37 protein-coding genes (2 of these 37 cut by a window edge) are annotated in these 57,671 nt (G+C 72.3%); 19 read left to right on the top strand and 18 right to left on the bottom strand.

The genetic code is table 11. The annotated features are described in order from the left end of the window. The 3 genes in view from ACTWP8_RS29515 to ACTWP8_RS29505 are tightly spaced (at most 4 nt apart) and all read right to left on the bottom strand, a layout consistent with a single transcriptional unit that may run on beyond the window. A protein-coding gene (locus ACTWP8_RS29515; protein ID WP_443325139.1) for a DUF4350 domain-containing protein crosses the window boundary here: on the bottom strand, positions 1 to 878 show its 5' portion. The gene continues 394 nt to the left of window position 1, outside the view; the window shows 878 of its 1,272 coding nt (coding positions 1-878); its start codon is at positions 876 to 878; its stop codon lies beyond the left edge, outside the window. Next, positions 875 to 1,567: a DUF4129 domain-containing protein gene (locus ACTWP8_RS29510; RefSeq protein ID WP_443325138.1), complete on the bottom strand. Its 693-nt coding sequence runs from the start codon at positions 1,565 to 1,567 to the stop codon at positions 875 to 877. Before ACTWP8_RS29510 ends, ACTWP8_RS29515 begins: the two co-directional genes overlap by 4 nt. A gap of 4 nt (positions 1,568 to 1,571) precedes the next feature. Continuing rightward, positions 1,572 to 2,783 (bottom strand): DUF7544 domain-containing protein, encoded by a 1,212-nt coding sequence (locus tag ACTWP8_RS29505; protein ID WP_443325137.1) that lies wholly within the window; start codon positions 2,781 to 2,783, stop codon positions 1,572 to 1,574. Between the two features lie 185 nt (positions 2,784 to 2,968). Here ACTWP8_RS29505 and mtnA point away from each other — a divergent pair, with 185 nt between their 5' ends. The 7 genes from mtnA to ACTWP8_RS29470 all read left to right on the top strand — a co-directional run bounded on the left by mtnA (position 2,969) and on the right by ACTWP8_RS29470 (position 11,494). Continuing rightward, positions 2,969 to 4,117, top strand: a complete 1,149-nt coding sequence (gene mtnA / locus ACTWP8_RS29500) for an S-methyl-5-thioribose-1-phosphate isomerase (protein WP_443325136.1) — start codon at positions 2,969 to 2,971, stop codon at positions 4,115 to 4,117. A 4-nt stretch (positions 4,118 to 4,121) separates the two neighbouring features. Next, positions 4,122 to 4,811: a two-component system response regulator MtrA gene (gene mtrA / locus ACTWP8_RS29495; RefSeq protein WP_393658426.1), complete on the top strand. Its 690-nt coding sequence runs from the start codon at positions 4,122 to 4,124 to the stop codon at positions 4,809 to 4,811. Position 4,812: 1 nt separating this feature from the next. Beyond that, a complete protein-coding gene (mtrB, locus tag ACTWP8_RS29490; RefSeq protein ID WP_443325135.1) occupies positions 4,813 to 6,783 on the top strand; it encodes an MtrAB system histidine kinase MtrB in 1,971 nt (656 codons plus the stop codon). Positions 6,784 to 6,859: 76 nt separating this feature from the next. After that, positions 6,860 to 8,620, top strand: a complete 1,761-nt coding sequence (locus ACTWP8_RS29485; protein ID WP_443325134.1) for an LpqB family beta-propeller domain-containing protein — start codon at positions 6,860 to 6,862, stop codon at positions 8,618 to 8,620. A 151-nt stretch (positions 8,621 to 8,771) separates the two neighbouring features. Further along, positions 8,772 to 9,467 (top strand): ComF family protein, encoded by a 696-nt coding sequence (locus tag ACTWP8_RS29480; protein ID WP_443325133.1) that lies wholly within the window; start codon positions 8,772 to 8,774, stop codon positions 9,465 to 9,467. A 331-nt stretch (positions 9,468 to 9,798) separates the two neighbouring features. After that, positions 9,799 to 10,482 (top strand): ribosome hibernation-promoting factor, HPF/YfiA family, encoded by a 684-nt coding sequence (hpf, locus tag ACTWP8_RS29475; RefSeq protein ID WP_443319796.1) that lies wholly within the window; start codon positions 9,799 to 9,801, stop codon positions 10,480 to 10,482. Between the two features lie 268 nt (positions 10,483 to 10,750). After that, positions 10,751 to 11,494 (top strand): response regulator, encoded by a 744-nt coding sequence (locus tag ACTWP8_RS29470; RefSeq protein ID WP_443325132.1) that lies wholly within the window; start codon positions 10,751 to 10,753, stop codon positions 11,492 to 11,494. 106 nt (positions 11,495 to 11,600) lie between these two features. On the opposite strand, the gene ACTWP8_RS29465 is transcribed toward ACTWP8_RS29470, so the two are convergent. Next, positions 11,601 to 12,767, bottom strand: a complete 1,167-nt coding sequence (locus tag ACTWP8_RS29465) for a winged helix-turn-helix domain-containing protein (RefSeq protein WP_443325131.1) — start codon at positions 12,765 to 12,767, stop codon at positions 11,601 to 11,603. A 273-nt stretch (positions 12,768 to 13,040) separates the two neighbouring features. Here ACTWP8_RS29465 and secA point away from each other — a divergent pair, with 273 nt between their 5' ends. Further along, positions 13,041 to 15,869, top strand: coding sequence for a preprotein translocase subunit SecA (secA, locus tag ACTWP8_RS29460; protein WP_443325130.1), 2,829 nt, complete (start codon positions 13,041 to 13,043; stop codon positions 15,867 to 15,869). Positions 15,870 to 15,994: 125 nt separating this feature from the next. Here the strand turns inward: secA and ACTWP8_RS29455 are convergent, their stop codons facing one another. Further along, positions 15,995 to 16,636, bottom strand: a complete 642-nt coding sequence (locus ACTWP8_RS29455) for an Rv3235 family protein (protein ID WP_443325129.1) — start codon at positions 16,634 to 16,636, stop codon at positions 15,995 to 15,997. A gap of 288 nt (positions 16,637 to 16,924) precedes the next feature. Here ACTWP8_RS29455 and ACTWP8_RS29450 point away from each other — a divergent pair, with 288 nt between their 5' ends. Both ACTWP8_RS29450 and ACTWP8_RS29445 read left to right on the top strand, forming a co-directional pair. After that, the gene (locus ACTWP8_RS29450; protein WP_443325128.1) at positions 16,925 to 17,458 is read left to right on the top strand and encodes a DUF6912 family protein; all 534 of its coding nucleotides are present in this window, start codon (positions 16,925 to 16,927) and stop codon (positions 17,456 to 17,458) included. 78 nt (positions 17,459 to 17,536) lie between these two features. Next, complete coding sequence (locus ACTWP8_RS29445; protein WP_443325127.1) at positions 17,537 to 18,211, top strand: HAD family hydrolase; 675 nt, start codon at positions 17,537 to 17,539, stop codon at positions 18,209 to 18,211. A gap of 120 nt (positions 18,212 to 18,331) precedes the next feature. Here ACTWP8_RS29445 and ACTWP8_RS29440 read toward each other — a convergent pair whose 3' ends face one another. Then, positions 18,332 to 18,898: a DJ-1/PfpI family protein gene (locus tag ACTWP8_RS29440; protein ID WP_443319789.1), complete on the bottom strand. Its 567-nt coding sequence runs from the start codon at positions 18,896 to 18,898 to the stop codon at positions 18,332 to 18,334. Positions 18,899 to 19,352: 454 nt separating this feature from the next. Between ACTWP8_RS29440 and ACTWP8_RS29435 the strand changes: the two genes are divergently transcribed. Next, on the top strand, positions 19,353 to 24,299 hold the full coding sequence (locus ACTWP8_RS29435) for an NAD-glutamate dehydrogenase (RefSeq protein WP_443325126.1): 4,947 nt from the start codon (positions 19,353 to 19,355) through the stop codon (positions 24,297 to 24,299). Positions 24,300 to 24,380: 81 nt separating this feature from the next. Here the strand turns inward: ACTWP8_RS29435 and ACTWP8_RS29430 are convergent, their stop codons facing one another. Next, the gene (locus ACTWP8_RS29430; RefSeq protein ID WP_443325125.1) at positions 24,381 to 27,377 is read right to left on the bottom strand and encodes a stealth conserved region 3 domain-containing protein; all 2,997 of its coding nucleotides are present in this window, start codon (positions 27,375 to 27,377) and stop codon (positions 24,381 to 24,383) included. Continuing rightward, positions 27,374 to 28,429 carry a hypothetical protein gene (locus ACTWP8_RS29425; protein ID WP_443325124.1) on the bottom strand — a complete coding sequence of 352 codons (1,056 nt, stop codon included), beginning with the start codon at positions 28,427 to 28,429 and terminating at the stop codon, positions 27,374 to 27,376. The genes ACTWP8_RS29430 and ACTWP8_RS29425 overlap by 4 nt, the downstream gene beginning before the upstream one ends. 224 nt (positions 28,430 to 28,653) lie before the next feature. Between ACTWP8_RS29425 and ACTWP8_RS29420 the strand changes: the two genes are divergently transcribed. Then, the gene (locus ACTWP8_RS29420; protein WP_443325123.1) at positions 28,654 to 30,582 is read left to right on the top strand and encodes a stealth family protein; all 1,929 of its coding nucleotides are present in this window, start codon (positions 28,654 to 28,656) and stop codon (positions 30,580 to 30,582) included. Between the two features lie 41 nt (positions 30,583 to 30,623). Here ACTWP8_RS29420 and ACTWP8_RS29415 read toward each other — a convergent pair whose 3' ends face one another. The 3 genes from ACTWP8_RS29415 to ACTWP8_RS29405 are packed head-to-tail and all read right to left on the bottom strand — an operon-like array spanning position 30,624 to position 34,608. Then, positions 30,624 to 33,257: a YfhO family protein gene (locus tag ACTWP8_RS29415; RefSeq protein ID WP_443325122.1), complete on the bottom strand. Its 2,634-nt coding sequence runs from the start codon at positions 33,255 to 33,257 to the stop codon at positions 30,624 to 30,626. Beyond that, entirely contained in the window at positions 33,254 to 33,604 is a 351-nt protein-coding gene (locus ACTWP8_RS29410) for a GtrA family protein (protein WP_443319806.1), read from the bottom strand. Before ACTWP8_RS29410 ends, ACTWP8_RS29415 begins: the two co-directional genes overlap by 4 nt. Positions 33,605 to 33,612: 8 nt before the next feature. Next, the gene (locus ACTWP8_RS29405) at positions 33,613 to 34,608 is read right to left on the bottom strand and encodes a glycosyltransferase family 2 protein (RefSeq protein ID WP_443325121.1); all 996 of its coding nucleotides are present in this window, start codon (positions 34,606 to 34,608) and stop codon (positions 33,613 to 33,615) included. A gap of 68 nt (positions 34,609 to 34,676) precedes the next feature. Here ACTWP8_RS29405 and ACTWP8_RS29400 point away from each other — a divergent pair, with 68 nt between their 5' ends. Both ACTWP8_RS29400 and ACTWP8_RS29395 read left to right on the top strand, forming a co-directional pair. Beyond that, complete coding sequence (locus ACTWP8_RS29400) at positions 34,677 to 37,580, top strand: bifunctional glycosyltransferase/CDP-glycerol:glycerophosphate glycerophosphotransferase (RefSeq protein ID WP_443325120.1); 2,904 nt, start codon at positions 34,677 to 34,679, stop codon at positions 37,578 to 37,580. Further along, positions 37,577 to 38,719, top strand: coding sequence for a glycosyltransferase (locus ACTWP8_RS29395; protein WP_443325119.1), 1,143 nt, complete (start codon positions 37,577 to 37,579; stop codon positions 38,717 to 38,719). Before ACTWP8_RS29400 ends, ACTWP8_RS29395 begins: the two co-directional genes overlap by 4 nt. 18 nt (positions 38,720 to 38,737) lie before the next feature. Here ACTWP8_RS29395 and galE read toward each other — a convergent pair whose 3' ends face one another. Further along, positions 38,738 to 39,721, bottom strand: a complete 984-nt coding sequence (gene galE / locus ACTWP8_RS29390) for a UDP-glucose 4-epimerase GalE (protein WP_443325118.1) — start codon at positions 39,719 to 39,721, stop codon at positions 38,738 to 38,740. 43 nt (positions 39,722 to 39,764) lie between these two features. Further along, positions 39,765 to 41,471: a glycosyltransferase family 2 protein gene (locus ACTWP8_RS29385; protein WP_443325117.1), complete on the bottom strand. Its 1,707-nt coding sequence runs from the start codon at positions 41,469 to 41,471 to the stop codon at positions 39,765 to 39,767. A 149-nt stretch (positions 41,472 to 41,620) separates the two neighbouring features. On the opposite strand from ACTWP8_RS29385, the gene ACTWP8_RS29380 reads away from it, so the two are divergent. Continuing rightward, complete coding sequence (locus ACTWP8_RS29380; protein WP_443325116.1) at positions 41,621 to 43,186, top strand: glycosyltransferase family 39 protein; 1,566 nt, start codon at positions 41,621 to 41,623, stop codon at positions 43,184 to 43,186. Positions 43,187 to 43,262: 76 nt separating this feature from the next. Here ACTWP8_RS29380 and ACTWP8_RS29375 read toward each other — a convergent pair whose 3' ends face one another. The 4 genes from ACTWP8_RS29375 to ACTWP8_RS29360 all read right to left on the bottom strand — a co-directional run bounded on the left by ACTWP8_RS29375 (position 43,263) and on the right by ACTWP8_RS29360 (position 51,584). Next, the gene (locus tag ACTWP8_RS29375; protein ID WP_443325115.1) at positions 43,263 to 44,180 is read right to left on the bottom strand and encodes a carbohydrate ABC transporter permease; all 918 of its coding nucleotides are present in this window, start codon (positions 44,178 to 44,180) and stop codon (positions 43,263 to 43,265) included. After that, positions 44,177 to 45,538, bottom strand: coding sequence for an ABC transporter permease subunit (locus tag ACTWP8_RS29370; RefSeq protein WP_443325114.1), 1,362 nt, complete (start codon positions 45,536 to 45,538; stop codon positions 44,177 to 44,179). The genes ACTWP8_RS29375 and ACTWP8_RS29370 overlap by 4 nt, the downstream gene beginning before the upstream one ends. 15 nt (positions 45,539 to 45,553) lie before the next feature. After that, entirely contained in the window at positions 45,554 to 46,978 is a 1,425-nt protein-coding gene (locus tag ACTWP8_RS29365) for an ABC transporter substrate-binding protein (RefSeq protein WP_443325113.1), read from the bottom strand. A 271-nt stretch (positions 46,979 to 47,249) separates the two neighbouring features. After that, on the bottom strand, positions 47,250 to 51,584 hold the full coding sequence (locus ACTWP8_RS29360) for an FtsK/SpoIIIE domain-containing protein (protein ID WP_443325142.1): 4,335 nt from the start codon (positions 51,582 to 51,584) through the stop codon (positions 47,250 to 47,252). 541 nt (positions 51,585 to 52,125) lie between these two features. Here ACTWP8_RS29360 and ACTWP8_RS29355 point away from each other — a divergent pair. Continuing rightward, entirely contained in the window at positions 52,126 to 53,790 is a 1,665-nt protein-coding gene (locus ACTWP8_RS29355; protein ID WP_443325112.1) for a serine/threonine-protein kinase, read from the top strand. Positions 53,791 to 54,067: 277 nt separating this feature from the next. Continuing rightward, entirely contained in the window at positions 54,068 to 55,360 is a 1,293-nt protein-coding gene (locus ACTWP8_RS29350; RefSeq protein WP_443325111.1) for a serine/threonine-protein kinase, read from the top strand. 134 nt (positions 55,361 to 55,494) lie between these two features. Here the strand turns inward: ACTWP8_RS29350 and ACTWP8_RS29345 are convergent, their stop codons facing one another. Next, the gene (locus ACTWP8_RS29345; protein WP_443325110.1) at positions 55,495 to 55,692 is read right to left on the bottom strand and encodes a hypothetical protein; all 198 of its coding nucleotides are present in this window, start codon (positions 55,690 to 55,692) and stop codon (positions 55,495 to 55,497) included. A 115-nt stretch (positions 55,693 to 55,807) separates the two neighbouring features. Here ACTWP8_RS29345 and prfB point away from each other — a divergent pair, with 115 nt between their 5' ends. Together prfB and ACTWP8_RS29335 are read left to right on the top strand one after the other, a co-directional pair. After that, positions 55,808 to 56,914 (top strand): peptide chain release factor 2, encoded by a 1,107-nt coding sequence (gene prfB / locus ACTWP8_RS29340; protein WP_443315435.1) that lies wholly within the window; start codon positions 55,808 to 55,810, stop codon positions 56,912 to 56,914. Positions 56,915 to 57,239: 325 nt separating this feature from the next. Further along, positions 57,240 to 57,671: the 5' portion of a PT domain-containing protein gene (locus ACTWP8_RS29335; RefSeq protein WP_443325109.1), read on the top strand. 213 nt of this gene lie beyond the right edge of the window; the window shows 432 of its 645 coding nt (coding positions 1-432); its start codon is at positions 57,240 to 57,242; its stop codon lies off the right edge, out of view.

The following is a 57,671-nucleotide window of genomic DNA, read 5'->3' as shown; positions in this document are numbered from 1 at the left end:
ACGAGCGGGCCGAGCCTGCGGGCGCGCCAGAGGGCTGCGAGTGCTGCGGCGAGGGCGAGTTGGAGCAGGGCCCAGCCCCAGCCCGCAGGGATGAGGTCGAAGAAACTGCGGTCGGTGCCGTCGGTGGCGGCCGCGTCGGAGAGGGAGGGGAGGTACCAGACGAGATGCGGGTGGGAGCCGAGGAGTTGGAGGGCGAGGGAGGCATTGCCCTGCTCGGCCAGGCGGTCGTTGAAGAGGATGTCGGGGGAGCCGAGCAGCACCGCGTCTCCGCCGTTCGCGCCGGGCTGGCGGAGCAGCGTCGGAAGTCCGCCACTGAGGTAGCAGGCGTGGGCGCCCCGGTCGGAGGACTCGTAACGGATACCGCCGAGTTCGGCGTCGTCGGCGCGCTCGGCAGCGGGCAGGGAGCAGCCCGGCGGGCGGGTGCTCACCTTGGTGGCCGCGGCGATCCCGACACCGGGCGCGAGGGTGTCGATCGAGGGTTCGCCGGCGGCGACGAGTACCGTGCGACCGCCGGACTTCTCGAGTGCGCCATGCAGCCTGCGCTGCTGGCCGGGGTTGAGGCGGTCGGGATCAGAGACGAGCACCGTCGTGCGCGGTCCCGCTGCGGCCACGGCAGCGTCGGTCGTGGTCACGACTTCGGTGGTGACGCCGCGGTCGGCGAGGAGTTCGGCGACGGCACGGCTGCCGAGGCGGTCCGCGGAGCGGGGGTCGAGACGGCCGCGCTGCTCGCCGGAGCGCAGGGCGGCGAGGACGACGCCCGCGATGACAAGGACGACGAGCGCCAGCAGCAGTCCGCGGGAGCGGGGCCACAGCTGACGGGCCGTGGGGGAGGTCGACGTGGCGGAGGTCGACGTGGGGGCGGTAACGGCCGCGGTCATCCGGCGCCTCCGGCGGAAGCCGTGTCGAACCGCGGTTTGCTGCGCTGCAGATCGGCGTCGAGGTCGCGCAGTTGGGCGTACGCATCGGGCGTGGCATGGCGCCCGCCGTACGTGACGTCGTCGAAGGCGCGGGCCGCGGCCTGCAGGGGGTCGGCGTGGTCGGGCAGGGAGCGGCCGGCCTCGGTGGCTGCTTCGTCGGCGGTGCGGCCGGGGCGCGGTTCGAGCAAGGCGCGCTCCTCTAGGGAGCGGACGACGGCGCGCATGCGCTCCTGGACGGCCTGGTCCCAGCGTTGGTCGGCGGCGTGGCGTTCGGCTGCGGCGCGGTGTTCGGCGGCGCTGCGCGGGCCGTCGTCGAAGAGACCGCCGCCCGTCGCGGGCGTGCGGCGCAGGGCACCGAGCCTGAGGCGCAGGGCGACCACGAGCAGCACGACCGCGATGACGATGACGACGAGGCCGAGCGTGCCGCCGGGAGTGACCCCTGATGCGGCGCCGAGGAGGTCGTCGATCCGCTCCCAGAACCAGTCGAGTGCGCGCTGGAAGAGCCCCGGTTCGTGCTCCCGGTACATCGGTTTGGAGAGTTCACGCTCCGCTGCGTCGCGGGCGGGGACGCGTGGGATCGTCACCGGTACCTCGTCGTCGGCACGCGCCAGGAACTGGACCACCGCGGCCGTGCCCCCCGTGGCGATCACCGCATCAGCTCCCCGGTGCCGCGTCGTGAGGCTGCTCGCTGCCCGGCTGCTGGGAACCGTATCCGGCAACTCCCGCGGCGCGGGCGAGCTCCAGGTCCAGGGCCTCGCGGCGGATGCGCTGGTCCATGTACAGCAGTGCGGTGACACCGGCGCTGATCGGGAGGGTGATCGTCGAGCTGATCACCGCGCCGATGCCGGCGACGACCAGGAAGGACCAGGTCGTGGTGACTGCCTCCCCCGACAGCCAGTCCAGTGCGCCTTCGCCGCCGACGACCATGGCGATGATGCTGGTGGGGATTTCGATGACGGCCGAGACCACGAAGATCAGGACCACCGTGAGGAGCTGGACGCCGAACACCCGCCACCAGGCGCCCCGTACGAGTTTCGCGGAGCGGCGCAAGGAGGCGATCACCCCTTGCTTCTCGAGCATCAGGGCGGGTGCTGCGAGGCTGTAGCGGATCCACAGCCAGATGGCGACGGTCAGCCCGGCGAGGCCGCCGAGGAGCGCGAGCGCGGTTCCCCCGTCGGGGCTGCCGGTGCTGGAAAGGATGATGCCCGGAGCCATTCCGACGGCGGTCGCGCCCAGTATGAGCACGGGGATCAGGAACAGGAGGCCGAAGAGCCGCGGCAGTTGAGGACGGGAGCCGCTCCAGGCCTCGGCGGTGGACACGGAGCGCCCGAGCACGGCACGGCTGACCACGATCGTCAGCATGGCGGTGGCGATGATCGTGCCGAGCATGCTGATGAGCCAGGTCACGCCGACGTTGGCCATGGTGCCGCCGAAGGCGTCCAGGGTCTCGTCGACCGTCGGGTCCGGGTTGTTCTCGAGGCCGTCGAGGCTGGTCGAGTCGCGGAACCAGAGCCCTGTCGCGAGAGTCGCGGCGGTCTGGGTGAGGACGGCGACGGCGAGGGTGATGCCGAGGACGGTGCGCCAGTGGGCGCGCATGGCGGACACCGCGCCGTCCAGGATCTCCCCCACGCCGAGCGGGCGCAGCGGAATGATGCCGGGCTTGGCCGCAGCCGGAGGCTGGGCCCAGCCGGAACCCCAGCCGCCCTGCCCGCCCCAGCCGCCCTGCCCGCCCCAGCCGCCTTGGCCGCCCCAGGCGGGACCTCCGCCCGGACCCTGGCCCGGGGGCGGGGTAGGGCCGGGGCTGTTCCGGCCCGGCTCGTCGGAGGGGGAGGATCCGGGCGAAGCCCAGCCCGGAGAGTCGTTCATCATCGCTCCTTCACGGTGCCCGTCGGCGGTGTCGACTGGGCTCCGGTGGCAGGGGAACAGCCCCTGGGAAAGCACAGCAACGGCCGGTTGGCTGCCATCGTGCCACGGCCCGTCGGCGTTCGTACCTGGCCCTCCACCCTCGCCACACCTTCAAATACCCGTGCCGGACCGTGCAGACTGGGCGAATGGCTGATCAGGACGCGGTACCTCCGGTGGCCGGAGGGCCACCCGCTGTTCCCTCGCTGCGCTGGGACGAACCGCCGGAGGGGCCCGTGCTGGTGCTCCTCGACCAGACCCGGCTCCCGGCAGAGGAGGTGGAGCTGGTCTGCACCGACGTACCGGCACTGGTGCAGGCCATCCGGACCCTCGCCGTCCGGGGGGCTCCGCTGCTGGGGATTGCCGGGGCGTACGGGGTCGCGCTCGCCGCCGCGCGGGGTTACGACGTGGACGAGTCCGCTGAGCTGCTGGCGCACGCGCGGCCCACCGCCGTCAATCTCGGCTACGGGGTGCGCAGGGCGGCGGGTGCGTACAGCGATGCGGTCAAGGAGGGTGCGGACCAGAAGCAGGCGGCCGCGGCTGCGCTCGCCGAGGCACGGGCGCTTCACCAGGAGGAGTCTGAGGCGAGCGCCCGGATGGCGGAGCACGGTTTCGCGCTCCTCGGCGAGCTGCTGCCGGGCGGCGGTCACCGGATTCTCACTCATTGCAACACCGGCACCCTGGTCTCGGGCGGCGACGGCACGGCCCTCGCTGTGGCGCGGGCGGCGCACCGGGCCGGTGAGCTCCGGCGGCTGTGGGTCGGCGAGACGCGGCCATTGCTGCAGGGCGCCCGGCTTACCGCGTACGAGGCAGCGCGCAGCGGCATGGCGTATACGCTGCTCACCGACAATGCGGCGGGCTCGGTCTTCGCTGCGGGTGAGGTGGACGCCGTGCTGATCGGTGCGGACCGGATCGCCGCGGACGGATCGGTGGCGAACAAGGTGGGCAGCTATCCGCTCGCGGTGCTCGCGCGCTATCACCATGTGCCGTTCATCGTCGTCGCCCCGACCACGACCGTGGACCTGGAGACTCCGGACGGGGCGTCCATAGAGGTGGAGCAGCGGCCGGGGCATGAGGTGACCGAGTTCGTGGCTCCGTCCGTCCCGGTGGCGGGGGCCGAGCCGGGCGCCGGGATGCCTGTGGCGCCCTTGGGGACGCAGGCGTACAACCCCGCATTCGACGTCACGCCGCCGGACCTGGTGACGGCGCTCGTCACCGAGTCGGGGGTGCTTTCGCCGGTCACGGGCGCAGGGCTCGCCGAGCTGTGTGCCAGGTCACGCCAGGTAACGATTAGCTAATGGGATGATGTCGATTATGAAGGGACGCGTCCTAGTCGTCGACGACGACACCGCACTGGCGGAGATGCTCGGCATCGTGCTGCGCGGGGAAGGTTTTGAACCGTCGTTCGTGTCGGACGGCGACAAGGCTCTTGCCGCCTTCCGCGAGGTCAAGCCGGATCTGGTGCTACTCGATCTGATGCTGCCCGGCCGGGACGGCATCGAGGTTTGCCGGCTCATCCGGGCTGAGTCCGGGGTGCCCATCGTCATGCTGACCGCGAAGAGCGACACGGTCGATGTGGTGGTAGGGCTCGAGTCCGGTGCGGACGATTACATCGTCAAGCCGTTCAAGCCGAAGGAGCTGGTCGCCCGGATCCGTGCGCGGCTGCGGCGGTCCGAGGAGCCCGCGCCGGAACAGCTCGCGATCGGCGATCTGGTGATCGACGTGGCGGGCCATTCGGTGAAGCGGGACGGTCAGTCGATCGCGCTGACCCCGCTGGAGTTCGACCTGCTGGTCGCGCTCGCCCGCAAGCCGTGGCAGGTCTTCACACGTGAGGTGCTCCTGGAACAGGTGTGGGGCTACCGGCACGCGGCCGACACGCGGCTGGTGAATGTGCACGTGCAGCGGCTGCGCTCGAAGGTCGAGAAGGATCCGGAGCGGCCGGAGATCGTCGTGACCGTGCGTGGCGTGGGCTACAAGGCCGGGCCGAGCTGACATGTCCGGGAACGGTGCTTCTCCGGAGGCCGAAGCTCTGGGGGCCGGGCCCCCGGGGGGCGTGCGTTCGGGGCGGCCCGTCGACCCGGTGGGCAAGATCTCGTTGTACGAACGCTTCTGGCAGGGCGGGAATCTCCTGCAGGACGGGGCCCCGGGCGGCCCCGTCCACCCCGTGCTGCGGCTTCTGATGCGCTGGGTCCGCAGGCCGCTGCTGCCCGGCGTGCGGCTGTGGCGGCGCAACATCCAGCTGCGGGTGGTCGCCACGACGCTGCTGATGTCGCTGGGCGTCGTGCTGCTGCTCGGCGTGGTCGTCATCGGCCAGGTGCGCAACGGCCTGCAGGACGCCAAGCAGAGCGCGGCCCAGAGCCAGGCCGTGGGCGGCTTCACCGTGGCCAGTGAGAAGGCCGACTCCGATGCCCGCGGCCAGGACGTGCAGGTCGGTGCGCGCGGTCCGCAGAACTCCAGCGAGTGGCTGACCGAGCTGGTGGAGCAGCTGGCCAGTGGCGGGCAGGGCGTCTATTCCGTGGTGGCGCTCAGCTCCGACACCGAGCAGCCGCTGGTGAACGACAGCCGGGGCACGCGCGCGCCGAGGGCCTCCGGCTTCGTGGACCCCGAGCGGAGCGTCCCGAGTGAGCTGCGGCAGGCCCTCGACGACGAGCGGGGGACGCATGAGCAGCACACGAGGATCTTCCGCGGGTCAGGCGACTCCGGGGAGCCCGGGCTGGCCATCGGCAAGCAGCTCAACGACGTCAACGGTCACGCGTACCAGCTCTACTACCTCTTCCCGTTCACCCAGGAGGAGAAGTCGCTGAGCCTGGTCAAGGGCACGCTCGCGACGGCCGGGGTCTTCGTGGTGGTGCTGCTGGGCGCCATCGCCTGGCTCGTGGTGCGGCAGGTCGTCACGCCTGTACGGATGGCGGCCGGGATCTCCGAGCGGCTGGCGGCGGGCCGGCTGCAGGAACGGATGAAGGTCACCGGCGAGGACGACATCGCGCGGCTCGGTGAGGCCTTCAACAAGATGGCGCAGAACCTCCAGGTCAAGATCCAGCAGCTGGAGGAGCTGTCGCGGATGCAGCGGCGCTTCGTCTCCGACGTTTCACACGAGCTGCGCACCCCGCTGACGACCGTACGGATGGCGGCCGATGTCATCCATGAGGCACGGCAGGACTTCGATCCGGCGACGGCACGGTCGGCGGAGCTGCTGCGCGGCCAGCTCGACCGGTTCGAGTCGCTGCTGTCGGACCTGCTGGAGATCAGCAGGTTCGACGCGGGAGCGGCGGCCCTGGAGGCGGCCCCGGTGGATCTCCGGGACATCGTCCACCGGGTGATCGAGGGTGCGGAGCCGCTCGCCGAGCGCAAGGGCACCCGCGTTCTGGTGCGCGGGGACGAGCAGCCGGTGATCGTCGAGGCGGATGCCCGGCGGGTCGAGCGGGTGCTGCGCAATCTGGTGGTCAACGCCGTGGAGCACGGCGAGGGCCGGGATCTGGTGGTGCGGCTCGCGGCGGCGGGCGGCGCCGTTGCGGTCGCGGTGCGGGACTACGGCGTGGGGCTGAAGCCGGGCGAGGCGACCCGGGTGTTCAACCGCTTCTGGCGGGCGGACCCGGCACGCGCGCGTACCACGGGCGGCACGGGACTCGGCCTGTCGATCGCGGTCGAGGACGCGCGTCTGCACGGCGGCTGGCTGCAGGCGTGGGGCGAGCCGGGCGGCGGCTCGCAATTCCGCCTGACGCTGCCGCGCACGGCGGGGGAGACCCTGCGCGGCTCGCCGATTCCGCTCGAGCCCGAGGACTCGCGACGGAACCGGGGGCTGAACGACGCGGGTCTGCCGCACGGCCGTCCGGGCCTCGGCGCCATACCGCCGCAGCCGCGCACCGCGCCGCGGGCGGAGCCGACGGCCCCACCGACGGCGCCGCCGACGGCACCAGTGGACGAACGGGAACCGGAGCGGGAGGGCGGGCCGCGTGGGCTCTGAGCGGCACAACGGGCGTCGATGGAGCCGACGGAGCCCACTGCGGGGCTGCGCGCTGCTCGGCTCAGGAGCGCTGCTGGTGACGGGCTGCGCCTCGATGCCGGACAGCGGTGAGGTGCACCGGGTGGACGCCTCGCAGCGCACCGACGCCGACGCGCAGGTGCGGGTGTTCGGGGTGCCGCCGCGGGCCGGCGAGGGGCCGAACGACATCGTGCGCGGCTTCCTCGAGGCGGTCACCAGCGACGAGGCGGACTACAAGACCGCGCGCCTCTATCTCACCCGGGCGGCGTCGAAGAACTGGCAGCCGTTCTCGCAGACCACGGTGCTCGAGGACGGGCCGAATCCCAGCATGGACAGCCCGATCCGGGACCCGGAGGAGAAGACCGCCGTCGCCGAGCTCAGCGGCAAGCAGATCGCGACGGTCGACCGGAAGCAGGCGTACAAGCCGGCCGAGGGCACGTACCGCACGACGATCCACCTGACGAGGGTGGGCGGTGAGTGGCGCATCGACGCGCCCCCGACGGGCCTGGTGCTCGGCAAGTCCGACTTCGATCGCATCTACCGCTCGGTCAACAAGTACTACTTCGCGGCGACCGACCGGGACGACAGGGCCTCCGGCTCCCAGAAGGACGTCCTGGTCGCGGATCCTGTCTATCTGCGCCGCCGGATAGATCCGCTCACCTCGACCGTGAAGGCGCTGCTCGAGGGGCCCACCAGCTGGCTGGAGAACGTGGTCGACACGAAGTTCCCGAGCAGCACGAGACTGGTGGACTCCTCCCTCTCCCTCGACGACTCTAACGCGTTGCGGGTACGGCTGAGCTCCAGGGCGTTGCACGTCGGGCAGTCGCAGTGCACCCGGATGGCAGCCCAGCTGCTGTACACGGTGCAGGACCAGGCTTCGGCCAAGATCAGCAGGGTGGAGCTGGCGGGAAAGGACGGCTCCGAGCTGTGTGTGCTGAACCCTGGAGAGGCGGCGGCCTACGCGCCGGCCGGCCTGAGGAAGCACGCCGAGCGCCAGTACTTCGTCGACGGGGAGCACCGGCTGGCCAGCCTGTCCGACGCCAGCGACGAGCCGAGCCGGGTGGAGGGACCGTTCGGGGACGGCACGGTGCAGCTGGGGTCGGTCGGCGTCGACCGAAGCGAGCGTCTGGCGGCCGGGGTCTCGCTGGACGGCCGGTCGTTGTACGTGGCGCCGATGAGCTCCGGCGCGGAGCGGGGTGGCGTGAAGCTGCGCTCGCGTGCGAAGAGCGAGAAGGACGCGCTCTCCGCCCCAAGCTGGGACGGGAACGGCAACCTGTGGATCGCCGACAGGGACCCCGAGCGGCCACGGCTGCTGCGGCTGGCCGCGGGCACGGACGAGGCGCAGGAGGTCGAGGTGCCGTCGCTCGGCGGCGGGCGGATCGAGGGCCTGCGCGTCTCCTCCGACGGCGTGCGGATCGCGCTGCTGATCACGCGGGACGGCCGCACGTCGCTCGAGCTGGGGCGCGTGGAGCGTACGGACGCGGGGGCGGGGGAGCCGCCGCTCTCGGTGAGCGATCTGCTCTCGGTGGCGCCGCAGCTCGAGCACGTGGAGTCGGCGTCCTGGGCGGGCACCAGCCGACTGGTGGTCGTGGGCCGGGAGCCCGGCGGGGTGCAGCAGCTGCAGTACGTGGAGACGGACGGCTCGTCGTCGAACACGCCGACGCTTCCGGGCATCAGCGGGGTGGAGGCGGTGGCGGCCTCGGAGGACGAGAGTAAACCGCTGATCGCCCACTCCGACGACGGGATCGTGCGGCTTCCGGTCGACGCGAACTGGAAGCTGGTGACGGAGAAGGGCAAGGCGCCCGTCTACCCGGGCTGACGACCGCCGGTCCGCTGCCCGGCCGCCGTCTACCCGGGCTGACGACGCCGGTCCGCTGCCCGGCCCCCCACCACGGCGACCACGGTCACCACGGCCGGGCAGTTATCCACAGGCCTGGCGAGGTGCACCGCCGCACGGCACAGTGGCCGTCATGCGGGGGATGCAGAGGATGCAGAAGTCGTGGCAGGAGATCGCGGGATTGGTGCTGCCGGTCGGCTGCGCGGGTTGCGGGCATCCGCACACCGTGCTGTGCGACCGGTGCCGTGCGGCGCTGGCGGGGAAGGCGGCGCGCCGGGTCCGGCCGAGCCCGGCGCCGTCCGGACTCCCGCCGGTGCACGCGGCCGCGCCGTACGGGGACGAGGTGCGGGCCGTGCTGCTCGCCCACAAGGAGCGGGGCGCCCTGGGGCTGGCCCGCCCGCTTGGCGAGGCCCTGGCCGGGGCGATACGGGCGGCTTGCGGCGGGCGGGGCGGGCCGCTGCTGCTGGTCCCGGTTCCGTCGTCCCGGCGGGCCGTGGCGGCGCGGGGGCACGATCCAACGCGGCGGATCGCCTGCGCGGCCGCTGCCGGGCTGCGGCATGAGGGCCGGCCGGTGCGGGTCCTTGCGGTGCTGCGGCAGCGGCGGGCGGTGGCCGACCAGTCGGGGCTGACCGCCCGGCAGCGGCTCGGGAACCTCAGGGGCGCCCTGGCGGTCCCGAGGGGTGGCGCCGGGCTGCTGCGGACCGCTCCTGTCGTGCTGGTGGACGATCTCATGACGACCGGGGCCTCCCTGGTGGAAGGGGCCAGGGCAGTGGGTGCGGCGGGCGGCCGGGTTGCCGCTGCGGCGGTGGTCGCCGCGACGGCCTTCTGATCCGAGGTACGTGCCGGTAGGGGGTGCCGACACCTGTCCGGTCGAGCTATGTTCGGTTGTGAGGAAGTGGCGAACTCTATGCCATGAATGTCGGAGAAGCGCGCTTCGGGACTTTTGGTGTCTCTGAAGTCGATGGGGTGGCGATCTTGTCGACTGGGGAGGAGGAGGTGAAAGCCGCAGCGCCGCGGCTCCGGTACGACTCCCGGGTGCGCGTGGCGGTGCAGCAGACGCAGTGTCGGCGGGCCCTCACCCGTAGCGGAGGCGACCCGTCGGCCCAGGCAAGTGGGATGCGCTCCGCGCCGCAGCGGAGCGATCCGGAACGGAGTTCTGCGTGGACATCGTCGTCAAGGGCCGCAAGACCGAGGTGCCCGAGCGCTTTCGCAAGCACGTGGCCGAGAAGCTGAAGCTGGAGAAGATCCAGAAGCTCGACGCGAAGGTGATCCGCCTCGACGTCGAGGTGTCCAAGGAACACAATCCCCGTCAGGCCGACCGCTGCGACCGAGTGGAGATCACGCTCCGCTCTCGCGGACCTGTGATCAGGGCGGAAGCCGCGGCCGCAGACCCATACGCCGCACTCGACGCGGCCACAGCAAGGCTCGAAGCACAGTTGCGCAAGCAGGCCGACAAGCGCCGGGTGCACCGGGGCGGTAGCCGGACGCCGACAAGCGTCGCAGCTGCCACCGCTCCGCTCGCCGCACGCCTCAACGGCGAATCCGTCGCCGAGCGTGCCGAGGAGGGCGTGCCCACCAAGAGGATGGGCTCGCTCGAGGTCCAGGGCGAAGGCCCGCTGGTGGTTCGGGAGAAGACCCACGCCGCCGCCCCGATGACCCTCGACCAGGCTCTCTACGAGATGGAGCTGGTCGGACACGACTTTTACCTGTTCATCGACTCCGAGACCAAGCATCCGAGCGTTGTCTACCGCCGTCACGCCTACGACTACGGCGTGATCCACCTGGAATCCGACCCGATGGTGGAGGAGGCGCCGCACGGCGCGGGCGGGGCCCTCGGCGGCTGACGGAACGCCCGCGAGGCCAACGAGGCCCACGAGGCTCACCGAACGTTGGCCGGGAGTCGGCGGAAAGTCGACGGAAAATCGCTGAACAGCGGCCGAATTCAACGCCCCCGGGAGCGCGTTCGCGCTCCCGGGGGCACCATTGTGCGAGCACGAGCGCAACGCGCCGCCGCCCGGGCATGAAATCATGGCGGGCAGCCAACCCGCGCTCTGTGGAGACCGGTTGGCCCGGCACGAAAACCTTGGGCCATGGCCTTCAGGGGGAGGAACGATGGCGGACAGCTTCGGGCCCGGAGCCGACGGGGACGACGAGGGCGTTGACGCGCCCGGTACGGACACGGCCCAGCCACGGAAGGAGCCGATCCGGGTCCTCGTGGTGGACGACCATGCGCTCTTTCGCCGCGGGCTCGAGATAGTCCTCGCTCAGGAGGAGGACATCCAGGTCATCGGCGAGGCCGGGGACGGCGCGGAGGCGGTGGACAAGGCCGCCGACCTGCTGCCCGACATCGTGCTGATGGATGTCCGGATGCCCAAGCGCGGCGGGATCGAGGCCTGCACCTCCATCAAGGAGGTGGCCCCGAGCGCGAAGATCATCATGCTGACGATCAGTGATGAGGAGGCCGACCTCTACGACGCGATCAAGGCCGGGGCCACCGGCTACCTCCTCAAGGAGATCTCCACCGACGAGGTGGCCACCGCCATCCGCGCGGTTGCCGACGGGCAGTCCCAGATCAGCCCCTCGATGGCGTCCAAGCTCCTCACCGAGTTCAAGTCGATGATCCAGCGCACCGACGAACGGCGCCTGGTGCCCGCGCCCCGGCTCACCGACCGCGAGCTCGAGGTCCTCAAACTCGTCGCCACGGGCATGAACAACCGGGACATCGCCAAGGAGTTGTTCATCAGCGAGAACACGGTCAAGAACCACGTCCGCAACATCCTGGAGAAGCTGCAGCTGCACTCCCGGATGGAGGCCGTGGTCTACGCGATGCGCGAGAAGATCCTCGAGATCAGGTAGCCGGACCAGGGGCCCGGGGCGCCCGGCTCCAGCCGACCAGGCACCAGTGGGCCCGGGTTCCCATCGGCCAGAGCTTCAGCCGGTCACCGCTCCAGTCGGCCCGGCTTCAGTCGGACAGCGCCGCCACCAGCTGCGCCGTGAGCTCCGGCTGCATGACCCGCTCCACGCGCACCGCATCGCAGCCCACCCACCCGGCCGCCTCGAGCAGTGCCTGCGCCATGGGCCGCACCGCCTTGCGCCCCTCCAGCGACACCTGCCGCGCCACCAGCGTCTTCCCCTCCCTCCCCGGGTCGACCCGGCCCATCAACCTGCCGCCCGCCAGCAGCGGCATCGCGAAGTAGCCGTGTATCCGCTTCGGCTTCGGCACGTACGCCTCGAGCCGGTGCGTGAAGCCGAAGATCCGCTCCGTACGCGGCCGGTCCCAGATCAGTGAGTCGAACGGGGACAGCAGCGTCGTACGGTGCCGCCCGCGCGGCTCCGAGGCCAGCGCCTCCGGGTCGGCCCAGGCGGGCTTCCCCCAGCCCGCGACCTCGACCGGCACCAGACCCGAGTCCGCGATCACCGCGTCGACCTGCTCGCCCTTGAGCCGGTGGTAGTCCGCTATGTCCGCCCGCGTGCCGACCCCCAGCGACTGCCCGGCCAGGCGCACGAGCCGCCGGACGCACTCGGTGTCGTCCAGATCGTCGTGCAGCAGCGCATCGGGCACGGCGCGCTCGGCGAGGTCGTACACCCGCTTCCAGCCGCGCCGCTCGGTGCACACCACTTCCCCGTACATCAGGGCCCGCTCGACCGCGACCTTCGCCTCCGACCAGTCCCACCACGGGCCGCCGTTCTTGGCGCCGCCCAGCTCCGTGGCGGTCAGCGGGCCCTCGTCCCGCAGCTGCTTGAGCACCGTGCGGTACGCGCCGTCCGGCAGGTCGTGGTTCCAGTGCGGGCGGGCCCGGTAGGCCCTGCGGCGGAAGGCGAAATGCGGCCATTCCTCGATCGGCAGGATGCATGCCGCGTGTGACCAGTACTCGAAAGCGTGCGTCCCGGTCCAGTACGCCGACTCGACTGCCGGGCGGCCCACCGCGCCGAGCCGCGCGTACGGCACCAGCTCGTGTGACCGCGCCAGCACCGAGATCGTGTCCAGCTGCACCGCGCCCAGGTGCCGCAGCACGCCCCGCGCCCCCGCGCGCCGGTCCGGTGTGCCCAGCAGCCCCTGGGCACGGAGGGCTGTCCGCCGGGCCTCGTCCGCGGACAGTTCCGTCACTGAGAGTGGCATCGTGGTCATGAGCCGCACCCTAGACCCGGGCACTGACAACCCGGCCCGGGCGCCGGCGGCCTCCCGGCGAAGCCCCTGCCCAGAACGCGCCCGGTCAGCGTCCGCCGGGCACGATCCGTGCGGCTCGTCCGTTGTTCCGGAGGGTGACACGGCCCTACGTACTGACGGACCTCCCGGTGCGCCCGGGTCCTGACTTACGATGGCCGTTGCGGCGGGGGCTGGTCCCGCCGTGCCCGCGCACTCTGACCGTGCCAGGCCCGACCGGCAAGGAGACCAACCTACGTGTCCGTCTTCAACAAGCTCATGCGTGCAGGCGAAGGCAAGATCCTGCGCAAGCTGCACCGCATCGCGGGCCAGGTCAACTCCATCGAAGAGGACTTCGTCAACCTCTCCGACGCCGAGCTGCGGGCGCTCACCGACGAGTACAAGGAGCGGTACGCCGACGGTGAGAGCCTGGACGACCTGCTCCCCGAGGCCTTCGCCACCGTCCGAGAGGCCGCCAAGCGCGTGCTCGGCCAGCGCCACTACGACGTCCAGCTGATGGGCGGCGCGGCGCTCCACCTCGGATACGTCGCCGAGATGCGCACTGGTGAGGGCAAGACCCTCGTCGGCACGCTGCCCGCCTACCTCAATGCGCTGTCCGGCAAGGGCGTCCACCTGATCACGGTGAACGACTACCTCGCCGAGCGCGACTCCGAGTGGATGGGCCGGGTGCACAAGTTCCTCGGCCTCTCGGTCGGCTGCATCCTCGCCAACATGACCCCGGCCCAGCGCCGCGAGCAGTACGCCTGCGACATCACGTACGGCACGAACAACGAGTTCGGCTTCGACTACCTCCGCGACAACATGGCGTGGTCGAAGGACGAGCTGGTGCAGCGCGGTCACAACTTCGCGATCGTCGACGAGGTCGACTCGATCCTCATCGACGAGGCCCGTACGCCGCTGATCATCTCCGGCCCTGCCGACCAGGCCACGAAGTGGTACGGCGACTTCGCCAAGCTGGTCACCCGCCTGACCAAGGGCGAGCCGGCCAACCCGCAGAAGGGCCAGGACGAGACCGGCGACTACGAGGTCGACGAGAAGAAGCGGACCGTAGCGATCCATGAGTCCGGCGTCACCAAGGTCGAGGACTGGCTGGGCATCGACAACCTCTACGAGTCGGTGAACACCCCGCTCGTCGGCTACCTCAACAACGCCATCAAGGCCAAGGAGCTCTTCAAGCGCGACAAGGACTACGTCGTCATGGACGGCGAAGTCATGATCGTCGACGAGCACACCGGCCGTATCCTCGCCGGCCGCCGCTACAACGAGGGCATGCACCAGGCCATCGAGGCGAAGGAGGGCGTGGAGATCAAGGACGAGAACCAGACGCTCGCCACGATCACCCTGCAGAACTTCTTCCGCCTCTACGACAAGCTCTGCGGCATGACCGGTACGGCCATGACCGAGGCCGCCGAGTTCCACCAGATCTACAAGCTGGGCGTCGTCCCGATCCCGACCCACCGCCCGGTGGCCCGCCTCGACCAGTCCGACCTGATCTACCGCACCGAACCGGCGAAGTTCGACGCGGTCGTCGAGGACATCGCCGAGAAGAACAGGAAGGGCCAGCCGGTTCTCGTCGGCACCACCTCCGTCGAGAAGTCCGAATACCTCTCGCAGCAGCTCACCAAGCGCGGCATCAGGCACGAGGTCCTCAACGCCAAGCAGCACGACCGTGAGGCGCAGATCGTCGCCCAGGCGGGCCGTAAGGGCTCCGTCACGGTCGCAACGAACATGGCCGGCCGCGGTACGGACATCAAGCTCGGCGGCAACCCCGACGACCTGGCCGAGGCCGAGCTGCGGCGGCGCGGCCTCGATCCGGTGGAGCACGCCGAGGAGTGGGCCGCGTCGCTGCCTGGAGCCCTCGAGAAGGCAGAGCTCGCGGTCAAGGCCGAGTTCGAGGAGGTCAAGGAGCTCGGCGGGCTGTACGTGCTGGGCACCGAGCGGCACGAGTCGCGCCGGATCGACAACCAGCTGCGCGGCCGTGGCGGCCGCCAGGGCGACCCCGGCGAGTCCCGCTTCTACCTCTCGCTCGGCGACGACCTGATGCGCCTGTTCAAGGCCCAGATGGTCGAGCGCGTGATGGCGATGGCCAACGTTCCGGACGATGTGCCGATCGAGAACAAGATGGTCACCCGCGCCATCGCCTCCGCCCAGTCCCAGGTCGAGCAGCAGAACTTCGAGACCCGCAAGAACGTCCTGAAGTACGACGAGGTCCTCAACCGGCAGCGCGAGGTCATCTACGGCGAGCGCCGCCGCGTCCTCGAGGGCGAGGACCTGCACGAGCAGGTCCGCCACTTCATGGACGACACCATCGATGCGTACATCCAGGCCGAGACCGTCGAGGGCTTCGCCGAGGAGTGGGACCTCGACCGGCTGTGGAGTGCCTTCAAGCAGCTCTACCCGTGCAAGGTCACCATCGAGGAGCTGGAGGAGGCGGCCGGCGACCGGGCCGGGATCACCGCCGAGTTCATCGCCGAGTCGATCAAGGACGACATCCACGAGCAGTACGACGAGCGCGAGAAGCAGCTCGGCTCGGAGATCATGCGCGAGCTGGAGCGGCGCGTGGTGCTGTCGGTCCTGGACCGCAAGTGGCGCGAGCACCTCTACGAGATGGACTACCTCCAGGAGGGCATCGGCCTGCGCGCGATGGCCCAGAAGGACCCGCTGGTCGAGTACCAGCGCGAGGGCTTCGACATGTTCACGGCCATGATGGAGGGCATCAAGGAGGAGTCCGTCGGCTACCTGTTCAACCTGGAGGTCCAGGTGGAGCAGCAGGTCGAGGAGGTTCCGGTCACCGAGCCCGCCGAGAAGGCCACCCTGGAGAAGGCCCCGCAGGAGGCCGTCCCGGCCGCCGCCGTGGGCCGTACGGAGATCCGGGCCAAGGGCCTGGAAGCCCCGCAGCGCCCCGACCGGCTGCACTTCTCCGCGCCCAAGGTGGACGGCGAGGGCGGCATCGTGGAGGGCGACTTCTCCACGGACGGCGGGCCCGCGCGCTCCGAGGCGGACGGGATGACGCGCGCCGAGCGCCGTAAGGCTCAGAAGGCCGGCGGCCGCCGCCGCAAGAAGTAACGCAGAAGGTCTTTACTGGAGGCCTTTTCGGGAGGCCTTCACGGAAGGTCCTTACGGGCCGGGTCCCCGCCGGGGGCCCGGCCCGTGCTGTTCCTCGAGGGCTCGAGCCGGTGCCCGGGTCGCTGCTAGGTGACGCCGGTCAGCCGCTGGGTGAGGCCGCCCAGCTCGACCGCTGAGCAGCGCCAGCGGTCGTCGCGGCAGCGCTCCAGCCGGAAGGCCAGGGCGGTCAGGCGGTCGCCGGACAGGATCCGGGCGAAGGCCTCGATGACGCCCGGCGCGGGCCGGTACTCGCCGCAGCGGGCCACGACCGGGGCCGTACGGCCGCCGCCCGCCGTGGCCCCGGGACGCAGCGGGGCGAGCGGGGCGAGTTGGACCAGCTGGTCGTACGCGGCGCCGAGGGTGTGCCCGAGCATCCAGTGGACGGGCTTCTGGCCGCTGAGGATCAGCAGGAGCCGGTTGGCGAACCAGTAGCGGGGATGGCGCTCCAGCTCGCGTCGGCGCAGGGCTGCCGCGGCGGCGGCTCCTACGGGTCCCGCGGCTGCCGCGGCTCCTGCGCCGCTGGGGCGCGGGCCGCCGGGCCTGCGCGCATCGCGCCGCCGCGGAGGTGCGGCACCCGCCGTGGCGGCCGGGCCGCGGCCCGGCCCGTGGCGGCCGACCGCGCGCTCGTCGGTGGCCCGCCGGTCGGCGGCGCGCCGGTCGCCTGCTCGCCGGTCGCTTGCTCGCCGGTCGGTCGTGCGGCCGGAGGGCCGGCTCCTGCTGTGGTCCATGGTCTGTCCCCGTGATCTCGGTTGTCGGCCGGTCTCTGGTACCAGGCGGTAACTTCGCTGCGGAGACTTCTACGGGGCAGGGTCGCCGCGCCGCAACGACGTCGTACCAGGCTGTGGAGTGCCGCCGGAGATCACCTATCCGGGTGATCACGTCGCCGGAGCGCAGGTCAGGGCCCCGCGTGCGGCCGGACGTGGCCGACGACCGGGATCACGGCCCAGCACCCGCGGGGGCAGTTGAGCAAGGGCGCCCGCACCCCGAAGGGGGACCCGCGCCCGTATGCTGCAGCCATGCGCGTCTACGTCCCCACGACCCTCCCCGGTCTCGCAGCGGCGTACAAGGCAGGCGAATTGGGGCCCGGTACGGGGTCCGGGTCCGGCCCGCTGGACGCCTTCGCCGTCACCCCCGCACTGCGCGAGTGGTACGTCTCCGACGACATCGAGGAGCTGGAGTACGCGGCGCTCAGCCGCGCCGCACAGGGCTCGCTGCGGCTGCTCGCCGCCGACCCGCAGGCAGCCCGCCGCAGGGTCGTCATCGCCGTGGACGTCCCCGAGGGCGCCGCGGCCGCCGACCCGGACCGCGGCCTCGACACCTCGTCGCTGGGCGCGGTGCGGATCGCCCGGCCCGTGCCCTTCGCCAAGGTCGCCGCCGTGCACGTCGACGCCGATGACGCCGAGGCGGATGTGGCGGCGGCCGCGGCCGCGCTCGGCGCCGCGGACCTCGGCGACGACGACGCCCAGTTCACGGTGGATGGTGCGGAGGACCACGAGCTGCTGTGGTACGCCACGCAGGAGGTTCCGAACATCGTGGGTGGGAACGGCTGACCAGGCCCGACAACGGCTGAGCAGGCCCGACAGCGGCTGACGAGCCGGTCTGTCAGATCTCTCGGTTACCGTCTTCTCATGGGGATGAACGGGTCACGCGGGACGCACATCGTCTGGGACTGGAACGGGACGCTGTTCCATGACATCGATGCGGTGATCGAGGCGACGAACGCCTCGTTCCGCGAGATAGGCCTGCCGCCGATCACCCTCGCCCGCTACCGGGACCTGTACTGCGTACCCGTGCCCCGCTTCTACGAGCGACTGCTGGGGCGGCTGCCCACCGATGAGGAGTGGGAGGTCATGGACGCGACCTTCCACCGCCACTACTGGTCCCGGGCGGAGACCGCGGCTCTCACCGATGGCGCCAGGCAGCTGCTCTCCGACCGGCAGGCCGCCGGGCTGACGCAGTCGCTGTGCTCGCTGGCCCCGCACGATCAGCTGATGCCGATCGTGCGCACCCACGGCATCGAGCAGCACTTCGTCCGCGTGGACGGCCGGATCGGGCGCTCGGACACGGGGAAGGCCGAGCACATGGCGCGCCATCTCACCGCGCTCGACGGGAGCGTCGTGCGGGACCGTGTCGTCGTCATCGGCGATGCGGTGGACGACGCGCTTGCGGCAGCGCACGTGGGGGCTCGCGCCGTGCTCTACACGGGCGGCTCGCACAGCCGCGCCAGCCTCGAGACGGCCGGGGTCCCGGTCGTCGACAGCCTCGCCGAGGCGGTGGAGGCGGCCGAGGACCTGTACGGCTAGCCGAGGACCTGTACGGCTGGACGAACCGGGCTCCTGGATGAAACGGGGGGTTCCGCCCAAGGCTCCGAGAGGTCATGGGGCGGTCCGGCCGTGGGCAGCGCGGCCGGCCATCCCCGCGGCTCACGCCACCGGCGCCTTGTCCCGCAGGACCGTGAGGAACTCCCGCATCCACGCCGGGTGGTCGGGCCAGGCCCGGGACGAGACCAGCGTGCCGTCGACCACCGCCTCCGCGTCCCGGAAGGAGGCGCCCGCCGCCTGCATGTCCAGCTCCAGCGCCGGGTACGCGGTCACGCGCCGCCCGCTCAGCCCGTCGATCGCCGCCGTCAGCAGCGGCCCGTGGCAGATCTGCGCGACCGGCTTGTCCGAGTCGAAGAAGGCCTTGAGGACCTTCCGCAGCTCCGGGTCGTTGCGCAGGTACTCCGGCGCCCGCCCGCCGGGGATCACCAGCGCCACGTACTGCCCAGGGTCGACGTCGGCGAAGGCCAGGTCGGCGGGCCAGGTGTAGCCGGGCTTCTCGGTGTACGTGTCGAAGCCGTCCTCGAAGTCGTGCACCACGAACTGGAGCTTCTTCCTGCTCGGAGCCGCGATGTGCACCTCGTAGCCCTCCTCGCGCAGCCGCTGGTACGGGTAGAGCACCTCCAGCGACTCCGCGGCGTCCCCGGTCACCATCAAGATCTTCGGCGCCATCGCTCCCACCTCGCAGTGTCCGATCAGGATCCGATTCGTACCCCTCACGCCCAACAAACACCGCGTGTCGCTTTTTGCCAAGAGCCGTTCGCGCCGCTGTCCAGAACGTCAAACTTCCGCCCCTGGTTTTGTACACAAACGGCTCATGACGTCTCCCCCCGCCGGGGCGATAGCCTTAACCCGTGATCAGCGCGATATTCCCGTCTCCCCTGGTACGGGGGAGGAGGGGCCCATGCGGCGGGGGCAGCGTAGCCCCGGCCCAGCGCCCGGTGAGCCACTGTGCCCCGGCCGCCGCTGATCTCCTGCCCGGGGAGCTGACGGCGAACATGGCCGATTCAGCCCCGGCCATCTCTCATCGAGGCATACCGTCGACTACGACCGGAGATCCCGTGTCGCGGCGTGATGCCGACATCACCGACGTCACGCAACGGCGCGCGACAGGAGCCAGAGGACCATGCAGACCAAGCTGGACGAAGCCAAGGCCGATTTGCTCGTACGGGCGGCCCGGGTAGCTGAGAACAGCCCTGCCGGGGGCCAACACCCGGTGCAGGGCCTTGCTCCGGAGGCCCTCTCCGCGTTCCTCCAGCGCTACTACCTGCACACCGCTCCCGAGGACCTCGCCGACCGCGACCCGGTCGACATCCTGGGGGCCGTACTCTCCCACTTCCGCCTCGCCGAATCCCGCCCGCAGGGCACCGCGAACGTGCGCGTCCACACCCCGACCGTCGAGGAGAACGGCTGGACCTGCAGCCACTCGGTCGTCGAGGTGGTCACGGACGACATGCCGTTCCTGGTGGACTCGGTCACCAACGAGCTGACCCGCCAGGGCCGCGGCATCCACGTCGTGATCCACCCGCAGATCGTCGTCCGCCGCGATCTCACCGGCAAGCTGATCGAGATCCTGCCCGACGCCTCGCCCCGCGACGGCGAGCTGCCGCACGACGCGGTCACCGAGTCCTGGATCCACGTCGAGATCGACCGCGAGACCGACCGCTCCGACCTCAAGCAGATCACCGCCGACCTGCTCCGTGTCCTGTCCGACGCCCGGGAGGCCGTCGAGGACTGGGAGAAGATGCGCGACGCCGCGATGCGGCTGGCCGACGGGCTGCAGTCCGAGCCGGTCCCGGACGACCTGCCGCGGGAGGAGATCGAGGAGGCCCGCGAGCTGCTGCGCTGGCTGGCGAACGACCACTTCACCTTCCTCGGCTACCGCGAGTACCGGCTGACCACCGAGCCCGCCAACGGCGAGGAGGACGTGCTCTCCGCCGTCCCCGGCACCGGCCTCGGCATACTGCGCTCCGACCCCTCGCACAAGGAGGCCGACGGCCACCCCGTCTCGCCGTCCTTCAACCGGCTCCCCGCCGACGCCCGCGCCAAGGCGCGTGAGCACAAGCTGCTGGTGCTGACCAAGGCCAACAGCCGCGCCACCGTGCACCGCCCCTCCTATCTCGACTACATCGGTGTCAAGAAGTTCGACGAGCAGGGCAACGTGGTCGGCGAGCGCCGCTTCCTCGGCCTGTTCTCCTCGGCCGCGTACACCGAGTCCGTACGCCGCGTCCCGGTCATCCGCCGCAAGGTCGAGCAGGTGCTGGTCACCGCCGGCTTCACGCCGGACAGCCACGACGGCCGCGACCTGCTGCAGATCCTCGAGACCTACCCGCGCGACGAGCTGTTCCAGACCCCGGTCGACAAGCTGCGCGAGATCGTCACCAGCGTCCTCTACCTGCAGGAGCGCCGCAGGCTGCGGCTGTACCTGCGCCAGGAGGAGTACGGCCGCTACTACTCGGCGCTCGTCTACCTGCCGCGCGACCGCTTCAACACCACCGTCCGGCAGCGCCTCACCAACATCCTCAAGGAGGAGCTGGGCGGCACCAGCGTCGACTTCACGCTCATGAGCACCGAGTCGGTGCTCACCCGGCTGCACTTCGTCGTCCGTGTCGAGCCCGGCACCGAGCTGCCCGACCTGACCGAGGCCGACGCCGAGCGCATCGAGAACCGGCTCGCCGAGGCAGCCCGCTCCTGGGAGGACGGCTTCTCCGAGGCGCTGAACGCCGAGGTCGGCGAGGAGCGCGCCGCCGAGCTCATGCGGCGCTACGCCAACGCCTTCGAGGAGGGCTACAAGGCGGACTACTCGCCGCGCGCCGCGGTCTCCGACCTCCAGCACCTGGAGCGGCTCACGCCCGAGGGCGGTGAGCGGGACTTCGAGCTCAGCCTGTACGAGCCCGTGGGCGCGGCCCCCGGCGAGCGCCGCTTCAAGATCTACAAGTCCGGCGCCCAGGTGTCCCTCTCCGCCGTCCTGCCGGTCCTCAACCGGCTCGGCGTCGAGGTCATCGACGAGCGGCCGTACGAGCTGCGCTGCGCCGACCGCTCCAGCGCCTGGATCTACGACTTCGGGCTGCGGATGCCCGCCCCGACGCAGAACGGCGGCGACTACCTCGCCGACGACGCCCGCGAGCGCTTCCAGGACGCCTTCGCCGCGGTCTGGACGGGCCAGGCCGAGAGCGACAACTTCAACATGCTCGTGCTGCGCGCCGGGCTGACCTGGGGACAGGCGTCGGTGCTGCGCGCCTACGCGAAGTACCTGCGCCAGGCGGGCTCCACCTTCAGCCAGGACTACATGGAGGACACCCTCCGCGACAACGTCCACACCACCCGGCTGCTGGTGAACCTCTTCGAGGCCCGGATGTCCCCGGCGCGCCAGGGAGCCGGCGTCGAGCTGACCGACGCCCTGCTGGAGGAGCTGGACGCGGCCCTGGACCAGGTGGCCAGCCTGGACGAGGACCGCATCCTGCGCTCCTTCCTGACCGTCATCAAGGCCACCCTGCGGACCAACTACTTCCAGCACTCCCAGGACGGCGCGCCGCACGGCTACCTTTCGCTCAAGCTGGACCCGCAGGCCATCCCCGACCTGCCCGCGCCCCGCCCGGCGTACGAGATCTGGGTCTACTCGCCACGCGTCGAGGGCGTCCACCTGCGCTTCGGCAAGGTCGCGCGCGGCGGCCTGCGCTGGTCCGACCGCCGCGAGGACTTCCGTACGGAGATCCTCGGCCTGGTCAAGGCGCAGATGGTGAAGAACACCGTGATCGTGCCGGTCGGCGCGAAGGGCGGCTTCGTCGGCAAGCGGCTGCCGGACCCGTCCGTGGACCGCGACGCGTGGCTGGCCGAGGGCATCGCCTGCTACAAGACCTTCATCTCCGGTCTGCTCGACATCACCGACAACCTGGTCGGCGGCGCGGTCGTGCCCCCCAAGGACGTCGTCCGCCACGACGGGGAGGACACCTACCTCGTCGTCGCCGCGGACAAGGGCACCGCGACCTTCTCCGACATCGCCAACGAGGTCGCCACGGCGTACGGCTTCTGGCTCGGCGACGCCTTCGCCTCCGGTGGCTCGGCCGGCTACGACCACAAGGGCATGGGCATCACGGCCCGCGGCGCCTGGGAGTCGGTCAAGCGGCACTTCCGCGAGCTCGGCCACGACACCCAGACCCAGGACTTCACCGCCGTCGGCGTCGGCGACATGTCCGGTGACGTGTTCGGCAACGGCATGCTGCTCTCCGAGCACATCCGCCTGATCGCGGCCTTCGACCACCGGCACATCTTCATCGACCCGAACCCGGACGCCGCCGTCTCGTACGCCGAGCGGCGCCGCGTGTTCGAGCTGCCCCGCAGCTCCTGGGCCGACTACGACACCTCGCTCCTCTCCCAGGGCGGCGGCGTCTTCCCGCGCTCGGCCAAGGCCATCCCGGTCAACGCCCATATGCGCGCCGCCCTCGGGCTCGAGTCGCGCGTCACCAAGGTGACCCCGGCCGACCTGATGAAGGCCATCCTCAAGGCCCCGGTCGACCTGCTGTGGAACGGCGGCATCGGTACGTACGTGAAGGCGTCCACAGAGACGCACGCGGACGTCGGCGACAAGGCCAACGACGCGATCCGGGTGGACGGCCAGGACCTGCGGGTCAAGGTCGTCGGCGAGGGCGGCAACCTGGGCCTGACCCAGCTCGGCCGGATCGAGTTCGCCGCTCACGGCGGCAAGATCAACACCGATGCGATCGACAACAGCGCCGGTGTGGACACCTCCGACCACGAGGTGAACATCAAGATCCTGCTCAACAAGGTCGTCGAGGACGGCGACATGACCGTGAAGCAGCGGAACAAGCTGCTCGCGGAGATGACCGGCGAGGTCGGCGCGCTGGTGCTGCGCAACAACTACGCGCAGAACGTGGCCCTCGCCAACGCCGCCGCCCAGGCCCCCAGCCTCCTCCACGCCCACCAGCGCTTCATCCGCCGGCTGGAGCGCGACGGCCGCCTCGACCGCGCGCTGGAGTTCCTGCCGACCGACCGGCAGATCCGGGAGCGGCTGGGGGCGGGCCGCGGCCTGACCCAGCCGGAGCTGGCCGTCCTCCTCGCCTACCTGAAGATCACAGTCGCCGAGGAGCTGATCGCCACAGAGCTGCCGGACGACCCGTACCTCCAGTGGCTGCTGCACGCGTACTTCCCGAAGGCGCTGGGCGAGCGGTTCCGGGAGCACATCGACAACCACGCGCTGCGCCGGGAGATCGTGACGACGGTGCTCGTCAACGACACGGTCAACAGCGCCGGTACGACCTTCCTGCACCGGATGCGCGAGGAGACCGGGGCGTCCACGGAAGAGGTCGTGCGCGCCCAGACCGCGGCCCGCGCGATCTTCAAGCTGGGCTACGTCTGGGACGAGGTCGAGGCGCTGGACAACAAGGTTCCGGCGGCGGTGCAGACCCGGATCCGGCTGCACTCGCGTCGGCTGGTCGAGCGGGCTACGCGATGGCTGCTCGGCAACCGGCCGCAGCCGCTGCGGCTCGCCGAGAACGTGGAGTTCTTCGGCGACCGGGTCACGGAGGTCTGGGCCCAGCTGCCCAAGCTGCTCAAGGGCTCCGACCTGGACTGGTACCAGAACATCTACGACGAGCTGACCGAGGCCGGGGTGCCGACCGAGCTGGGGGAGCGCGTCGCGGGCTTCTCCTCCGCCTTCCCGACGCTCGACATCGTCGCGATTGCTGACCGCACGGGCAGGACGCCGCTGGAGGTCGCCGAGGTCTACTACGACCTGGCCGACCGGCTGCGGATCAGCCAGCTGATGGACCGGATCATCGAGCTGCCGCGGGCCGACCGGTGGCAGTCGATGGCGCGCGCCGCGATCCGCGAGGACCTGTTCGCGGCGCATGCGGCGCTCACCTCCGACATCCTGGCGTCGGCGAACGGCGGTGCGTCGCCGGAGGAGCGCTTCAAGGCCTGGGAGCAGAAGAACGCGGCGATCCTGGGCAGGGCCCGCACGACTCTGGAGGACATCCAGAGTTCGGAGTCCTTCGACCTGGCGAATCTGTCGGTCGCGATGCGTACGATGCGGCAGCTGCTGCGCACGCACTAGTAGCGGCCCGTTTGTGGGCATTCGTTCCGCGGGGCTGGGAGGTGCCCCCAGCCCCAGCGGAACGAATGCCCACACCCTCGCTTATCGCTCGTAGGGCGACTTCACCGGGAAGTACGCGGAGAGGAACGCGCGGAGTACGCGGTCCTGTTCGGGGGCGGGGACTTCCGCGTCTGCTGAGTCGCCGATGCAGAAGACGCCGTGGCTGCGGGCGGCCAGCAGCCTGGTCAGGACTGTGTGGTGGTCGTAGCGGCCCGCGTTCACAAAGGCGCAGGAGATCGACGACGGCACCGAACGCCCCGTCAGGTAGCCGTAGTGGTGGTGGAGCGAAGACGTGACCGACAGGTCCGTGTGCGCGCGGAAGCGGCTCCCCGCGGTCGCCGCGACCTCGTCGGGGAAGCGCTCGGCGATCTCCTCCAGGACGCTGCGCCGCAGCGGGTGCGGCGCGTGCAGGAAGCCGTGCGTCGCGATCCGCCCGAAGGCCCGCTTCAGCAGCTCGCGGTTGTTCTTGCCCGCGGCGATGTAGCCCTCGTCGTCCGGAGTGACGCCGGTGGGCGGGACCGCGGTCGGGGAGCGGAAGAAGCGCGCCATGCCGTTGCTCTGGAAGAACGCGTCGGGCCGCAGCGGCTGCCCCAGGAACACGTCGTCGTTGAGGTACAGGAAGTGCTCGGACAGTCCGTCGATCCGGTGCAGTTGGCTCTCGATGGCGTGCGAGTTGAAGGTCGGCAGGTGGGAGGGGTCGGCGAAGATCTCCCGGTGGTCGACGACCTGGATGCCGGGCACGGAGGTGTCCAGCCAGTCCGGCACCTGGTCGTCCGTGACGACGTAGATGTTCCGCACCCAGGGTGCGTACATCGCCAGTGACCTCAGCGAGTAGCGCAGCTCGTCGCGGTTGCGGAAGCGGACGTCGCCGCTGTCGGCCTCCTGGCCACCGCCCTCCCGTGCCTCCCGTGCCTCCCGCGCCGCCGTCCAGCGGGCCTGCTTCTCCCGCCAGCGCGGATCGCTGTCGTCCACCCAGGTGTAGACGGCGTCCACCGGGAAGTCGACGTCCCACATGAGGAGTTCGGTGAAGGCCGAGGCGGTGGGGTAGTCGCGGTCGCCGACGCGACGGGTGGCGTCGGGGACCAGGGAGGGCAGCCGCGGCCCGCGCAGGGTCGTGCCGCGCGGCGCGCCGCGCCACCGCGGTGACGCAGCGGCGCGCGCGCCTGCGGCGCCACCCGCCGCGCTGCCCGCGGCCTCCTCAGGGCGCGCCGAATCCGCGGCCCCCGAGCCTCCCGTCGTGCTCACCGCTCCTGCGGTTTCCGGCAAGGTCGCCGCGCCCGCCGTATCCGCCGCGTCCTCGCCGTCCTCCTCCGCCCAGAACTCGACCGTGCAGCCGTACGCGGGCCCGTACCGCAGGGTCCTGCTCTCCGACGTCACCGGCTTGAAGACCCGCAGGCCCGCCACATCTCCCGCCTCGCGCAGCCGTTCCGCCAGCATGGCGCCGGGGGCGGCGCCGCGCGGGCCGATCAGCTCCGCGTACACCGGAGCGCCCTGGAACGCCGCGGCCAGCGCCTCGCACGCCCGTGACCGGCTCTCCACGGGCACGGCGACCCGGTGTCCCGTCCGGGTGTCGCGCAGCAGCAGGTACGGCACCCCGCCGTCCTCCAGCGCCCGCGCGGCGAGCTCGAGATTCAGGTCGGCCATGCGCTGCGCGGTGATGTCGTCGCGCAGCTCGGCGAGGCGCCCGGCCGAGCGGATCAGGCGGCCGGTGCGGTCCTGCGCCTGGAGCAGCACCTCGCGCGCCTTCTGCTCGTCCGCGGAGGCGGCCAGCGGCGAGACGGGCGCTGCGGCGCTGAAGCTGCGGGTGCCGCCCGCGGCGATGCGCAGCGCGGTCCGGTCGGCGCGGGCCGCCAGGCGCTCCACGGAACCACGACCGCGGCGGGCGACGAGCCGTTCGAAGAGCTCCTCCCACCGGGCGGTGATCCGCTCGCCGGAGAAGCGCTCGTGAACGCCCTGCCGGGCCGCCCTGCCGTACGCGTACCGGGTTTCGTCGTCGCCCATCAGCTTGTCCATGGCCACGGCCAGGGAGTCGATGTCGCCGGGCGGTACGAGGAGGCCGTCGACCCCGTGCCTGACGATCTCGGCGGGCCCGGTGACGATGTCGTACGCCACCACGGGCACGCCCGCCGCGAAGACCTCGAGCAGCACCAGCGGGAAGGCCTCGTTGCGCGAGGGCAGCACGCACAGGCTCGCCTTGGCCCACTCCTCCTCCATCTGCCGTGAGCGGCCGAGCAGTTCGACCCGGTCGTGCAGGCCGAGTCCCTCGACGAGCCGGCGCAGCTTCACCTCCTGCGGCCCGTCGCCGAAGATCCGCATAGTCCAGCCCGGGTGCTCGGCCGCGATCCGCCCGAACGCGCTGATGGCGTGGTCGAGTCGCTTCTCCGGGGTCATCCGGGCGGCGAGGACGACGGTCCTGCCGTCGAGGTCGGAGCGGGGCCGGAAGCCGCCGGGTACGGCGTTGGGTATCGCGACCAGCTCGGGGGCCGCGGCGCCGAGCGAGTCGGCGAACCAGTCGTTCGTACGCTCCGTCAGCGACACCAGCGCGTCGATCCGCGGCGCGTAGACCAGCAGCGGCTCGCCGCTCACGCCGCGCAGCTGGGAGGCCCGGTGCTCCTGGTGGACCGTGGCAGTGCGGGCGGGGGCCAGCTCGGCCGCCGCCGCCATCAGCGCGGGGGTGGTGGTGACGAGGACGTCGGAGTCCAGCGAGCCGAGCGCGGCGGTGAGTTCGATGTCCGAGAGCCGGTCGAAGGTGGACTCCCAGGACGGTTTGATCAGCTCGCTGGGGAGCGAGGCGAGGGTGCGGCAGGCGTCCTCGCCGAGGGCACTGGCGCGCTCCGGCCGCTCGTAGAGCCCGGTCCTGTCGATCAGGTAGCGGCGCTTCACCTGCCGTGCGGAGGCGAAGAAGGGCTCGGGTCCGGTCCTGAAGACGCTCAGCACCTCGACGTCGTGGCGCTGCGCGAGGTGGGCGGCCTGGGTGTAGGCGGCCATCTCGGTGCCGCCCATCTCGTCGCCCCAGGTGAGCAGGTACGTGATCTTCATGCGTCCTCGTAGATCGGCGTTGCGGTGATGGCGGCGCAGGTCACCGCGAGGGCGCCGGCCGCGGTGACGTGGGCGTGCACGCGCAGCAGCGCGCCGCCCTCGAGGGCGATGACGCGGTACGGAGTGCGGAAGACCTTCTTGGGGTGGCGTATGCCGGTCAGGCGCCTGGCCACCCTGAGCCGGGTGCGCCCCGACCGCAGCTGGACGTCCCAGGTGCGCTGGGTGCGTTCGCCCGCGGCCATGGCGGCGAGCGGCAGGTCGAAGGTGAAGGTGTCGCCCTCCCAGAGGAGGGGGGCCGGGACTGCCTTGCCCTGGGCGCTCGCGCCGTGCCGTACGGCCTCCGCCGCGTACGAAGCGTGCGGGACGCGGTTGCCGATCAGCCGCCCGCGGACGGTCACCCGGTCCCAGCGCAGGTCGAGCGCGGTCAGCTCGGCCTGCCGGCGCGGCGCCGTCACCTTGAGCATCGCGTGCCCGTCGACCGACCGTACGGGACGGAACAGCGCGCCGGAGGCCGGGCTCGGGGGGTGGGGGAGGGTGGGGCCCTCGACCGGGTGCCGGGCGGGGGCGGCGAGACCGGCCCGGAGTTCGCGGCCCGCGCCGTCGGTCACGACGAGCGCGATCCGCCACACCCCCTGGCTCAGGGCCACGCCGGTGCGCGGCTGTTCGTGTCCGCCGCTCGCCGCTGTGCCCGCCCCGAGGCTCGACGCGGCGGTCGCTGTGTGGCGCAGCGGCGCGGTGGCGGTCAGCAGCAGCATGCCGCCGTCCCCGTATGGCTCCTGCTCCAGGGGCACGGACTCCCGGCGGCTGCCGCGGCGCAGTTCGAGCCGGGCGGCGTGGATCCCGGCGACGGGCGACGGGAACGGCACGGCGGCGTTGAGGGTGCGGCCGCCGAGCACGGAGAGGTGGACGGGCCGCAGCAGCGGACGGTGCCTGCCGTGGGTGCCGAGCGCCAGGGCCGTGTTCATCCGCTCCACACGGCGGCGCACCCGGACCGCGGTGGTCCGGGCCTTCCGCGCGCCTCCGACGGCGCGGGCCAGCAGGGCGTCGCTCATAGGGACACGTTTCTCATCATGGCTAAACCATCTTGTTTCATCTCATCAGGGGTGATCAGGGTCACCGAGGTGTTGAACAGCAGATGCCGCAAAGCCTCCGTCTGTCCATAAGACAGCCACTCCGCCAAAGAGGTTGCACGGGGGATGAAAAGGAGAACTGCCATGTCAATGCGCACAACTCGGAACAGCAGTCATCAGTCCAACGATGTACTAACGGCTCACCCATGAATGGAGCGGTTCAGGTGAAGGGACAGGGCATAGCCGAGCCCGGTCCGGGGGCGGCAGAACTGCGCGGGCGCGGCAGCGTGGCCGGTGCCCCGGTCAATCCGGAAGCGTCGGCGCTGGTGTCGGTCTACCGCAAGGCCGTCCCCGTGGGCGTCCGCCGGGCGATCGCCGGACGCTCCTCGCCCGAGCTGCGGCGCAGCGTCAAGCGGCGCATCGGGGAACTCACCTCGGCCCGCGGGATCCACCGGCTGCGCGCCGCCCACCTGGCCGACCGCCGCCAGGACCTGCTCTCCGTCCCGGGGCGTGCGGTCGCCGTGGTGGCGGGGCAGCCCCGCATAGCCCTGGTGGAGCGCGACCTGTCGCCCGTTCAGGCCCGTACGGCGAACCTCGGCGCGGTCACCGCGGCGCTGGAGGAGGCCGGAATCGCGTACTTCTGCGTACGGGGCAGACAGCGCAGCGCGGCCGTGGTCGCCGTCGCCGCCGAGGACCGCGGCCGTGCGCTCGCGGCCCTCGCCCGGCTGTGCCGCACACTGCCCGGGTACGTGAGCGCGCTCGCGTACGGCAGCCGCGAACCGAAGCACGTCGGCCCCGGCTACGAGCCGGGCGTCTGGCGCCGGTTGGCCTCGGCGGAGGCGCTGCGGATCTGCTGGTTCCGCACCGACCAGCGGCAGCGGCTGGTGCTCGGCACCCCGTACGGCTGCGACGTCGAGTTCTGGACCCGCGAGGACGGCCGGCTCACGGCCCCGCGCCGCAACGCCGTCACCGAGTCGGTGCCCGCCGGAGGCCGGTCCGTGCGGGTCCCGGGCGCGCTGTTCACCGCGCCGTACGTGCCCCGCGACAGCCAGGGCTCCCGCGGCAGCCAAGACACCCGCGACAGCCAGGACTCCCGTCGTACCCAGGGCTCGGGCGCCTCTCAGGGCCCGCGCGCCACCGTGCCCCTCCAAGTGCGCACCCGCGAGGAGTTCACCCACCCGCTGCCCGGCGACATCGCCTTCCCCATCGACGCCGTCTACACCTGGGTCGACGGCTCCGACCCCGCGTGGCTGAGCCGCCGCGCCCGCTTCGCCGGCCGCGCGTACCACGACGAGGCGGCCAACGCCGCCCGCTACGCCAACCGCGACGAGCTGCGCTACTCGCTGCGCTCGCTGGAGACCTACGCGCCGTGGGTGCGCCGCATCTACATCGTCACCGACGACCAGATCCCCGGCTGGCTCGACACCTCCAACCCCCGCATCCGGATCGTCGGTCACCGCGAGATCTTCCGCGACCAGCAGATGCTGCCCACCTTCAATTCGCACGCCATCGAGAGCCAGCTGCACCACATCGAGGGCCTGTCCGAGCACTTCCTGTACTTCAACGACGACGTCTTCCTCGGGCGTGAGGCCGTGCCGCAGGACTTCTTCCTGGCCAACGGGCTGACGAAGTTCTTCCCCTCGCCCGCGCTCGTGCCGCTCGGCCCGCCGTCGGACGAGGACGTGCCCGTATCGGTGGCGGGCAAGAACAACCGGGCGCTGATCGAGGCGCGGTTCGGCACCACGCCCGTGCAGAAGATGAAGCACGTGCCGCACGCGCTGCGCCGCGGCGTGCTGCACGAGATCGAGGAGGAGTTCGTGGAAGCGCACCGGGCCACCGCCTCGCACCGCTTCCGCAGCCTCCAGGACATCTCCATACCGTCCTCGCTGCACCACTACTACGCGTTCCACACGGGCCGGGCGCTGCCGAGCGACCTCGACTACGCGTACATCGACCTCTCCCGGCCGAACGCCGCGGCCCGTCTCGACCGGCTGCTCGCCGACCGCGACCGGGCGGTCTTCTGCCTCAACGACACCCAGTCGGACGAGGCCGACATCAAGGGGCAGGTGGCGCTCCTGCACCCCTTCCTGGACGAGTACTTCCCGCTGCCTGCCCCGTACGAGCTGCCGGGGTAACCCCGCGCCCAGGGCGCGGGCCTCGTCTCGCCCGCCCGCCCTTAGGACGGCGGGCGGGTGGGGGAAGAAGGCCGCGCCGCAGGCGCGGTGCCTGGCGAGGGAGCGGCGCCCTGGCCGCGGCCGTTCCCGGCCGCGCGACGCCTGCGCGCGGCCGACAGTGCCATGGCGAGCAGCAGCACCGCCGCCGCGGACGCGCTGGTGACCCCCGCGAGGCGCAGCCCCGGTGGCCGGAAGGAGCAGGAGATCTCGCGCGGTCCGGCGCCCGGCGGCAGCGGGACGGCCAGCAGTCCGAGGCGGCTCTCCGGGCTGCGGGCGGGGCCGCCGCCGACGGAGCACTGCCAGCCGGGCGTGGGCGCGGTGGCGACCACGGCGGTGCCGGACGACCCGGCGGGGAGCGTGGCCCGCAGCGTGTGCCCGCCCGCCTCGACGCGCGTGGCGCCGGTGGCCCGCAGCTCCGCGACCGCCCGCCGCAGCCCGCCCGTGTCGAGGCACCCGAGGGGTGAGGTCGGCAACTCGGTGTCCTCGAACGGGCTGACGGTCACGGTGACCCGCCCGCTCGCGGGGACCGTGCCGAGCGGCTTCGCGGCCGGGGCGTTCGCGGGGTAGTCGCCCCACAGCCGTACGGTCTTCCCGCCAGGACCGGCGAGCCTGGCGTCAGTCCAGGGGCCGTGCACGTAGAGGCGGCGGCCCGGCGTACAGCGCGCGCTGATGCGGTACGGGGAGCCCCCGGCGGCCAGCCGGTACGGGCCGCCTTCGCGCAGCCTGGGCGGGGTGATCCGGCTCCGTGTCCCGGTCCGGTTCCGGGTCCGTGTCCGGTCGATGGAGATCCGCGGCAGCTCGTACACCTCATGGCCGAGAGCGGCCTGCTGGTGGGCGAACGCCGAGGCGTCGGCGGGCAGCCGGGGCGCCTTGCGGGGATGGACCGTGACCAGCGGCGGCGCCGGGAAGCGGACGACGCTCGCCCGCTCAGAGCCCGGTGCGTGCCGGACCCGGGCGCCGATGGCGAAGACCGCGTCGGCGGCCGGGTTGCTCTGGCCCATCACATGGCGGCCGTGCATCGTCCAGGCGTAACCGAAGCGCTGCATGAGGCGGGCGGTCCGCTTCGGGACGAAGCTGCTGTAGTAGGACGGGCCCTCGCTGCCGAAGAGCTGCGGGTCGTTGTTGACGATGTCGGCGGGCCCGGTGTCGGTGCGGTGGGCGGGCCAGCCGCGGGCGCGGTCGAGGGCCGCGCGTACGGCGTCGTGCCGCGCGCCCCACGTCGGCTTGGGGGCGAAGAAGCGCAGTCTGTCGCGCTGTTCGTCGACGGTCACGGCGCTGGCGGCGGACTCGGCGAAGACGACGACCGTGAGCGCGGCAGCCAGGACGGGCGGCGCGGTACGGCCCCGGGTGCGCGGCAGGACCAGCAGCAGGCCCAGGGTCACGCCGCCGGAGCCGAGGACCACGAGCCAGGTGAGCGGACCGACCCCGTTCTCGTGGTGCGCGGACAGCGCGGCGAGGGCGCAGGCGGCCGCGCCCGCGGCGAGCAGCGGGCGCGGACCCGGCCGGTGGGCGAGGCAGAGCCAGGCGACGGAGACCAGCAGCCCGGTCAGCACGAAGGCCGCCCGGTACGGGCTGCCGTTGGGCTGGGAGAGGCCGTACCAGAGCTTGACCGTGGGCAGCCAGCAGAAGGAGGCGGCGACCGTGAGCAGGGCCGCGCACCACACCGCGCGCGTGCGCGTGGGGATCCGCCGGCTGAGCGGGAAGGCGAGCACCAGCAGCAGGACGAGCATGCCGGCGAAGAACCGGGGGAAGCTGCCGAATACGCGCTGCGCGGGCAGCAGTTGGAGCGCGTATTCGAGCAGCCGCGGCCGGTGGAAGGGCAGCGCCGGCAGCGGAACGGCGTTCCCGCTGGCGAGGTAGGCGGGCAGGTAGGCGGGCGCGGCGAGGGCCGTGCCGAGCGCGAAGGCGACGGCGGCCCTCCGTACGAACCGCAGGCGCTCTCCCCGGCTCCACGCGCGCGTGGCCAGGAGCACGATCCCGACGAGGGCCGTGCCGAGGGCGGCCATCATCGCGGTGTAGAAGTTCCCGGCCCAGGCGAGGCCCACCATGGGCGCCGCCCACAGCCACCCGCGGTCGCGGGTGCAGCGGTCCAGGGCCAGCAGCATCAGGGGGAGGGCGGTCAGGCCCCACAGCCACATCGGGTCGGGCGTGCCGTCGCCAAGCGTCCAGCCCGAAAGGCCGTACGCGGCGCCGAGGAGGCCGGTCTGCCACCAGGGCCCCGGCTTCAGCCGCCGCAGCCAGAGCGCCATCACCGCCGCGCCCACCCCGATGCTCAGCACCTCGCCCGTATAGACGCCCAGGTCCACCAGGCGGCGCGGGAAGAGCGCCACGAGCAGCGAGAACGGGTTGCCGAGGAAGCTGGTGAACTCGGCCCAGTACGGCACCCCGAAGGCGCTGTTCCAGTTGAAGAACAGATCGCCCGAGGAGGTGCCGTGCAGCAGGTCCCACAGGTGGGCGTGGAAGGGGACGAACTGGTTGCCCAGGTCGTTGACGGCCCGGGAGCGGCCGCCGAAGGGGTACGTGCCGCGCACGGCGCCGGAGACCACGAACGCCGCCATGGCGACGGCCGCGCCCAGCGCGGCGCCGCGGACCCGGCGGACCCCGCGGATCCCGCGGCCCCCACGGGCGGCCCTCACGCGGCGACCAGAATGCTGCGGGCGACCAGGAAGGTGACGGGGACCGCGCCGGCGGCGGCGATCAGCGGCGCGATCCGCGAGTCCACGCCGAGGACGGAGACCAGCAGGTAGATTCCGGCGGTGGTCAGGACGATGTTGGTGACGTTGGTCAGCGGGAAGAGCAGGAACTTCCGCCAGGTCGGGTCGGTCCGGTAGGTGAAGCGGACGTTCAGGAAGAACGAGCCGACCATGCTCAGCAGGGTCGCGCCGAGGTGCGCCGCCAGATAGGGCAGCCACAGGCACAGCAGCCGGTAGAGCGCGTAGTAGGTACCGGTGTTGACCACGCCCACGAGCGCGAAGCGCACCAGCTGCCCCCTCACGAGGAGCGGGCCCGCAGCGTCGGCGGCCGGGCCACGTCCGAGGGCGTGCGCTCGCGCACCAGGTAGTGCGGCCGCTGCTTGCTCTCGTTGTAGACCCGGCCGACGTACTCGCCGATGAGGCCGAGCAGCACCATCTGCATCCCGCCGAAGCCGGTGATCGCGACGAGCAGGGTGACGTAGCCGGGCGCGGTGATGCCGCCGATCAGCACCGCGCCGATGGTCCAGGCGGCGTAGAGGAAGGCCAGGCAGGAGAGCAGCAGCCCGATATGGATGGCCAGGCGCAGCGGCCTGCTGTTGAAGGAGACGAGACCGTCCACCGCGTAGTTGAGGAGTTTGCGGTAGCTCCACTTGCTGCTGCCGCCCGAGCGCGGCGTGTCCGCGTAGTCGAAGAAGGCCGTGGTGAAACCGATCCAGGAGAACAGGCCCTTGGAGAAGCGGTTGCGCTCCTCCAGGTCCAGCAGCGCGTCGACCGCGCGGCGCGACAGCAGCCGGAAGTCGCCCGCGCCGTCGACCAGCTCGACCTCGGCCCAGTGGTTGACGAGCCGGTAGTAGCCGCGGCTGAACAGGGTCCGGATCCGGCCGTCGTGGTCGCGGGAGCGGCGGGCGACCACCTGGTCGTAGCCCTCGCGCTGGAGCTCGAGCATCCGCCCCATGAAGGCGGGCGGGTGCTGGAGGTCGGCGTCCATGAGGACGACCTGGTCGCCGGTGCTCTCCCGCAGGCCGGCGAGCATGCTCGCCTCCTTGCCGAAGTTCCGGGACAGGGACAGGTAGCGGATGTGGTGGTCGCAGGAGGCGAACCGGCGCAGCAGGGACAGCGTGGAGTCGGTCGAGCCGTCGTCGACGTAGACCACCTCGTACGGGATCCCGAGCTCGAGCAGCCGGACGTGCAGTTCCCGGTTGAACGCCTCGAGCACCTGCTCCTCGTTGAAGCAGGGCACCACCACCGACAACACCCCGCGCACCTCCGGTGCCACCGCCGTCACACGACGCACGTACTCTACGAGATGTCATGGTTTGGCGCGTTATGATCAGCCTTTGGTTCAGCCGATCGGAGGGGCGGATGGGCACCACGGAAATCACCGGAAACCCGGCGCCGGCACCTGAGGTGTCGGTGGTCGTGATCGTCTACAACGACGTCGAGCGGCTCCCCACCGCCGTGCGCTCAGCCCTCGGCCAGACCCTGCGCAGCGTCGAGATCCTGATCGTGGACGACTGCAGCACGGACGGCTCGTATGGGGTGGAGCAGGAGCTCACCGCCAACCATCCAGACAGGGTGCGTTTCTTCGGGCGGGACCGGAACAGTGGTGTTTGCGGGGCCCCCCGCAACCGCGGCATCGAGGAGGCCCGCGGCCGCTACGTGATGTTCCTCGACAGCGACGACGAGCTGGAGCGCAACGCCTGCCGCAACATGCTGGAGGCGGCCGAGCGGACCGGCGCCGACCTGGTCTCCGGCCTCTGCGTCCGGGTCCACGTCGACAGCCGGCACCGCAAGACCGTCGAGTGGTACCCCTGGCTCTACTCCGCCACCCGCACCCTCGAGTCGGTCACCGAACTCCCCGACCTCTTCGTCTTCGACACCCTGTCGACCAACAAGTGCTACCGCCGGGACTTCCTGCTGGAGCAGAACCTGATCTTCCCCGTCGGCATCCACTACGAGGACCTGTTCTTCTCCGCGAGCGCCTATCTCGCCGCGACCCGCATCGCCCTCGTCCCCAACCGCGTCTACTTCTGGAACGTCGCCGAGAACGCGGGCGGGAGCAAGTCCATCAGCAACCGGCGGCACGAGATCGCCAACTTCGCGCACCGGATGGAGATCCACCGCCGCGTCGACGAGGTGCTGGAGCGGCGGCGGCTGCGCGAGCTGAAGTTCCACAAGGACGTGAAGTTCCTCAAGCACGATCTCGTGCTCCATCTGCGCGATCTGCCGCTGCTGGACGAGGAGTACCGGCACCGCTTCGCCGAGCTCGCGAACGGCTATCTGGCGACCATCGACCCCGAGGCGTACGCGGAAGTCCAGCCCATCCAGGCCATCTGCGCGTATCTGCTGGCCCGCGAGGACTGGGACAACCTGCTGCCCGCCGCCGACACCCTGACCAACCGGGACAAGATCTCCTCGCCTCTCGCCGAGCGCGACGGCCGGATCTTCTGGTGCGCCGAGCATCTCGACGACCCCGAGGGCCGCCGGGTCCTGGACGTCACGGACCTCGGCTACCACACCCAGCCGCTCGGCACGATGTTCCTGCGCAATCGCCTCACCGCGTACGAGGACGACGGCCGCGGCACCGTCCGCCTGGCCGGCAGCATCGTCAACCCGCTCGGCCGGATCCCGCCCGGCGCGAGCGTGCGCGGACAACTGGAGTTCCGGGCCCGCCGCCGCAGCCTGCAGACCTTCCGCTTCCCGCTCCTCTCGCTGCGCCACACGGACGGCTTCCTCGACTGGACCGCCGAGGCCGACCTCGGCCGGCGGCTGCGGCCGCTCGGCGTGATCGACGCGGTGTGGGACGTCCGGCTGCTCCTGGACGTGGACGGCGAGCGGCTGCGCACCCGGCTCAGCGCCGATGGCCTCGCCCTCGAACGGGCCCGCCCGCTGCGCGTACGCCCGCGGCTCACCCGGCTCGTGGCCGACCGCCTGGAGCCGCGGATCTCCCGGCGCGGCCACCTCTCCTTCGTGCTGACCGCCGAGGGTGCGGCCGCCGTCCGCACCCGCGCGGCCGTCGACGCCGCCGTGGCCGGCCGGGCGGGCGACCTCGCCAAGTCGGGCGTCCGCAGGGCCCGCAGAGTCAGGCGCTGGCTCAACTCGGGCGACACGAAGATCCGTACGTACCATGCCCTGCTCTGCCGGCTTCCCGTCCGCCCCGGCCTGGTCGTCTTCGAGAGCCACCTCGGCAAGCAGTACAGCGACAGCCCGCGCGCGATCTACGAGGAAATGCGCCGCCAGGGCGTCCGCTTCGAGCCCGTCTGGTCGTACGTGGGGCGGCGGCCCGAGGGCTTTCCGGGCGACGCCGCCCTCGTACGCCGCTGGAGCTGGCCGTATCTGCGGGCCCTGGCGCAGGCCGAGTTCTGGATCGACAACCAGGGCTTCCCGCTGAAGCTCACCAAGCGCCCCGGGACCACGTACATCCAGACCTGGCACGGCTCGGCGCTCAAGCGGATGGGCTTCGACGAGCCGCGCAAGAAGCTGCAGGGCCGCCCCGAACAGGAGGCGTACCAGCGGGTCCTGGACCGTTTCGACCACTTCCTGGTCCGCTCCGAGCACGACGTCCGCACCCTGGCCAGGGCCCTGCGGCTGCGGGACGAGGTGCTGCTGCGCACCGGCTACCCGCGCAACGACGCGCTGGTCGCGGCGCGGCTGCGCGAAGAGGCCTCCGGCGTACGGGAGCGGGGGCAGCTGGCCGCGGAGCTCGGCATCCCGGCGGACCGGCAGGTGCTGCTGTACGCGCCGACCTTCCGCAGCGGCAAGGAGGGCCGGGTCCGCGGTTTTGAACTCCCCTTCGATGTCGAGGAGTTCGCCCGCCGGTTCGGCGACCGCCACGTCCTGCTGATCCGCTCGCACTACCTCAACCACGTGGTGCTGCCGCCCTCGGTGCGCGGTACCGTCCTCGACGTCACCGCCCTCCACGACATCACCCCGCTGCTCACCCTCGCGGACGGGCTGATCACGGACTATTCGTCGGTGATGTTCGACTACGCGCTGCTGGACCGGCCGATGATCTTCTACGCGTACGACTGGGACGAGTACGCGGGGGAGGCCCGCGGCACGTACTTCGACCTGCGGGAGAAGGCCCCGGGGCCGGTGGCGGAGACCGAGGAGGCGCTCTTCGCCGCGATCGCCGACCTCAAGTCGGCGGACACCGAATACGCCGAGGCGCGGCGGCGGTTCTCGGCGGAGTTCGGCGAGTACGACCGGGGCGACGCGTCGCGCACGATCGTCGAGACCTTCTTCCGCACGGGAGGCGTGAGGTGAGCCGGGACATCTTCTTCGTCTCCAACAGCATCGACGAGCTGGGCGGAGTCACCAGCTGGTCGCACCAGATGGCGCGGCTGTTCACCGAGCGCGGCCACCGCGTGCACGTCATCGGCATCACCGACCCCGACGTTCCGCAGGACCTCGGCGGCGATCTCCCGTACCCGACGACCACGCTCTACGACGCTCCCCCTCCGAAACTCGGCCCCCTGCGCGGCCTGCGGGGACGGCTCGATGTGGTGGAGCGCCGCCACCGCAGCGCCCGTGAGGCCGGAATGCTCGAACAGGCGGAGAAGCTGAGCGCGATGTTCCGGGCGGCCGGGCCCGCTGCCATCGTCATCGTCACCCAGGTCTGGGCGATGGAGTGGGTGGCCCTGGCCGACACCGCGGGGGCGACGGTCATCGGCATGAGCCACGAGTCGTACGAGTACACCCGCCAGAGCTCCCGCTTCCGCCGGGTGCTGCGGTTCTTCCGGGACGTCGACCGGATGCTCGTCCTCACCAGGGAGGACGCGGACCTGTGGATCCGCAGGGGCCTGGACAACACCGGCTTCATGCCGAACCCCCTGCCCTTCATGCCCGGCGAGCCGTCGCCGCGTACGGAGAAGGCCGTCATCAGCATGGGCAGGCTGACGGACCAGAAGGGCATCGACATGCTGCTCGACGCCTGGGCGGAGGCCGCGCCCCTGCATCCCGACTGGACCCTGCGGATCTACGGCTCGGGCGAGGACGAGGAGATGCTCCGCAAGCAGTGCACATCACTGGGTCTGGACGACTCGGTGGAGTGGATGGGCCGCACGAACGACGTACCGGGGGCCCTCCGCCGCGGCTCACTCTTCGTCCAGTCCTCCCGCGGCGAGGGCTTCCCCCTCGCCCTCATGGAAGCCATGGCCACGGCCGTCCCCTGCGCGGCCTTCGACTGCGCCCCCGGCGTCCGCGAGATCATCCGTGACGGCGAGGACGGCCTGCTGGCGCCCCCGGGCAACACGACGGAACTCGCCCGCCGCCTGGACGAGTTGGTCTCCGACCGCGAGCTGCGCGACCGGATGGGCGAGGCGGCGCGCTCGAACGTCCAGCGGTACGTGCCGAGCGAGATCGTCCGGCGCTGGGAGGACCTGTTCGCGTTCCTGGAGCGGTGACGCAGCGCGCGCCCGCCGTCAGGCGCGGCGCGCCTGACGGTGGTGGAGGCACCAGCCGTCCCAGGCCGAGCGGACCATTTCGCGTACGTCGTGGCGGGCCTTCCAGCCCAGGTCGGCGGCGATCAGGGCGGCGGAGGCGACCACGCGGGCCGGGTCGCCCGGACGGCGCGGGGTGACCTCGGGTGGCTCGTGGTACCCGGTGACGTCCGCGATGAGGGAGGTCATCTCGCGGACCGAAACGCCCTCCCCGCGGCCGATGTTGACCGTCAGGTCTCCCGTCCATCCCGGCTCCGTGAGCTTCCGGGCCGCGACCAGGTGGGCGTCGGCCAGGTCCTCGACGTGGATGTAGTCGCGGATGCAGGTGCCGTCCGGCGTCGGGTAGTCGTCGCCGAAGATGCGCGGCCGCTCGCCTGCCGTGAGCTTCTCGAAGACCATCGGGACGAGGTTGAACACGCCGGTGTCGGCGAGCTCGGGGGCGGCGGCGCCCGCGACGTTGAAGTAGCGCAGGCAGGCCGTCGCGATGCCGTGTGCCGTGCCGGCCGCCCGGACCAGCCACTCCCCGGCCAGCTTCGTCTCGCCGTACGGGCTCATCGGCGCGCACGGGGTGTCCTCGGTGACCAGGTCGACGTCCGGCATCCCGTACACGGCCGCGGACGAGGAGAAGACGAAGCGGGTGACGCCCGCGGCGACCACGGCTCCGAGCAGCGTCTCCAGACCGTGGACGTTCTCCCGGTAGTAGTGCAGCGGCCGTTCGACCGACTCGCCCACCTGCTTCTTCCCGGCCAGGTGCACCACGCCCGTGACGCCGTGCTCCGCGATCGTACGGTCCAGCAGCTCGCGGTCCAGGACCGAGCCGACGACCAGCGGCACGTCCTCCGGCACCCGGGCCGCGTCGCCCGTGGAGAGGTCGTCGAGCACGACGGCCCGCTCGCCCGCCCGCGTCATGGCACGTACGACATGGGCGCCGATGTACCCGGCGCCGCCCGTGATCAAGAAGGACATGGGTCTCCAAACTCGAGAAACTCAAGCCGAGGTCGTCGGACGGTCAACGGACAGCGGCCCGCTTCCGGTTCCGCCGCCGGTTCCGGGTGTTCAGGGTGTTCCGGGTGGCCAGACGCCGCAGCCTGCGGTGCAGCACGGCGGTCGCCGCGCTCGGCCCCGCCGCGAGGCGCAGCGCGAGGGACCGGCCCACCGTGGCGTACGGCTGGAGCAGCAGCAGGCCGTACTGCCTGCTCGGTACGGCCGTGCGCCGCAGGCCGGGGCCGGTGGCGCGGGCCGCGGTGTAGAGCGAGGAGCTGTCCGCGCAGCGCACCCGCACGCGTACGTCCCAGGTGTCGGGCCCGGCGGCGCGGACACCGCGGGGTCGCCCCCCGCCTGCCGCCGCCACGTCCCCCAGGCCGAGCAGCACCTCCGCCGTCCAGGAGTCGTCGTCCGGGTTGAGGGCGGCGTTACGGGTGAGCCCGAGGCGGCCGTCGTCGCGGTGCCGCAGCTCGATGTCCACTGTCAGCGGGCCTGCGGCGGCCAGCCGCCCGTACAGCTCGTACACGCGCACGGCCAGCCGCAGCCGGGCGCGCCGGGTGCGCCAGGCGATGCGGGGTTCGGCCTCCACCGTGACCGGCAGGCGGTGCAGCGGCTTGCTGTCGAGCCCGTCGAGGACCACGCCCGGCAGGTCGGCGTCCCACACCGGGCGCCCGGCCACGCGCGCGTACGGCGGCATCAGCCGGGCCGGCCTGCCCGCCAGCTCGACGAGCCGCTCGAGGTCGCGCGGGCGGTCGGCGGCCGTGATGACGCGGGCGATCCAGCGGGCCGGGGCGCGGGCGGCCCGCAGCGCGGGCTCGTCCAAGCAGGCCAGGTGCTCCTGGGCCAGCCGCCACCACTCCGCGCGGTACTCGGGGCTGCGGCCGCCCAGCTCGCGCGCGTACAGGCGCAGGTCGTCATCGAGGAACTTGACCTCGGCGGCCCGCGTCAGCTTCTTCTGCCCGGCCTCCTCGAAGATCTCGAGGGCGCGGCGGTGTGCGCGGAGGCGGCTGCGCCAGTTGTCGATGTCGTCGCGGGCGAGGGAGATCGAGGGCCGGCCGGTGGAGCGGCGCACATGCCAGATGTAGACGGTGTCGGGGATGAGGGCGATGCGCGGCGCGGCGGCGAGCACGCGGGCGGTGAAGACGAAGTCCTCGTAGCGGAAGGGGCCGTCGGGGAAGGCGATGCCGTGCCGGTCCAGGAAGGAGCGGTCGTAGAGCTTGTTGACGCAGACCGTGTCGCGGACCAGGCGGGGGAGTTCCGCGGGGGAGCCGTACGCCGCCTCCCGGGTGAAGAGCGCCCGCTGCCAGGGCACGTCACGCCCGCCCGGCAGCTCACGGCGCACGCAGCGGCCCGCGACGACCCGCGCGTCATGGCGTACGGCCGCGCGGAACAGGGCCCCGACGGCGCCCGTTTCGAGCACGTCGTCGCTGTCCAGGAACATCACGTACGGGGCGGTCGCGCGCCGCAGCCCGTCGTTGCGGGGTGTGCCGCAGCCGCCGCTGTTGGCCTCGCGGCGCACCACGCGGACCCGGGCGTAGCGCTCGGCGAGGTCCCGCAGCACATCCGGTGTCGCGTCGGTCGAGGCGTCGTCGACGGCGACGACCTCGGCGACCTGCGTGCCCTGGCGGAGGGCGGAGAGCACCGCGTCCGCGATGTGCTCGGCGTCGTTGTAACCGATCACGATGACGCTGACCTGCGCCGCGGACGGTTCGGTTGGGGTCTTTGCTGCCATATGTGACATCAGTCTATTTCGCTCGCGGCCGCTGGGGGCGACCGGAGCGCCGCTCCGCCTGCGGGCGCGCCCGGGCCGTACGCCCCGGACGGGCCCGCACCGCCCAGGTCCCACGCCCGTGGGACCCCAGTTCAAGCACCCCACGGCTCATGCCGAACCAAGAAGCGGACAGCGACGCCAAGAACAGGAGCACGTCGATGGTCACAACCGAGGTGAAGATCCCGCTCCGGCCCGTCCCCGTGGTGCGCCGCACTCCGGTGGCGGCCCTGCTGCTCCCGGCCGCCACCATGGCGATCCTGGGGCTGTGGGATCTGGGCCGCCGCGGGATGTGGAGCGACGAGGCGGCCACGTGGAGCGCCGCCCGCCGCACCCCGGGCGAGCTGTGGCAGCTGCTCGGCAGCATCGACGCGGTCCACGGCCTCTATTACCTGCTGATGCACGGCCTGCTGAGCGTGCGCCCCGACGAGACCATGCTGCGGCTCCCCTCGGTCGCGGGCATGGTCTGCGCCGCGGCTCTCGTCGCTGCGATCGGCGCCCGGCTGGCCGGAGCCCGGGTCGGTCTGGTGGCCGGAATGCTCTTCGCGGTGGTGCCGGTGGTGAGCCTCTACGCGCAGGAGGGCCGCAGCTATGCCCTCGTGATGGCGGGCACGATGGCCGCCACGTACTTCCTGGTGCGCGCCTGCGAGACCGGCGAGGCGCGCTGGTGGCGCTGGTACGCCCTGTTCACCGCGCTCACCGTGCTGCTGCACGCGTTCGCCCTGCTCCTTCCCGCCGCGCACGCCGTGACCCTGCTCGTGGCCAGGAGCGACGCTCGCCAGTGGCGCTGCTGGGGCCTGTCCGCGGCCACCGCCGCGGCCGCCATGGTGCCGGTCGCCTGGGTCGCGCGCGGACAGAAGGAGGAGGCGCTCGCCTGGATCCCGGTGCCCGGCTGGGAGGCCGTGACCCGGCTCGTACGGTCCTTCGCCGGTCCTTCCGGCTGGGTCGCCTGCCTGATCCTTCTGCTCGCGGCCGCCGCGCTCTTCGCGCCGCGCCGCCCGACGCTCGACGCGCCCCCGGTCTCGGTCGTCACCGTCGCGCTGCCGCTGTTCGTGGTACCGCCCGCGCTGCTCGTCGCGATCTCCCAGGTGGACCCGGTCTACGACCAGCGGTACGTGCTGTACGCGCTGCCGGGCCTGTGTCTGCTCGCCGCGTCCGGGCTCGACCGGCTCACCGGTCTGGTGCTGTGGCGCGGCGCGATGCCGCTGGCGATGCCGATGGCCGCGGCGCTTGTCGTGTCACTGGTGCTGGGCGGCCAGCTCGGCGCCCACCACCACGTACGGTCCGGCGCGAGCAGGCTGGACGACCTGCGGGCGGTCGCGCGGCTGGTGCGCGAGGAGGCGAAGCCGGGCGACGCGGTGGTCTTCCTCGCGAGCACCCGGCGGAAGGCCGCCATCGCGTATCCGGAGATGTTCGAGGGGCTGCGCGATGTGGCGCTGGACCGGACCCCGGCCGAGTCCGGCACCCTCTTCGGCACCGAACTGCCGCCGGACCGGCTGCGGGAGGCCCTGCCGAAGGCGCGGCGGGTGTGGCTGCTGGACCGGGAGGACTCCGACCAGCGGCGGGTGTTCCGGGACGCGGGGGAGCGGGTCAAGCAGGAGGTTCTCTCCGACCAGTTCCACCGGGAGGGCGTGGAACGGCTGCACGGCGGCAGCGTGCACCTGTACGTGCACAACTGACCGCCGTGCCACCGAGCGGTGCGCCACGCGCACGACGTCCCACCGCGCGCGTGCCGCTGCGTGACCGCTCCGGTCATTACTTGACCGCCCCCGCCATCACGCCGGAGACGAACTGCCGCTGGAAGGCGAAGAACACGACGAGCGGGATCACCATCGACACGAAGGCGCCGGGCGCCAGCACGTCGATGTTGTTGCCGAACTGGCGGACCTGCTGCTGCAGGGCGACCGTGATCGGCGGGGCCCCGTCGTCCGCGAAGATCAGCGCCACCAGCATGTCGTTCCAGACCCACAGGAACTGGAAGATGCCGAGCGAGGCGATCGCGGGACCGCCCAGTGGCATCACGACCCGGGTGAACAGCCGGACTTCGCCCGCCCCGTCCAGACGCGCCGCCTCCAGCAGCTCGCGCGGGATCTCGGCGAAGAAGTTGCGCAGCAGGAAGACGGCGAACGGAAGCCCGAAGGCGGTGTGGAAGATGACCACGCCGGTCGTCGTCTCGAAGATCCCCAGGGTGCCGAAGAGCTTCGCCACCGGGATCAGCGCCACCTGTACGGGCACCACCAGCAGCCCGACCACCAGCAGGAACCACCAGTCCCGGCCCGGGAAGTCCAGCCAGGCGAAGGCGTATCCGGCCAGCGAGCCGATGACGACGACGAGCACCGTGGAGGGGACCGTGATGAGCACGGTGGTCCACAGGGAGCCTGTGATCGCGTCGTTGCTCAGCAGCTCGGAGTAGTTGCTCGTGGTGAGCTGGGCGGGGGCGGTGAAGACCTCCCACCAGCCCGAAGTGGCGATGTCGGTCGAGTCCCTGAGGGAGGAGATCAGCAGCCCGAGGGTCGGCATCAGCCAGAACAGCGCGACGAGGATCAGGAAGACCTGTGTCACGCCGCCGCCCGCACGGGCCGCGAGGCGGGAGGCGAGGGAGGGCTTCCCCCGCTTCTCCGCCGTCGCGGTCGTGGCCAGGACAGGCGCGTCCGTCGGCGTCGATGCGGTCATCGTCGGCCCTCCCTCCGCATCCGGCGGATGTTGACGATCATGACCGGGACAACCAGCAGCAGCAGGAGCACCGCGATGGCGCTGCCCGCACCCTGGTCAGCGTCCGTGCCGAAGGACTGCAGATACAGCTCCAGGGCCAGCACGTTCGCGTCCTGCTGGGTCGCCCCCGGCGCGATGATGTAGACCAGGTCGAAGATCTTCAGCACGTTGATCATCAGGGTGACGAGGACGACCGTGAGCACCGGCGCCAGCAGCGGCACCGTCACCTTCCGGAAGACCTTCCACTCACTCGCGCCGTCGACCCGCGCCTGCTCCAGGAGTTCGCGCGGTACGCCAGCCAGGCCGGCCGCGATCAGCACCATCGCGAAGCCCGCCCACATCCACACGTACGAGCCGATGATGGCGGGAGTGACCAGGGACGGGCCGAGCCAGTCCACGCCGTTGTACTGCTCCGTGAAGTTCGAGGCGGGCAGCCGGAGATGTGCTCCCTGGGCCTTGTCGGCGGGCAGCGCGTACGTGCCGTCGGCGCCCGTCTTGGCCGTGGCGACGACATTGCCGCCGCTGACCGCCTCGATCGTGATCCCGGACAGCGCCTTCTCGCCCGGGTCGATCACGTTGGGCTTCCCGCCCCCGCCCTTGACGAAGTCCAGCCAGACCGTGCCGGTGATCTTCCCGTCGGCGGGCGGCGCGGTCTTCGCGTCGGCCGCGTCCTCGGGCATCGTCCCGGCCTTGACCCCGACCAGCGGCAGATTCGCCGCGCCGCCCGGCCGCACGGCCGACTTGGTGGTGAACGAGCCGCCGCCCGACGCTGCGAGACCGGCGGTGGGCAGCGGGTGCGCGCCCGGGTAGGCGGAGGACTCGGCGAAGGTGTCGTGCACCCCCACCCACACCGCGTTGGCCACACCGCGGTCCGGGTCCTGCTCGTACACCAGCCGGAAGATGATCCCGGCCGCGAGCATGGAGATCGCCATCGGCATGAAGACGATCAGCTTGAACGCCGTGCCCCAGCGGACCCGTTCGGTCAGCACCGCGTAGATCAGGCCGAGCGCGGTGGAGACGGCCGGGGCGACGACCACCCAGATGAGGTTGTTCTTGATGGCGGTGAGGGTGCCGGCGTCGGAGAACATGTCGGCGAAGTTGTCCAGGCCGGTGAAGCCGGTGCCGGAGGCGTCGAAGAAGCTGCGGTAGACCGTGTACCCGATCGGGTAGACCACGAGCGCGCCGAGCAGCAGCAGGGCGGGCAGCAGGAAACAGGCCGCCACCCAGGGCCGGGTGCCGAGCACGCTCTTGCCATGACGAAGGTCGGCGGGGGGCGGCGTGCCGGGCGCGGCCGCGCCCCCCGCGGTCGCCGTCTTCATGTCGGAGACGGCCCGTCAGCTCTTGTACGCCTTGGCGGCGTCCGCTTCCAGCTTCTGCTGGGTGCCCGCCACGTCCTTGGGGTTCTTCAGGAAGTCCTGGAGCCCCTTCCATTCGCCCTCGCCCTTCGTACCGCCGAAGGACGCCGGAGCCTGGTCGGACATGTCGAACCGGAAGTCGTCGCCCGCCTCGATCAGCGCCTTCGCGATGTCGCGCTGGACGTCGTTCGGGTACGCCTTGAGGTCGAGCTCCTTGTTCGGCGAGATGAAGCCGCCCGCCTTCGCCCAGATCTCGGCGGCGTCGGTCGAGGCGAGGAAGGTGAGCAGCGCCTGCGCTCCCTTGCCGCCCTTCAGCGCTACGGCCACGTCGCCGCCGCTGACCACCGGGGACTGCCGTCCCACGGCCGGGAACGGGAAGACCTTGGCGTCCGTGCCGATCTTCGCCTTGGTGTCGGTGGCGATGTTGATCGAGACGAAGTCGCCCTCGAAGACCATCGCGGCGTCCGGGGTGTCGCCGCCCGCGAACGTCTGCGTGACGGACTTGGGGAACTCGGTCTGCAGCGCACCGTTCTGGCCGCCCGCGATCAGGGTCTTGTCCCCGAAGAGCTCACCGAGTGTCTCCAGCGCCTGCTTCACGGACGGGTCGGTCCACTTGATCTTGTGCTGAGCCAGCTGGTCGTACTTCTCCGGGCCGGCCTGGGAGAGATAGACGTTCTCGAACCAGTCGGTGAGGGTCCAGCCGTCGGCGCCGCCGACCGAGACCGGCGGGACGCCGGAGGCGGAGACCGTCTGGGCGGTGTCCAGGAACTCCTGCCAGGTCTTGGGCTCCGAGGCGCCCGCGTTCTCGAAGGCCGCGGCGTTGTACCAGACCAGGGACTTGTTGGCGGCCTTGAAGTAGACGCCGTACTGCTTGCCCTCGTGGGCGCCGAGGTCCTGCCAGCCCTTCGAGAAGTTCTTGCCGAGCTGGGCGGTGACCTCGGTGCCCGCGGGCTTGAGCCAGCCCTTGTCGGCGAACTGCTTGAGGGCGCCGACCTGGGGGAGCATCGCGACGTCCGGCGGCTCGCCGCCCTCGATCTTCGTGCCGAGGAAGGTGGAGATGCTGTCGCCGGTCGGCACGAAGGAGACTTCGGCGCCGGTGCGCTTCTCGAACTCGTCGAGGACGGCGGTGAAGTTCTTCTGCTCGGCGCCGGTCCATACGGCGGCGACCTGGAGCTTCTGGCCGTTCAGCTTGGGGAGTTGGACGGTGGGCGCGCTGTCCTTCGCAGCGCCTCCGCCCCCGGCGTCGCCGTCCTTGCCGTCGTCCCCGCCGCAGCCGGCGGCGGTGAGGGCGAGGGCGCTCGTGGCAACGAGGGCCAGGGCGGCGCGAGTTGTGCGGCTTGTACGGCTCGTTCTGGTGGTGTGGGTCGATGGGGTGGTGCTTCGGGTGGTGAGTGGTGTGGCCATGGCTGTGCGCATACCTGCTGTCCTCCCCGTTGCGCCGTAGCGCGGACCCCGCAGACGGCCGCGCACACGTGCTCCGTACGTCCCGTGCGGACAGTCCTACGCCCGGACGGGATCAGCCGCAATACCGCCTCCGGCACGAGGGGGTTGCTGTGACCGTGCTGTGATCTGCATCACGCCAAGGGTGTGGGCATTCGTTCCGCGGGGCTGGGAGGTGCCCCCAGCCCCGCGGAACGAATGCCCACAACGCGGCAGACGTCGTGCTCGGCAGGACTCAGGGGAGCCGCAGGGGCTCGGCCGGGGGCGTGGACTGGGCCGCGGCCCGCTGGAGCGCGCTGGCCAGCAGCGCCAAATCCGTAGGCCCGTTGCCGAGCTCGCGCAGCGGCCGCCGCGTCGGCGGGTCCCCCATCCGCTCCCAGTCCAGCGGCACCACCGTCGGCCGCTGCGTAGCCGTACGGGGGATACGGCCCGTCACCCGGCCCGCCTGGAACGGTGTCTGCGAGCCGTCTCCGCGTACCAGCCGCCCGCGCCCCGCCGACGCCTCGCCCGCGTCCGGGCCCTCGGCCCGCGTGGTCAGCACGTCCAGAGTGATGCGCAGGCCCGCCTGCCCGGCCGCCGCCGCGGCCGTCCCGGCCGTACGGTGCGGGCGCCCGGTCGCCGCTATCAGGTGCACCCCGAGCCGCGCGCCGTCCCGGGCCACCGCCTCCAGCGCGCGTACCACGGAACCCGCCGCCGGCCGCCCCGGACTGCCCAGGCCCGGAGCCACCAACTCGTCGAAGTCGTCGACGAGTACGACCAGCCGCGGCAGCGGCGTGGGCCCGGTCGAGCCCGCGCCACCGGCCGCGGGGTCGGCCGCGCGCAGCTTCAGCGTCCCGCTCGGCGCGGACTCCGCATCCCCGTCGTCGGCGTGTTCCGCGCGCCGGTCCGCCGCCGGGTGCCCGCCGTTGCCGCCATGCCTGTCGTTCCCGCCGCGACCGCCGTTCCCCTCGTTCCCGCCGTTCCCCCCGTTCCCACCGCTCCCTCCATACGTGCCGTTCCCGCCGTACGTGCCCTGCTCGGTCGAGCGGCGCGGCGTGACCAGGCGCGCCGCGACGGCCCGCTGCCGGTGCCAGTCGTCGAAGCCGAGCCCGCCGAGCAGCTCCGCCCGCCGCTTCAGCTCCGTGCTCAGCGCCTGCGCGAACTCCCGCATGCGGACCGGGTCCGAGGCCGCCAGATACGTCGAGACGTGCGGCAGGTCGGTGCACACCTGCAGCCCTTCGCCGCGCTCCGCGCCACCCCCGTCGACCAGGGCGAGCGACACCCGGTCGGGCCGGTCGGCGGCGGCCAGGGATGCGGCGAGGGACCGGAGCAGCTCGGTCTTGCCAGTGCCACGACCGCCCTCGATGAGCAGATGCGGGCCCTCGGCGGTGAGGTCCGCGGCGAGCGGGCCGTGCGGCCCCGCGCCCAGCACGGCCCACGCCCGGCCGCCCTCCGCCACCCGGCCGCCCTCCGTCACACGCCCGTCCTCCGTCACCCGGCTCGCGCCGGCCACCCGGCTCGTGCCCGCCGCCCGGCTCGCGTCGGCCGCCCGGCCCGCGTCCGTCGCCGGGCCCGCGTCCGTCGCCGCGGCCCAACGGGCCATCAAGGAAGCCGGGGTGGCCCGCGCGAGCCCCAACTCGTCCAGCAGCCGGGCCGTACGAGGCAGCGGTGCGGCGACCCGCCGCGAGCCGCTCGCCGTCGCCGCGCCGGGCGCGTCCGCGGCGCGCAGCGGCGCCAGCGCCCGGGCGAAGCGCTCCGCCCACGCGGCCGAGACCGCGTCCACGCCCGCGACGACGCCGTTGTTCAGCGGTCCCGCCGGGCCCAGCGGCATCACCCGGAGCGCGGTGGCGACATCGCCGCTGAGCAGCCCCGCCGCCCCGCACTCGGAGAAGGGCGGCGAGGCGGTACACGCCGCTTCGAAGGTCGCGGTGAGCGGGGACGCGGGCGAGGCCGCAGGCGTGTCGGCCAGGCAGAGCAGATGGATACCGGCGACAGGACCGCCCGCCGCCAGCCTCGCGGTCGTCCCGCGCAGCGCGGCCGATCCGGGGTCGCCGTCGACGATCACCACGGTGCGCGGGCCGTCGTACTGGCGCGATGCGGCCGCGATCGCGGCGCGGTCCGCGGTGACCCAGCTCGGCCCCAGGAGGCCGTCGTCCAGCCGCCGTACGAGCTCGGTGGTACGAGCGGAGGCCTGGTCCCTGTCGTATGCGAGCAGCAGGCGGCAGTCCTGGCCGTGGGCGGGCCGCAGCTGTGGCAGCCAGCCGAGCCAGGACCACTCGGCGAGGCGCTCGCCGGCACTGCGCACCCGGTCCGTGCTGATCAGGACGATCTCGAGGTCGTCGGGGCGGTGGAGGGCGGCGAGCTGCGCCACGACGGAACGCGCGAGCCCGGCGAGCCGCGCCCGGGGCCCGGCGAGCCCGAGCGAGCCGGTCTCGCGGAGGCCGACGGTGACGGGGGTGGCGGGGGCGCCGGGCCGGTCCGTCGTACCGAGCCGGACGACGAGCGCGTCCGGGTGGCCCGCGCCGCGCTCCCACAGGCGGGGGCCGGGGCCGAGTGCGGTGAGGAGTATGCCGGCGGGGTCGGGCCACCGCTCGTATGCGGCGGTGGGGCCCTCGGCGGGCGCGCGCTCTGCGCCGTGGGCCTCGCGCGGAGCGGGCTCGGCGGCCTCGTCGATGTCCCGCCCCGCGGCCAGCCGCCGCGCCCAGGCTCCTATCCCGCGCCCCCACCGCGTCGGGCGCCGGGGCGGCTCCGCAGGCCTGCCGGTTCGTCGCGGCTCCGGGATCCGCCCGGCGCCCGTGGCGCCGTCGCTCGCCCATGGCCCTCCGCCTTGAACATGCGTCCCGGGCCCCTGAACGCCGCGCACAGCCGAGCCGCCCGCCGTCTCGGCGCCTGCGCCTCCGGCATACGGGTCGGCATACGGGCCTGTGTACGGGGCGCCGTCCGGGCCGGTGTGCGCGCCTGCCCGAGCGCCCCCGCGGCTGTCATTCGCTGCCCGCCGCGGCACGGGCGTCTGTCCGTCGCCTGCGCTGAGACCGGTCACGGCCCCGCCGGGCGCCTGGCCTCGGGGCGGCAGCGGCTGCTGCGGCGGCCCTTGCGGCGCCCGTTCCCCCTCATCGCCACCGGCACGCGGCGGCGGCACGGACCCTTGCGGCACCCTCCCGCCTACGGGCGGCTCCGGGCCGCTCCTCGGTGCGGTGCGGGGATCCCCGCCCTCCTCGTAGGGGCCGGTGGCCCATGACGGCCGGGGCGGCGGGGTGCCGGGTGCGAAGGGTGCCGCCGTGCCTGGCGCCGGGTGCTGCCGTGCTCCGTGGCGGGTGCCCGGGGCGCCGGGGCCGTGCTCGGCGCGGTCCGGCTCCGGGTAGTCATCCGCCGGTGGTTGGTCGGTACGCCCTGGAGCGTGCGCGTTCGGGGCTGAGGCGGATGGGCCCACAGGAGGCGGCCCGGCCTGTCCGCCGGTGCCCCAGACGTGGGTCGTACGGGCGGGACGGTGGGGGGCGGACGTCGTATGGCCGAAGTCGTCCTGGCCGGCGGCCGCGGTGGCGATCTGCCGACCGGGCGCATACGGCGCACCGGCCGGCGCCCGGCTCCCTGGCCCCCCGCTCCCGGCCCCCTCGGCGCCGGGCGCAGACTGGCCGGCGTGCCTGGTCGCGGCCCCGGCCACGGGTCCCGCGGCGCCCGGGACCGCCTCCGGGGACGGCCGTCCTCGGAGACCCACCCGCAGGTGGCCCTCACCGTCCGGGGCGGTCGGCAGTACGTCCGGGAGGGGCGCCCGGCCCCCACCCGTAGACGCGCCCGCGCCGGAACCCGCAGCCGGAACGGACGGCGAGCCCGCGCCGGACAGCGAACCCGCGTCCGACAGCGAACTCGCGTCGGCTGGCGGCTCCGCTCCTGGAAGGGACCGTTCCGCCCCCACCAGCCGAAGCGCCGATTCGCCCACCCGGAGCAACGCACCCGGACGAAAGGGAGCGGGCCCGCTGTCGAGCGGGGTGCCGTCGAGGGCGGTGCCGTTCGTGGAGCCGAGGTCCGCGACCGTGACGTGCCCGTCGTCGGCGACCGTCACCGCGCAGTGCAGGCGCGATACGTCCGGGTCGTCGAGCGGTACGTCCGCGTCCGCGGAGCGGCCGATGCTGATCCGGCCGCTGTGCAGCAGGTGGACGCCGCCCGCGTCCGGCCCTGCTACGACGTGCAGTTGCACCGAGGCGTCCGAGGGCGCCTCCTGGGGCACCCCGGGGTGCCGCCCGGGGGCGGCCGGGGCGTTGAGGGACAGCACCGCACCGTCCGTCAGCGGCGGTTCGCCCAGCGCGCAGCGCTGCGCGTCGAGCCGCTCGCCGCCCGCGTACAGCACCACCGGCCCTGAGGACCCCGAAGAACCGCCTGCCGTCGAATCCGCGCCCTCGGCCCAGGACTTCTCGGGTCCTCCGACCCCCGCCGGCCCCGCCCCGTCGGACGCTCTGGCAGTCGCCGCCACGGCAGCCGCAAGCCCGCTCGCGACCGCGGCGAGCGCCGTCCCGGCCGGGGCCGTGACCAGCACGTCGCAGGCGCGCGCGGCATGGCCGCCGCGCGGCCCGAGGACGGTCAGCCGGATCTGCATCGCCGTCAACGGTCCCTTCTGCCCGGGGGGTACGCGGCACGGGCTGCCCAACTCCCCGCCGCGCACGGGCACTTCGGCACGTACAAGTCACCACGTCGCGCTGAGTCCCCCGCTCCCCACCGCTTCCGTGCTGGCATGCATCCTCGCACCTGCCGCTGACACTTCGCCCCGCAACAGCTGACCATTGATCATGATTGGGCCGGGAACGGCATGAAGAACGACGGGAAAGTTCCTGTTGGCGGCCGGTGCCACGGCCGGACCGAGTCCCTCGTATGAGTTCCCGGCCACACGCGGCCCCCGGCCCACCCCGCACACATGGAAAACGCGGCATCCGGGCGCCCGCCCCGCGCCGTCCCGTACGCCCCCGCCCGCCCGGCAACCATCCGCCCGGAATGCGCGTCTTCCCCACAAGCCGCGGGGTGGTCCGCGATCAGCGGTCGGCCCGGTGAACCCCCTGCGACGGCACTACAGTGGGTCGAACGGGTCCGCGACCTTCCGGCGGCCCAGGGAACACCAAGACCACGATCAGGGAGCACATGACGTGCGGCCGGTAGGCAGCAAGTACCTGCTCGAGGAGCCGCTGGGGCGCGGCGCCACGGGCACCGTCTGGCGGGCCCGTCAGCGCGAGGCTGCGGGCGCCGAGGCGGCCGTGCCGGGCCAGCCCGGCGAGACCGTTGCGATCAAGGTCCTCAAGGAGGAGCTGGCGAGCGACCCGGACGTCGTGATGCGCTTCCTGCGCGAGCGGTCCGTCCTGCTCCGGCTCACCCACCCGAACATCGTGCGGACCCGCGACCTCGTCGTCGAGGGCGATCTCCTCGCCCTGGTCATGGACCTGATCGAGGGCCCCGACCTGCACCGCCACCTGCGCGACAGCGGACCCTTCACGCCGGTCGCCGCCGCCCTCCTCACCGCGCAGATCGCCGACGCCCTCGCCGCCAGCCACGCCGACGGCATCGTGCACCGCGACCTGAAGCCTGCCAACGTCCTGCTCGCGGGCTCCGAGGGCCAGCTCCACCCGATGCTGACCGACTTCGGCATCGCCCGTCTCGCCGACTCCCCGGGCCTGACCCGCACCCAGGAGTTCGTCGGCACGCCCGCGTACGTCGCCCCCGAGTCCGCCGAGGGCCGCCCGCAGACCTCCGCCGTCGACATCTACGGCGCCGGCATCCTGCTGTACGAGCTGGTCACCGGCCGTCCGCCGTTCGCCGGGGCCACCGCCCTCGAGGTGCTGCACCGGCACCTCAGCGAGGAGCCGCGCCGCCCCACCACCGTCCCCGACCCCCTCTGGACGGTCATAGAGCGCTGCCTGCGCAAGAACCCGGACGAGCGCCCCAGCGCCGAGAACCTCGGCCGCGCCCTGCGCGTGGTCGCGTCGGGCGTCGGCGTGCACGCCTCCGCCCAGCAGGCCGAGGCCGCGCTGGGTGTGGCCGCGCTGCTCGCGCCCGACCCGGCGCCCGCGCCGGTCCCGGACACGGGTGCCGCAGCCTCGCCCGCGGGCGGCGACGCGGACCCGACCCAGGTGCTGCCGCAGGGCGCGGGCTCGTACGACCCGAACGCCGCGACCAGCGTGCTGCCCCCGAGCGGCCAGAACGCCGACCCCACCCAGGTCATGCAGCACGGCAGCGGCCCCGGTGGCGGCCCGGACGCCGACCCCACGCGCGCGATGCCGCCCGTGGGCGACCCGGAGCACCCCTGGCAGAACCAGCTGCGCGCGGCCCGCGACCGCAACGAGCAGACCCAGGTCCAGTACCTGGACCCCAGCCAGGACCCGCTGCGCCGCCGCCCGCAGCGCCGCCCGGCCCCCGCGCCCCAGCCGTACGGGCAGCAGCCGTACGGCCCCCAGGGCGGCCAGGCCCCGGCCCCGTACCCGCCTCCGCAGCAGCCCCAGCAGCGGCCGCGGCGCAGGCAGGAGCCGCAGCCGCAGCGCTACGCGCCCCCGCCCGAGGCCCCGCGCCGGGAGCCGCGGGGCCGCAGCGCCAACCCGATGCGGATCCCCGGGCTCGGCTGCCTCAAGGGCTGCCTGTTCACCATCGTGATCCTCGTCGTGGCCGCCTGGCTCATCTGGGAGCTCACCCCGCTCCAGGGCTGGATCGCCGACGGCAAGAGCTTCTGGGACGCGACCAGCAACTGGATCGGCGACGTGTCGGACTGGATCTCCGAACTCGGCGGTCCGTCCGAGCCCGGCACAGGCTCCGGCACCCAGTAACAGCCGTACCGCGCCCAGTAACAGCCGTACCGCGCCGGGTAACAGCCACACCGCTCCCGGGAATTGGGACACACCTCGATTCCGCCGGAGCTCAATCGGTTTCCGATGCGGCACCGGAATGCCGTGAAGAGCCTTACGAGTCTGGGGATTTATCGACTTCTGACGGGGGATTTCCGCCACAGAAGTGACGGTCGGCATCGCGCGGGGCGTAGTTTTGTCGCCAACGCCAGCCCCTGGCGGCCCTGAAGGCGCTGGGGCACGACACGTCGGAGCAGTCTTGGCACGGAACATCGGCAGCCGGTACACCGCCCATCAGGTCCTGGGCCGCGGGTCCGCCGGCACGGTCTGGCTCGGCGAGGGCCCTGAGGGCCCGGTCGCCATCAAGCTGCTGCGCGAGGACCTCGCCTCCGATCAGGAGCTGGTCGGCAGGTTCGTCCAGGAGCGCACCGCCCTGCTCGGCCTCTCCCACCCACGCGTCGTCGCCGTCCGCGACCTCGTCGTGGACGGCAGCGACCTCGCGCTCGTCATGGACCTCGTCCGCGGCACCGATCTGCGCACCCGCCTCGACCGCGAGCGCCGCCTCGCGCCCGAGGCGGCCGTCGCCATCGCCGCGGACGTCGCCGACGGGCTCGCGGTCGCGCACTCCGCCGGGATCGTGCACCGCGACGTCAAGCCGGAGAACGTCCTGCTGGACATGCAGGGCCCGCTCGGGCCCGGCGGCGCCCACCCGGCCCTGCTGACCGACTTCGGCATCGCCCGGCTCGTCGACGCCCCCAGCCGCACTCGCGCGACGAAGATCATCGGTACGCCCGACTACCTCGCCCCGGAGATCGTCGAGGGCCTGCCGCCCCGCGCCGCCGTAGACATCTACGCCCTGGCCACGGTCCTCTACGAGCTGATGGCGGGCTTCACGCCCTTCGGCGGCGGCCACCCGGGCGCGATCCTCCGCCGCCACGTCACCGAGACGGTGGCGCCCCTGCCCGGCATCCCCGACGAGCTGTGGCAGCTGCTCGTCCAGTGCCTCGCCAAGTCGCCCGCATCGCGGCTCCGCGCCGCCGAGCTCGCCGGCCGGCTGCGCGAGCTGCTGCCGGGACTGGCCGGTATCCCGCCGCTGGATGTGGACGAGCCGGGCTCGGAGCCCGAGGACCCGGACCCGGCGGCGTACGAGGAGGAGCCGTACCGGACTGCGACCGAGGCCCCGCGCCGCGGCGCCGTGCCGCTGGTGCACGGCTCGGCCCCGGACTCCAACCGGGACACGCACACGAGCATGCGCGTCCCCGCCCCGGACGAGCTGGCCGGCGGCGCCCGCGGCACGGCCCGGGTGCCGCGCCCCGCGGGCGGGCACCGCCCGGGCTCCGCCCGCCACCGGGCCGTCTCCGAGGCCGTGCGCCGCCGCAGGATCAAGCTGGGCGCCGCCGCGGTGGCGCTGGCGGCCGCGGCCGGAATCGGCGGCTGGCTGGCGGTGGGCGGTGACGACGCGGACGCGACGCAGCCGGGTGTCGAACAGCCCGACGAGCAGTCCAACGGTCATTCCGACAGCAGGTCCGACGGCGCGTCCTCGCAGCCCTGAGGCTGGGCTGCCGGGCTCGGGGGCGGCAGCTCAGGGGCTGGAACGGAAGGGGCTCCGGAAGACCTCGGGGAGCTCTGAGGCTCGGCGGGACATCGGCGAGGCCTCGGAGAGAGCTCGCAGAGAGCTCGGGAAGCTCAGGGGAGGTAGCGCTCGGCGGCGGCCGACCCCTTCTCCTTGATCAGACGCTCGGCCCACTTCAGCCGCTCGGGCGTCACATCGCGCCCGGAGACCCGTACCAGGTCCTCCGGGTCGATCGGCGTCTCGCCACCGGTGCGGAGCTGGAGCGGGCGCTGCACTGCGGTCGGCTGCTCGTCCTCGTTCTTGTCCGTCACGGCGACCCTCCTCGTTCGAGATGACTGCGGGTCCTGCCGGGGGAGGCGGTGCTCCCTGTGTCCCCCATTGTGCGGCACCGGAGGGGCTGCCGCGCGCAGCCGTTACGCTGGACCCGTGGCAGTCGTCGATGTATCCGAAGAGCTGAAGTCCCTCTCCTCGACCATGGGGTCGATCGAGGCCGTCCTCGACCTCGACAAGATGAGGGCAGATGTCGCTGTGCTCGAGGAGCAAGCGGCGGCCCCCTCCCTCTGGGACGACCCGGAGAACGCGCAGAAGGTCACCAGCAGGCTGTCCTACCTCCAGGGCCAGGTCCGCCGGGCCGAGGAGCTGCGGAGCCGGATAGACGATCTCGAGGTGCTCTTCGAGCTCGCCGACGCCGAGAGCGACGCGGACGCCCGTGCCGAGGCCGAGTCCGAGCTGACCGCCGTCCGCAAGGCGGTGGAGGAGATGGAGGTCCGCACCCTCCTCTCCGGCGAGTACGACGCCCGCGAGGCGGTGGTGAACATCCGCGCCGAGGCGGGCGGTGTCGACGCCGCCGACTTCGCCGAGCGGCTCCAGCGGATGTACCTGCGCTGGGCGGAGCGGCACGGCTACAAGACTGAGGTCTACGAGACCTCGTACGCGGAGGAGGCCGGCATCAAGTCGACCACCTTCGCCATCCAGGCCCCTTACGCGTACGGCACGCTCTCCGTCGAGCAGGGCACCCACCGGCTCGTCCGGATCTCGCCGTTCGACAACCAGGGCCGCCGACAGACGTCCTTCGCGGGCGTGGAGGTGCTCCCGGTCGTCGAGCAGAGCGACCACGTCGAGATCGACGAATCGGATCTGCGGATCGACGTCTACCGCTCCTCCGGCCCCGGCGGCCAGGGCGTGAACACCACCGACTCGGCCGTGCGCATCACGCACATCCCGACCGGCATTGTCGTCTCCTGCCAGAACGAGCGCTCGCAGATCCAGAACAAGGCGACTGCGATGAACGTTCTCCAGGCGAAGCTGCTCGAGCGGCGCCGCCAGGAGGAGCAGGCGAAGATGGACGCGCTCAAGGGCGACGGCGGCAACTCCTGGGGCAACCAGATGCGTTCGTACGTCCTGCATCCGTACCAGATGGTCAAGGACCTCCGGACGGAGTTCGAGGTGGGCAACCCGGACGGGGTGCTCGACGGCGACATCGACGGTTTTCTCGAAGCGGGGATCCGCTGGCGCAAGCAGCAAGAGAAGTAAGACGGAAACGGTTCTGATTCGGACAAGTGCTGAAAAGGCAACTGCCGCTCATCGAGCGGCAGTTGCCTTTTTCGTAGCGGGTTTCGTCACAGTCCTTTTCCTTTACGCCGGGCAAGTGCCAGCAAACAAGACATAGCGTGCGCAATGACCTTGACGCTGCTGTGAAATCTGGGAAAGCTGAAGCGCGGCATGCCCATGACTGGGATGCGTGCGGAACGGGGCGGGGCGGGACACAGTGTCCCGTATTGCGATCTCCCCCCATGCGACCGCCGCTCGGTGCATGGCTGCTCCACTGACGAGAACAGCTACTGGGGGTAGCAGGCAGATGACAAAGAAGATGCGGCTGCGTGTTGCGCGGATAGCCGCCGGCACGGTGATCGCCGCCGGTGCGTCGCTGACCGCCGCCGGCGCCGCTTCGGCCGTGGGCGTCGACGTCGATGTCGCCGGCGTCGGCGTCGAGGCGAACGCCGACGAGAAGGGCGTCAAGGTCGGTATCGGCAACGGCAACGACGACCCGACGGACGAGCCGACCGGGCTCCCGACGGACATCCCCACGGACATTCCGACGGACATCCCCACGGATGTCCCGACGGACATTCCGACCGACATCCCCACGGATGTCCCGACCGAGCCCACCGATGAGCCCACCGAGCCCACGGAGGAGCCGACGGACCCGGGTAACGGCAACGGCGGCGGCAATGGCAACGGCGGCGGCAACGGCAACGGCAACAACCCCGGCCCCGACGGTGACTCCGGC

It is taken from the genome of Streptomyces sp. 7N604, from assembly GCF_052245475.1.
Classification (GTDB): Bacteria; Actinomycetota; Actinomycetes; order Streptomycetales; family Streptomycetaceae; genus Streptomyces.
Note: the sequence above shows the minus strand (reverse complement) of the source record. Positions and strands in the feature narration are given on the sequence as shown.

Coding starts and splice junctions, on each gene's coding strand:
- ACTWP8_RS29505 (WP_443325137.1), bottom strand. CDS start 2,783: ATGAACGACTCTCCGGGCTGGGCTTCGCCCGGATCCTCCCCCTCCGAC.
- mtnA (WP_443325136.1), top strand. CDS start 2,969: ATGGCTGATCAGGACGCGGTACCTCCGGTGGCCGGAGGGCCACCCGCT.
- mtrA (WP_393658426.1), top strand. CDS start 4,122: ATGATGTCGATTATGAAGGGACGCGTCCTAGTCGTCGACGACGACACC.
- mtrB (WP_443325135.1), top strand. CDS start 4,813: ATGTCCGGGAACGGTGCTTCTCCGGAGGCCGAAGCTCTGGGGGCCGGG.
- ACTWP8_RS29480 (WP_443325133.1), top strand. CDS start 8,772: ATGCGGGGGATGCAGAGGATGCAGAAGTCGTGGCAGGAGATCGCGGGA.
- ACTWP8_RS29470 (WP_443325132.1), top strand. CDS start 10,751: ATGGCGGACAGCTTCGGGCCCGGAGCCGACGGGGACGACGAGGGCGTT.
- ACTWP8_RS29465 (WP_443325131.1), bottom strand. CDS start 12,767: ATGACCACGATGCCACTCTCAGTGACGGAACTGTCCGCGGACGAGGCC.
- ACTWP8_RS29455 (WP_443325129.1), bottom strand. CDS start 16,636: ATGGACCACAGCAGGAGCCGGCCCTCCGGCCGCACGACCGACCGGCGA.
- ACTWP8_RS29450 (WP_443325128.1), top strand. CDS start 16,925: ATGCGCGTCTACGTCCCCACGACCCTCCCCGGTCTCGCAGCGGCGTAC.
- ACTWP8_RS29445 (WP_443325127.1), top strand. CDS start 17,537: ATGGGGATGAACGGGTCACGCGGGACGCACATCGTCTGGGACTGGAAC.
- ACTWP8_RS29440 (WP_443319789.1), bottom strand. CDS start 18,898: ATGGCGCCGAAGATCTTGATGGTGACCGGGGACGCCGCGGAGTCGCTG.
- ACTWP8_RS29435 (WP_443325126.1), top strand. CDS start 19,353: ATGCAGACCAAGCTGGACGAAGCCAAGGCCGATTTGCTCGTACGGGCG.
- ACTWP8_RS29430 (WP_443325125.1), bottom strand. CDS start 27,377: ATGAAGATCACGTACCTGCTCACCTGGGGCGACGAGATGGGCGGCACC.
- ACTWP8_RS29425 (WP_443325124.1), bottom strand. CDS start 28,429: ATGAGCGACGCCCTGCTGGCCCGCGCCGTCGGAGGCGCGCGGAAGGCC.
- ACTWP8_RS29420 (WP_443325123.1), top strand. CDS start 28,654: ATGAATGGAGCGGTTCAGGTGAAGGGACAGGGCATAGCCGAGCCCGGT.
- ACTWP8_RS29400 (WP_443325120.1), top strand. CDS start 34,677: ATGGGCACCACGGAAATCACCGGAAACCCGGCGCCGGCACCTGAGGTG.
- galE (WP_443325118.1), bottom strand. CDS start 39,721: ATGTCCTTCTTGATCACGGGCGGCGCCGGGTACATCGGCGCCCATGTC.
- ACTWP8_RS29385 (WP_443325117.1), bottom strand. CDS start 41,471: ATGGCAGCAAAGACCCCAACCGAACCGTCCGCGGCGCAGGTCAGCGTC.
- ACTWP8_RS29380 (WP_443325116.1), top strand. CDS start 41,621: ATGCCGAACCAAGAAGCGGACAGCGACGCCAAGAACAGGAGCACGTCG.
- ACTWP8_RS29375 (WP_443325115.1), bottom strand. CDS start 44,180: ATGACCGCATCGACGCCGACGGACGCGCCTGTCCTGGCCACGACCGCG.
- ACTWP8_RS29370 (WP_443325114.1), bottom strand. CDS start 45,538: ATGAAGACGGCGACCGCGGGGGGCGCGGCCGCGCCCGGCACGCCGCCC.
- ACTWP8_RS29365 (WP_443325113.1), bottom strand. CDS start 46,978: ATGGCCACACCACTCACCACCCGAAGCACCACCCCATCGACCCACACC.
- ACTWP8_RS29360 (WP_443325142.1), bottom strand. CDS start 51,584: ATGCAGATCCGGCTGACCGTCCTCGGGCCGCGCGGCGGCCATGCCGCG.